The sequence below is a fragment of the Holdemania filiformis genome, from assembly GCF_003459085.1.
Classification (GTDB): Bacteria; Bacillota_I; Bacilli_A; order Erysipelotrichales; family Erysipelotrichaceae; genus Holdemania; species Holdemania filiformis.
Genome location: NZ_QRUP01000001.1, coordinates 340,118 through 397,788 on the forward strand (window position 1 = coordinate 340,118; position 57,671 = coordinate 397,788).

Sequence of the window (57,671 nt, forward strand, 5' to 3'; positions counted from 1 at the left end):
GCCAGCCAGCTGATAATCGTCCTGCACCTGCACGACATAGCGGTACAGCTTACGGATTTCGCTGGTATAAGCGCAATAGGAATAAACCTCCGTCAGCTTTTCCTTATATTGTTCCAGGATTTTCTTTCCGTCGATGCGCGGGATTGGAATTTCCTCGATGAACAGGCTTTCCATGCATTTTCTGACTTCTTTAACGAAGGTGTTGGACGTCGCGTACAGGATCCAGACGTACTGACCGCTTTTATGCAGCTCCTCAACGACGAAGTTCTTCTTTTCGATCAGACTCAGCTTTTTGAAGCTTTCAGCCGGCAGACGGCCCATTCCGAACGAAATATACTGGCACTCATGCATCGCCTCAAATCCATAGCTCCGCACTTTTTCCAAAGCGATTTCATCGTTGTCCGTCAAGGTCATCAGCTCGTGCGTATCCGCGATCATCGCGAACTGCTCGTTGACTTCCTTGATAAACGCTTCAATTTCCGCTTCTTCATAGCTGCGGCTGACCGGTCCGGCTTTCAGCTCGAAACCGACGCTATGGCCAATATTTTTCAGCTGGTTCAGGTATTCGTTGTAGACGTTTTCGTCCTGCAGCGCCTTGCCGCCGTTCTCATCGTTGATCAGATGCGCCGCCGGTTCCGGATGGAACTGGGCGTAGGACACGCAGCGTTCCAGCACGTCCTGAAACTGATCGGCTCCGGCATGCACCGTTGCCAGCTTCATTTTTACGATTGACATAAGCTCCCCCTTTCTTCTTAATAAATCAACAGCCGGTTAATCTTATCGGCCGGGATGCCATAGCGGACACCCTCGATAATATCAACGACGTTTTGAATTTCCGTTTCCGACAATACCAGATACGCGATCAGCACGATGTCCGGATTGGTCGAAAACATCATGTGCCGCTTGTTCAGGTTATAGTTGATCGACTGCGCGTGATATTCGATATACGCGAAGTTGGAAGAATCCAGATAGTTGTGATAAGCGGAACGGGCCAGCCGTTCCATGAATTCCTCGGCGTTGCAGTGATCGATCATATCCTCTAATTCCCGTTTCGGTATCCGCAGGTAAACCGGATTGATGACTTTTTTGATCTGTGCGGGCGTCGCGTTGAAATACCGTTTGGAACGATAGATCCGCGTGATGTTGTCCAATTCGATCTGGGTCAGAAAAATTTCCCGGATTTCCTTTTTCACCTTGCCGCTGAACTCCTGATCGACGATCTTCATGACCTGATCGTAGAAATATTTCCGCAGGACGCTTTCGCAGGCCGTATAATCAAAATCTTCCATGTTCGTCACGGAGAACGGCCGGATCAGATCGGCATACGGCGTTTTGGCCAGCACCTCCAGCAGCGCGCTGAAGTCGCGGACCTGGGCCAACGCCCGGATATCGAACGACGTACTCTTTTCAATATACAGCGGCAGCTCGCCGATCATCTTGTAGTTATCTTCATCATTAAAGGCGCGGATGCAGGCCATGATCTGCTCGACCTCGCTCATCATGATGCCGTAGCGATAAAACTTATCCCCACTGGTACTGGCATACCGTAAAAGCCGGGACAGCCGGGTTCCCAGATCCCGCCGGATCAGCATTTCCAGCTGACCGCGGTGCAGTCCGGTCTCACTGTATCCTTCCAGCGCTTCCCGAAACAACGTTTCGTTCTTAAGATAAGAAGCGATTTCCGGAATTGATTTCTTCTGCAGCAGCTGCTGATAATCCAAAGCCGTCAGCCGTTTTCCAAACATCGCCTTGGCTTTGGTCGCCATCGCTGCATTCGATGCGGTTCCCATGGCACCCCTCCTTTTTAACTTGGTCGTTCGCTGGCCTATTTAGATTTCCAAACAGCGGCGAACCAGCTCTTTCCGCCATTCCTCTTTTTTCTCCAGATAATGGGCCTGAAGCCGTTTCAGCTCCTGCTCATATTCTTTCAAATTCTCGGATTCCACCTGACTGATCTGATAATCCAGCTCGGCTTTTTTGGCGTCGACTCGCTGGCGAACTTCCTTCCACGCGTCTTCGCTGATCTGCTTCTCCGTATCGGCGATTTTCCGCTTCAGCTCAAACTTCATCCGATGCGCTTCTTCCACCGCTTCCCGCGTCTTCTGATCCGTCTGAATCAGATCCAGGATTTTAGATTCCATAGCACGACCTCCCTCCCTTGTCTAAAGCACGCCATTTAGTATATTCCTTTCAAAATCAATTTTCAATAATGGAAAAATTGAATCCTTAAATTTTACTGCATTGACTAAAAATCGTACCAATGTTGAGAATGATATTCTTAAAAATCAGGAATGAAATATGACAATTTTGTGAAATTAGTTTCATCTTTCGCACAGGATTTGATATAATAGCCCACGAGGTGGCGTATGAAAAAAAATCAAAAAGCTTTATTGAGCTTCACGTTGGCAGGGCTGGTTTTCAGCGCCGGATGCGCCTTTTTTTCTGAAAATCCGTTGTTGACGTTTATCGATGTTCTGTCGATCCTCAGTCTGGTTCTGCTTGTCGGGGGACTGGTTGAGTTTTTGATCCACGGCGGTTATTTTGATTTTATGACCTATTCGTTTTCTTCGGCGAAGAACTTGTTGACGCGGCATCCTGAAGCGCAGCCGCAGCGGTATTTCGATTACGCACAGAAACAGAAAGAACGCCGGGGAACCAGCGAACATTTCCTGCTCAAGCTGTCCGGCATTCTGCTGGGACTGAGCATTTTGTTAACGATCCTGTACGAAGTGATCTAACCCAATTGGTTTATCTCGCCTGCGAAGATCCGCGTTAAACGCCTGCGGGGAATCATGTTAGGAAAATACGAAAAAAGCTCTCGGCTGAGAGCTTTATTTGTATATGGCGGAGAAAGAGGGAGTCGAACCCCCGCAGGCTTTCACCTCTGCCAGTTTTCGAAACTGGTCCCTTCGGCCACTTGGGTATTTCTCCGTGTGCTTTCTTATTATACAAAATTCTTTTCAAAAAATCGAGTCCTAAATTAAAGAAATGCAAAAAAAGTTCAAAGGCGTTAGAAATGATGAACGATCCTGAATACGCCAAAGCTGAACAAAGCAGAAAAACAGGGAAGGTTCACTGCCCCCCTTTTACTGATTTCCAAGATCAATTTGCTTTCCCCATTACCAATCAGATCCACTATTTTCTTCTAAATCATTTTACATCTTAGATTCTATTTTTCTTTTACTATGTATATCTCACTTTTGAAACAAAAAATCATAATTGCTTTATTTAATAAATTTGTCATCTGCGTCACATCCGCTTATCCCTGTCTTCTAGGGTTGTTGCAGGGTTTATCATTTTGAACCTCCCGTTCTTTTCCCCGGCGACTTTCTTCCAATTTTTTCAGGCTTTTGACTTCAAAAAAAGGACGCACTCGTACGTCCCTTATATTTTTCAGACCTGACTCGCTCTATGCTAATAAAACCGCGCGCAGCGCATTGAGGAAAAACTCCGGTTGATCAATCATCGTATTGTGACCGGCATTCGGGATCAGGATCAGCTGCTTGCGCGGCGCTTCGATCCCCGCAAAGTATTCCTGCGCAATCGGATACGGCGTCTGCCAGTCCTGATCGCCTAACAAATAGTACATCGGGACTTCGTAATGCCGGTCCAGCGCCTCCAGATCAAAGCCCATTAATTCCTGAAGCAATGACAGCTGCAGCTTGAAATCGAGGTTGAAGTAGACTGAAAACTCGCCGGGGTTAACGTCGGGCGCCGCCAGCATTTGCCACAGAGCTTTCAGCGAGATCGGCGCAGCGAGATGATATTTCCGCTGCAGCCTGCGCACCACCATCATTTTATCCATCATTTCCTGATCAAATTGCGTTTGGGGATACGGCGTCAGCGCCAACAGCCGCTGGACATCGTGATCCGCTCCGGCGATCCGCGCTTTCTGCAATACCTTCTGATAGCCTGTTTCTTCGTTGCGCCGCATACTGACGACCTGACCAACGCCGACGTAGGCTTTCACACGGTCAGGATACTTGCGAACAAACATCGTACCCAGCACGCTGCCCCAGGAATGACCGAGAATGAAAATTTTATCCTGATGGTATTGGGCACGCAGCACATCGCAGATCTCGCGCGTGTCCTCGATCAGCTGATCGAGCGTCAGCGAAGAAGCCAGCTCCTCCTTCTGATCCGCGTTGATCTGCAGCGTCTTGCCGCACAGCCGCTGATCCCAATTCACCACCGTGAAATATTTCTCCCATTCACGCTGATATAAATAGCGCGTCGGCATCGCGGATTCCCCCGGTCCACCATGCAGAACTAACAGCACCGGATTTTCATCGTTTTCCGTGCGATGCACCAGGTACTGTTGAATACCGTTGATCATCCGGTATTCCTTCAGCTCAAACCCGGTGTCTTGATCAAAGCGCTGATTTCGCTGATTGACCTTGCGCTGTACGGCATACGCCGTCCCCACCGCGGCGGCGGCACCGAAAGTTGTCAGTAAACATTTCGTACTGAGTTTCATCAATGAAGTCCTCCTTTATTGGATTACCCGTTCCACGCTGACTACGCTGTTCACCTTTTTGAGATTGGCGATCAGCGTTTTTAAATGATCGTAATCGTCGACCAGCAGCATGATTTTTGTCGATACCGTCAACTCTTCCTGATTGACGGAGGAATTGATATTCTGAAGCGATGCTTTGCATTGCGAGATGACTGTCATCAGATCGGTTAACAGGAAATTGCGGTCATGGCTGTAAATCTGAATCGTCGCTTCATATTTGCGCGGTTCGCGGCGGTCGTCCCATTCCACGTCGATCAGCCGTGATTTCTCGTTGGCGACGTTCGGACAATCCCGGCGGTGAACCTTGACGCCGTTGCCCTTAGAGATATAACCGACGATCTCATCGCCCGGAATCGGGCTGCAGCAGCCGGCCAGCGAAATCATCATCGACTCGATGCCCGGCACGATGATGCCGGATTTGCTCGGCGCTTTGCGGGCCGGGGAAAAGGAACGGCTGACCGTTTCATTATCCAGAATGATCGGTTTCTTCTGATTCGTCAGTTTTTCAATAACACTGATGACCGAAATCGACTTCACGGCGATCCCGTACATCAAATCGGTATAGGAGCCGACCTGAAACACCGTCAGAATGCTTTCAATCTTTTTCCGTTCAAAATAATCTTTTTCCGGATAGCCGCGTTTTTTCAGCTCGTCGCGGATGATCTGTTCACCCCGTTCGACAAACTCCTGTTTTTTCTCAACTTCCTTTTTCTGCAGGAAGCCGCGGATCTTGTTTTTCGCATGGTTGGTCTTGACAAATTTCAGCCAGTCCTCGCTCGGCCCTGCCGATTGCTTGGACGTCTTGATCTGTACGACGTCGCCGGTTTTTAACGGCGTGTTCAGCGGCACCAGCGTTTCATTGACCATTGCACCGACGGTGGAATGGCCGACCTCGGTATGCACGCGGTAGGCGAAATCAATCGGCGTGGAGCCGTTGGGCAGCTCGATGACCCGTCCTTTCGGCGTCATGACATAGACGTTCGCCTCAAAGATATCCTTCTGCAGCGTATCCATGTATTCGTTCGGGTCGTCGCTCAGCAGATCGCCGGTCAGTGCCGACAGATCACGGAACCACGACAGCTTCTGTTCGATTTCCCGCTGTTCCTTATGCGGATCATACTTCGTGCCTTCCTTATAGCGCCAATGCGCCGCGATTCCCATTTCGGCGATGCTGTCCATCTCCTCGGTGCGGATCTGAATCTCAAAAATCCGTCCTTCGTCGCCGACGATCGTCGTGTGCAGCGACTGGTACATGTTCGATTTCGGCACCGCGATATAGTCCTTTAACCGCCCGGGGATCGGACGGTAAGCCGCGTGGATATAGCCGAGGATTTCATAACAGTTCAGCTTGGTCTGGGTAACGATCCGGATCGCTAACAAATCGAGGATTTCCTCAAACCGTTTGTTCTTCGTCTTCATCTTTTTGTAGATGCTGTAAAGATGCTTACTGCGGCCGAAAATCCGGAATTCGATGTTTTTTTCCTTGAGCATTTCGGAAATATCGCGGATCATGTGCTTGACCTGTTCATCCCGCATCGCCTTTTTTTCTTCAACCAAATGCGCGATCTCATAGTATTTCTCGCGGTCGAGATAGTAAAAGCTGAGATCCTCCAATTCGTTTTTGATCTCACTGATACCTAAGCGGTGGGCGATCGGCGCGTAGACCTGCAGCGTTTCCGCCGCGATCTTCTGCTGCTTCTCCGGCGGCATGTACTGCAGCGTGCGCATGTTGTGCAGCCGGTCGACCAGCTTGATCACGATGACGCGGATATCGTTGGCCATCGCGATAAAGATCTTACGATGATTCGCCGCCTGATATTCCTTCTCATCCTTAAATTTCAGATTGCCGATCTTGGTGACCCCTTCCACCAGCATCGTGATTTCCTCGTCGAAATCCGCGCTCATCTGCTCGGCTGAAACGCCGCAGTCCTCCAGCACATCGTGCAGAAGCCCTGCGCAGATCGTCCGCGGTCCGACCTTCATCGTCGCCAGGATATAACCGACCTGGGCGGCGTGGATCATATACGGTTCCCCGCTGCGGCGGAACTGCCCCTGATGATGTCCCTGCGCGTAGCGATACGCCTTTTCAATCAAAGCCAGACTGTCCGGATCCTGAATGTAGGTCTTCACCTCATTCATCAGCTCGTCCAGTGCGATCATCGTATTCCCTTTATCCACAACCCATTCCCCCTTTTTTGAGAAAAACCGAAGAGAATCCTCTTCGGCTTATTCGTAGGACATCAACGTAAAGACTTCGTAGCCCGCCAGCGCGTCGCGCCCTTTCAAGCCTTCCAGCTCGATCAGGAACGCACAGCCGACGACCACGCCGCCCAGTTCTTCGATCATTTTAATCGTGGCCTGAACGGTACCGCCGGTCGCCAACAGATCGTCGACGATCAGCACTTTCTGCCCCGGCGTGATCGCGTCTTTGTGCATGTGCAGTTCGTTGGATCCGTATTCCAGATCGTAGCGGTAGCTGATCGTTTCGCGCGGCAGCTTGCCCGGCTTGCGGACCGGCACAAAGCCGATATGCAGATTCGCGGCCACCGGACAGCCGAAGATGAAGCCGCGGGATTCCGGACCGGCAATCACTTCCGCACCAACCTGTTCGGCAAACTTCTGAATTTCCGATGTCGCCGCGTGGAACGCTTCGCCGTCGCTCATCAGCGGCGTAATATCGCGGAACAGCACGCCCGGCTGCGGGAAATCAGGAATTGAAGCAATATATTTTTTAAAGTCCATGGATGGATGCCTCCTATAATACCGTTATTATAACAAATTTTTATCAAATTGAACTGTTTTATTCAACAGTTTCCACAAGAATCGAGCACTTTTCCCGCCCGCGGAAGCGATTAATCTGCAGCTGACCGATCCAGCTGGCCGGATGAGGGTTGTCCAGCTCCCGGTTAAAGCTGATCGCGTCAATCAAATCGACGCCGTTGGTCGTCTGCCATTTCGGATAAATTTCCTTCATTTTGGCGTATTGCAGGATCGTCAGTCCGCTGACCTCAAAGGTCACCGGCTCAAACTGCTGCCCAAACGGAGCCAGCTGATCCAGCTCATGCAGCGCGGTCAGATTGATTTCCTGAGCGCTGACCGGCAATACCTGAAGCGTCGGTTCCGGCAGCGCCAGATCCAACGTTTCCATCTTGGCCAGGATCGCCTGCCTTAACGGTTCCAGCTGATCCGCGGCGACTTCGATCCCGGCGGCCTGAGCATGACCGCCAAACTGGATCAGATAACCGCGCAGATCCTCGAAGAAGACCTGGATATCCAACCCCGGCACGCTGCGCACCGAGCCTTTGTAGCCCTGGGCGCTGGGCGCCAACACGAGCGTCGGCCGGTGTGTTTCGTTCATGATCCGGCCCGCGACCAAACCGATGATGCCTTCATGAAATTCTTTGTCCGCGATCACATGAAAAGCGTCTTCAGGATGCATCTGTTCCATCGCCGTTTTGGTCATCTTATCGCTCATCTGCCGGCGCTTCTGATTAATCTGGCGGATCTGCGCCGCTGCGGATTCGATCTGCGCCGGATCTTCCAGCAGCAGATAGCGCACGATGTTGTTGATGTTGCACAGCTCGGCCAGTCGGCCGGCGGCGTTGAGCTTCGGCACGATCTGGTAGGCGACTTCCTTCTCCGTCCACAGTTCGCATTTCTTTTCATTGAGCGCTTCAATCGCCGTAAACTGACGCTCGTTAAGATATTTCAGTCCCAGCCGCACCAGGATCCGGTTTTCTTCCCACAGCGGCATCATATCGGCAATCGTCGCGATCGCCGCCAGCATGATCGGTCGTTTGCGCGGACCCGTCATCGCCATCGACAGCTGCAGCGCCACCCCGGCTCCGCAGCAATACTGCCACGGCTTGCCCATCCGCGTTGGATGCAGCAGCGTCAGACATTCCGGCTCCTGCTGGATTACGTGATGATCGGTGACGATCACTTCCACCCCCAGCTGTTTTGCTAAAGTCAGCGCAGGATGCGCGGCCACGCCGTTATCCACGGTCAGGATCAGCGAATAACCTTTGTCCCTGGCCAGCTGCACGGTCTGCGCGGATAAGCCGTACCCCTCGTTAAGCCGGTGCGGAATGTAAAAACCACTGACAATGCCCGCCCGGTCGAGCGCTTCCTTCATGATCGCCGTCGCGCACAGTCCGTCGGCGTCATAGTCGCCGGCGATCAGCACTTTTTCATGGCGCTGGCGCGCAGTGTCCAGGCGTTTTAAAATCTGCGTCAGTTCCGGGCTTTGACAAGGATGCAGCGTCAGATCCTGATTCAGCACCTGGCGGATTTGTTCATCGTCCTGGCAGCGGCAGGCCAGCACTTTCGCGCACAGCTCGCTGACGCCAAAATTCTGCCGGATTCGTTGTTCTTCCCCATGGGTTTCAATTCGTTCAATTTTCATATTTTTCACCTGTTTATTCTATTTTAGCATAGATTGCACTGTCTGTCCGGGCTGGCGCTTTCCTTCTGATGCACAAAAGGCGGCTTGCGCCGCCTTCCTGATGATTAATCGTTGATGCCTGGAATCGTCAGTTCGTCCAGTTTTTCTTTCTTGACTTTCTTCTTTTTCTTTTCCTTCGGCTTCACATGCGTACGGATCGTATACCACATCTGCGGCGCGATGAAGATCGAGGAGAAGGTACCGGCGATCAGACCGATGAACATCGCGAAGTTGAACGTGACGATCGCTCCGGATCCCATTAACAGCAGCGCGATGATCGGCAGCAGCGTCGTAATCGAAGAGAAGACGGAACGCACCAGCGTCTTGTCCAGCGAATCGTTGACGATCTGCTTGTAATCCGCGTTCGTCAGCTTCGGCTTGCGGCTTTCCACAACCGACTCGCGGACGCGGTCGAAGACGACAATCGAGTTGTTGATCGAGTAACCGATGATCGCCAGGATAACTGAAATCAGCTCGATGTTGATTTCCATTCTGAAGATGGCGAAGATCGCCAGAACAATCGCAACGTCATGAACCAGCGCGACGATACAGCTGACTGCATAATCCCATTTAAATCGAATCGTAATGTAGATCAGCATCGCCACCCACGCCAGTAAGGACAGCGCGATCGCGTTTTTGACCAGTTCGCGGCCGACAACCGGCGTGACGACGTTATCATTCGGCTCAATTCCGTATTTCGCCGTCAGCGTTTCCTTGATCGAAGTCAGCTGATCCTGTTCCAGCGCCTGGTTCAGCGTGACGTAAACAACCTTATCGCCGGAAGCCTGCACGCGGCTCGGCTTGTAGCCCAGCGCTTCAAAATCGCTGCGGACCTCATTGGTATTCAGCGTTTCATTGGACGTAACGGTAATCTTCGTCCCGCTGGAGAAGTCGATGCCCAGATTCAGCGCACCCTTGCCACCAAAACCGTTGACGCAGATCATCACGACGGCGGCCGCCAGGATAATCAGGCTGGTTGTGATAAAGTATTTCGCCTTGCCGACAAAGTCGACTTTCTTAAACGGACCGAAATAGAACTGTTCCTGACGCTTGGCCACATCCGGAATATTCGACTGCTTCACGCCGAACCAGGTCTTCTTGTTGTCCAGCGCGCCGGACTTCACGATCTGATTGACTAAGAAGCGGGAGACATACACGTTTAACACCATTGTGCAGAAAACGGTGACCATCAGCATCGTCGCAAAGCCTTTAACCGCGCCGGTGCCGAAGATATACATGATCAACGCCGCTAAGAGCGTCGTGAACTGCGCGTCGAAGATTGTCGCAAACGAAGTCGACTGTCCTTCTTTAACGGCGTTCTGGACGGAACGGCCGGCGTACAGCTCGTCTTTGATTCGCTCGAAGGTGATGATGTTCGCGTCCACGGTCATGCCGACGCCTAAAACCAGCGCCGCGATGCCCGGCAGTGTAAAGACGCCGCCCATGCCGCCGTAAATCGCGAAGACCGCGAAGATATACAGCGCCAGCATCACGTCGGCGATCACGCCCGCGAAACGGTAGACGACTAACATGAAGACCATGACTAACGCCACGCCGACGATGCCCGCCGTCGCGGTTTTGTTAAACGCGCCGATGCCATAGTCGGCACTGACGACGTTGGAGTAAATTTCTGTCATTTTGACAGGCAGGCTGCCGGAATTAATCAGCTCCGCCAGCTCGCGCGCTTCGCTTTCCGTAAAGCCGCCGCTGATGACGCAGTCGCCGGAAATCGCCGATTTGACCTGCGCGGCGCTGATATACTTCGCTTCGCCCCCGGCCTGTGCTACCGCCGCTTCCTTGACATAGGAATCGCCGTCTTCATAATCCAGCCAGACGATCATAATGTTGTTGCCGGTTCCCATTTCGGAAACCTTCTGCGTGATTTCCGCAAACTTCGCCTGATCGGCAATTTTTAAGCTGACGACCGGCGCGCCGTTTTCATACCCTAAAGAAGCGCCGCCTTCCTTGATGATGCTCGCATCGGAAAGCAGGTTGTCGTTGACGTCGCGGAACGTTAAGTTCGCGGTCGAGGAAATCACCCGCCGGGCTTCCTCCTGATCCTTGACCCCCGCCAGCTGCACGCGGATGCGGTCGTTGCCTTCAATCAAAATCTGAGGTTCGCTGACCCCCAGTACGTTAATGCGCTTGCTGACGCTTTCCGCCACCGCGGACATCGCCGGCAAATCTTTGCCTTCCTGCAACGGACTGATCTGATAGACGATCTCAAAGCCGCCCTGCAAATCCAAACCCAGCGTCGTGTTCTTGGCGACATCCTGCGCGAAGATGCCGATCATCGCAAAGATGGCAACAACAGTCACGACGAAGACCGTTAAACGACTTGTTCTTGTCCCCTTTTTCATACGTTTCTTCCTCCTATTAAATCGCTAAACTCTGATAATTCTTGATGATACCCTTCAATGATCGCCTGCTTTGACAAAAAGCGGACAATTTGATCTGCCGATAAAGATAATATATCATTTACAGCCTCGTGTAAAGTCTTCGGTTGATTCCTTTTCCACACCAGCTTCTGCATGACATCCTCAAGATTTTTATAGTTTAGGCCGGGAAGCTGTTCACGCTGCAGCTGCTGCAGCTTCAGCATCAGAGTGAGCTGAATCTGCTTATTTTTCAGATCCAGGGATTCCATCTGAACTCTCCCCTTTCTTAATCATACTTATTTATTATAAATCATACTTTATAAAAAGTGGAGGAAAAAGTAATGAAAAAAGAAATCATTCGATCAACAGTCCATCTTCTTACCCTTTCATTGATCGCAAAAATCCTTTCCTTTTTTGTCCGGATCGCCTGCGCGCGCATTCTCAGCGCCGAGGCGATGAATTATTACAGTCTGACGATGCCGACGACGGTGTTCCTCATCACGCTCGGCCAGATGGGGCTGCCCAGCGCTGTCAGCAAGATCGTCGCTTCGCGCCAGGACTACACACCGGTATTAAAAGCGTCCGTTCTGCTTTCGGTGATCAACAACCTCCTTCTGACAGTCTTTTTCATCATCGTGATCCCGTTGCTGGCGGCCGTCGTCTTGAAGCAGCAGGTTCTGATTCCGGTGCTGCGCGCGGTCGTACCGATCATTCCGCTGGTCAGTATCTCAGGGCTGCTGAAGGGGTATTTCATGGGACGGCAGGAAATTATCCCGCCCACAGCCTGCCAGATCAGCGAGGAAATCACACGGATTCTCTTTCTGATCGGCTGTTTCACGCTGGCGCCGACGACTGATCCGGTTAAAATGGCATCGATCGCGGTGTTTTCGATGTCGGTTGGAGAAATGGGCAGCATCGTTCACCTGCTGATCGCGCTCAAACGTAAAAAAAGGGTGCTGCATCACGTCAGCACCTTAAGCGATTCCTGGCATTGGGAGACCGTCAACGAATTGCTCAGCCTGTCGCTGCCGATGACCGGCAGCCGTTTAATCGGTTCCTTGACAAGCTTTCTGGAGCCGATGTGCCTCGTGCTGTTCGCCGGTGTCCTGCTTCAGCAGCAGCTGATCACGACCTACGGCCAGCTTAACGGCTACGTCATGCCGTTATTGACGCTGCCCAGCTTTGCGACGATCGCCTTAAGCAACTGGCTGCTGCCCTCGTTTACCTACCAGGCCAGCCGGCACCGCATGGACCATGCCCGCAAACAATTCTTTCAGATCGGCTTGTGCTGTCTGGGCATCGGCTGCGCCAGCGGACTGACGTTGTTCTGCTTTGCCGAACCGATCTGTCAGCTGCTCTATCACCAGACGCAGATGGTCGGTTTGCTGCGCTCGCTGGCTCTGCCGTTTATTCTGTATTCGATCCAGCCCTGCTTAAGCAGCGTGCTGCACGCGCTTGGTCAGAGTCAGAAAGCGATGATCAACACGACCTGCGGCTGTCTGACGCGTTTAGCCTGCATCAGCTTTCTGACGATTCCCTTAGGCACGCAGGCTGTCGGAATCGCGTTAGTCAGCGGTATGCTGGTGACGACCGTGCTGCATCTCGGCCGGGTTCTGCGCTGTCTTTTTCAGGACGAAAAAGCCGTTCTTCTGCCACAGGCATAAGAACACATCCGCCGGATCTGAGATGCCTTCGGTTTCCAGCTGTTCGCGCAGCCATGCCTCATCCTTGCCGATGGCCTGAAGCACCTGCTGCTGCACGATGCCGTCGGAGATCAGCGGATCCTTCCACTTCAGCTTGCTGGCCTCTTTTTTCAGCACAGTCAGCGTGCCGCTGTTTTCCAGGATTGCGAACTGAACCTCCTCCGGTGTGGAAACGTCCTTATCCCGCAGCTGATACATTAAATCGTCGATCGTATAGCGCTGTTTCTTCATCTCCCGCTGGTCGATCATGCCGTTGTAAATGATCAAACTCGGTTTGCCTTCAAAAAAGTCGCGCCATTTTTTCTTTTTCAGGCAGGCCCAGGCGATGATGATCTGCAGCACCGTCAGCGTCAGGATCGCGATCAGCGCTTTCCAGATACTCTGGTCAGGTTCAGAAATGGACAGAGCGTAAACCTCCGACATGACGAAATAAATGACGATATCCAGAACGCTCAGTTCGCCGACCTCGCGCTTGCCCATCACCCGCAGCGAGATGATAATGATCAGATAGAAAAAAATACATTTTGAAACGAGTTCAACATATTCCACTTTGACTTCCTCCTGTTGACATAATTCAGCATTTCCAGCGTAAGATGGGAGTGAGGTGACATCATGAAACACTTGCTTGACCCCTATCTCAGACTGGCCGCCGTCTTTCTCGGCGGTTCCCTCTTAGTTTCGTTCTTATTCAGCGTTTTATACTATTTTAACTGGATGGGAACGCCGATTTATCAAATTGGCTGTCTTTTATGCGGCGTGCTGCTGTACGCGGTATGCGGAATTCTATTCGCCCAGAAAGCCAAGCGCAAGGTGCTGCTGCAGGCGCTGGTGCTGTTAATCGTGCTGGTGGTGCTGGGCGTGCTGCTGATGGAAGAGAAAAGCTGGGCTGCTCTGGGCGCGCTGGCAGCGAAGGGAATCTGTTTTCTGGCCGGCTGCGTCGTGATGATCGGCAAACATAATTAACGCCTTTTCCCTTTGGACGGCGATGAAAATGCCCATCGCCTTTTTTATTGTTTGAGCGCGGTCATCCTAAAAAACAGGGCGTGCGGCTCCGGGATTCCCGACTTGGATGATCCTACCTTAAAAAAGAAAAAATCGTGAACTGATCTTTCGCCTCTTCTATTTCCAGCTTTTCACCTGCCGGCGGATTTCCAGACAACTTTACCTTGTCAAAGCACAGAAATGCTTATGACTTTTCGCGATCAATCGCTTGAGAATGAATCTGAGTTATCCCATAAAAAAAGGAAACATCAGGTTCGCTGATCTTTCCTTTATCGTTCTGCTTTCTCTTTTCATCCGGAAGTTCCGGCTTTGTTTTCTCCATTGCGTCCGATGATTCAACCCCCGGGCGCTGAATGGCAAACGCTAGTCGTTGATCATCATATTTAAAATGACCTGATCGGTGATCCGCATTCCATCCCGGCTCAGCTTGCCGACAGCGTCAATCGTCTGTTCGATGTCATGCTTGATGATGCCGGTATCTTCCTCAAATGCGATGTTGTTGAGCGCCATCTGATGCGCGATCACGCCGCAGCTTAATGCGGAAGCGATTTTGCTGGCACAGGAAGGCTTTGCCCCGTCGCAGATCATGCCGGAAATTGTCCCGGCTAAATTCGTAATTGTCATCTCAATCTGACGCAGATTGCCGCCGGCCAGCCAGGTGATTGCGCTGAACGCGCCGCACGCCGCACTGACGGCGCCGCAATAAGCCGACAACCGGCCGATCCCGGTCTTTAAATGCACGGTGATCAGATTGCTTAAGGCCAGCGCCTGGAACATTTTTTCCTCGCTGATGCCTTTTTCCCGGGCATACACGACAACCGGGACCGAACAGGTCATGCCCTGATTGCCGCTGCCGGAATTGACGACGACCGGCAGGTTGCAGCCGCTCATCCGCGCGTCGGAACCGCTGGCGGCATACGCGATGACCTTCGTAAACAAATCGTTGGGATTGTTTTTCATCATAATCCGGCCGACCTGCGAACCGAATGGATTCTTTAAGCCTTCCTCGGCGATCGCCATGTTGCATTCCACCTGCTTTTCAAGCAGCGGCCGGATTTCGCTGAGATCTTCATTTTCGACATAAGCGACGATCGATTCCACGGTCAGCCGGCTGCGGTCAATCGCGCTGACCGGCTGACTGGAACAATCATCCTTATCCAGCAGTACTTCTCCGTTCTTTATAATTTTCGTAATGTTGGTATGCTCACGCTTGATCTGCAGCTGAACCTGATTTTCAGCCTGTTCCAGAACCGCCCAGATCTGCAGGTTTTCCTCGCCTTCAATCAGTTCCACCTTGCATAAATCGCTCTTTAACAGCTCCTTGACCCGCGCGACGTCCTGCGCCGTGCTGCCGGCGATAACCTGCAGGCCTTTTGACGCGTCTCCGCAGACAACGCCCATCAGCGCCGCGGTTTTAATCCCTTTTAAATTCACGGTGTTGGGCACGACGACGCCTTTCACGTTCTTCACAATGTTGCCGGAACAGCGCACCGTCATTTTCTCCGGGAACGCCCCCAGTACTTCTTTGGCCTTCGCGCAGGCATAAGCGATCGCGATCGGCTCGGTGCAGCCCAGCGCCGGAATCAGTTCTTCTTTCAATATCGGATAGACAAGCTCTTTAATCCCTTCAGGCATGGATATTCCTCCTCGTTTCTTTTCTGCTTCCTGGGTCGTATTCCCCGTAGCTTTTTTTACGGTATCAAAACCGGATTGATCTGGTTTTTTACTCTGCTTTCATTATACCGTGTTCCCAACGGAAATTCATCCAGAAATTCGACCAGAACTCCGATTTATTCCCCATGTTTTTCTATCCGCTGAAAGCGCTGACTTAACTCCGCTTTTCCGCAAAAAAACCGGATAGGTCATCCGGTTACAGAGATTCGTTTCGGTTTTCCTCTGCGGTTTGGGTTTGAATTGCCTGCATTGTCTTTTGAATATCCTTCGCGATCAACCGCTGCATCGTTTCCGGCACGTCCTGAATCTGCGCGCCGGCTAAAGCGGCGAGGATCGAAGGCTTGAGCGAGGGATGGGCGGCGCTCAGGGAAGGCAGGGCCTGAATACACTGGCGGCGCGTGATCGGTTTGGGATCCTGAATTAATTCCAAGCAGAAAGGCAGGGCGGCGGCGCAGGTCTTCTCCTTTACCCAGCGGGCATTGGCGGCGATCAAAAGCAGGCCGCGAGTGCGGACATAAGACTGAGGGTCCTGAAGCAGCGCCACGAATTTGTCAAAATAATATGAAACCTCCGCGCAGGTCTCGCTGATCGCCAACAGGTGCTTTAACGCCTGATACGCGGTCTTCTGATCTTTGTTTTTCAGTTCTTCAATCTGAGCTTCAATCGGATTCATCTGCGGTCACCTCGTTCTCATTAGACCATTCTGACCTCGTTCCGTCAATCCTTTTTGCCGATCGATTCAAGCGTTCTTGTCTCCGGTCTTTGGGTGATCAGACCCGTCCGTTTTGATTATTCGCAGAATAACGGTTCAATCTGACCGCGGATGAAGTCGATCCGGTCTTTGACCCGCGGCACAAACGTGGACGCGATCGCGACGACCAGGTTTTTCTGCGGATTGACGTAGATCGCATTGCCGCCGTCGCCCAGCGCCGCAAACGAAGGCTCCGCTTCCTCCACAATCCACCACAGATAGCCGTAGTTTAAATTTCGTTTTTCCCAGCAGCTCTGCGTGCGGGTGCTTTCCTTCAGCCAGGCTTGGGGGATGATCTGTTTTCCGTCCACTTGACCACCATGGATGCAGCACTCGCCGATCGCCGCCATTTCCCGCGCCGAAAGCGTCAGACCCCATCCGGCAGTATTGATCTTGTTCGGTCCGCAGACCCAGCAGCTGTTTGTCGTCGCCTTGTAAAAATCCATCTGTTCTTCTTTCGTTTCAAAGAAAAGGCTTTTCTCTATGGCAATGCCCAGCGGATCAAACAAGTGTTCCCGGGCATAGTCGAGCACTGTTTTTCCGGTTGCGCGCGTCAGGATTCCGCTCAGAATATCCGGGCCGATGATCGGCGCATAGCGAAATTCACCTAATTGTCCCCGCCCGCCGATCTGATTTAACGCGAAGCTGACCCAGTCGTCGCTCATAAAATATTTCGTATAGGGATTAAAGCGAAAGCGATATGGGACCGTCATCGTCAGACAGTGCTTCAGCGTGACCTCACGCAGCAGCTCATGCCCTTTGCGGACTGGAAATTCGGGAAAGAAATCGAGAATTTTCTGATCCACTCCGGTAATTTCCCCGCGTTCCAGAGCGATTCCGATCAACAGGGAAACGATGCTTTTGGTCACGGAGAAGACGTGAAATTGGTTTTCAGCGGTAAAGCCGTTGTAATACGCCTCCAGTTCACGCCGGCCGTTATGGCAGACGACCAGTCCGGCGAGATTGGGATAGTCTGTTTTGATGATTTCGTCGAGAGCGGACAGTTTTTTCGGATCCATATTCTTCCTCTTTTCCTTGTTTATTTTCTAACCGGATAATAGATTTCGGCGCAAAACGCCTGCGGATCATCCCGCGGATCAGAACGATAGACCTCAAACAACGCATCCGCATTGTGATATCCTTCCTCCTCAGCCCATTGAATCTGGCGGGCGTAAACGGCCGGGAAATCCGCGTCCAGACCGCTGACCACAGTTTTCAAACAGAGGCCAGGCTGGAAAAGCCGGGTTTCCTCCGTGGTTTCCCGGACAGGAATCGCAAATTCTGTGTCCAGTCCTTCCTCGCTGAATTCATCGTCATGAAATAAGGTCATCGGCGATCCTTCCATCGTCAATCGTTGTTTTTGAAGTTTATCCAGCAAGATGCCAAAGCTTTGTTGATAGGCCTGCGGGAAATCGCCTTCCCGTACTTTTAAGCGCCGCGAAAGCAGCGTCATCGCCGGCATTTCCGTCAACTCCACCACAATCTCATCCCCGGCGTTGGCCAACGAACAGCCTTGCCGGAGGTTTTCAATGTCCCCGTCCAGCTGCCGCAGCCGTTGATTCAGGAGCGTTTTCTGACGCAGAAGTTCCTGCTTTTTTTCCTGCAGCGCCGCGCTCAGACTGCTTCGCTCGCCATTGAATGTGACGACGAGCAGCTTGATTTCTTCCAGCGTAAAGTTGTAGGCCTTAAGCCGGTTGATCAGCCGCATTGTCCCAAACTGATCTGCGGTATAGAACCGATACCCGGTCGCGGGATTGACAAGCCAAGGCTGAAGCAGACCCATCGTTTCGTAATAGCGCAGTGTTTTCGTTGAAACCCGGCAGATCCTTGAAAATTCGCCGATCGTCAGCATCCTTCTTCCTCCTTTTTCCTGTGTCTGGCTTCAGGATACACCTTGTCCTAAGGGCAAAGTCAAGCGATCAATTCTGGAAATTTTAAACAAAGGAAAAGCGGCGCTGAAACAACGCCGCCGATCGTTAGATTCCTTGGAATATTCCCTAAGAACCGTAATTCCAGAATTATAAACTCTGCCACAAAAAACACGTCAGTTTTAATTTGACAGAGCTTTTTAGCCAATAACGTTTAATCGTCGCTTAGGAATTTCAACTGTCCAAAATATCAAAATGGACCTTGCTTTCTCTTTGTCCTCCATCCCTTTATCCTTGTTTCGCTGAAGGTGAAATAGAAACAATCTAAATTCAGCCATTCTCCTATCTTATTTTATAAATTTATCCTTTAGCTCTTGTTCAGTAAAACACAAGCCAAGATTCGTATGCCGCTGCAAAGAATGCAGTTCCTGCTTGATATATTCCCAAGATTCTTTATAGTTCCCGATTACTGAAAAATCGGACTTAGAAATAAAGTATAAAAATTCCGGAATCTCATTTTTATACTTTCTTGCAAACTGAAAAGCGTCATATTCTTTATCTTTATCCGTACTATTCTGCTTGCCATACAACACATGATCCAAATTGCAAGACATATAGAACATCCTGTATGGAACTTTCCATATTTCCTGACAAGCGCAAAGCTTACTGATATTCGCTTTTTTTTGTTGATTTCTTTTTAAAATTCCCTGTCTATTATTCGTAAAAATTCCTGTCGTTGTATACAATATTCCCGTACACTTCCGATCTTCGACTACATATTCATCAGGGATGAAAGCACCATCCATATCCACGATATGAATGATTTGATCAAAATCATCTTTACCATAATGATTGGAAGACGCATAGGTCCGGATTTCATTCCCAATTTTAGAAGAAACGTTTGCCGGAGAAACACCTCGAGCTGTAGTGATATCACCGTGCATAATATGAATATATACTTTTCGGCTATCATAAATCCGACTGAAGATCATGCCCAGTGCTTCATCATCAGAAGGTCCTTCAACAATTACGAATATGATTTTCTTACGAGCCACGCCATTCACCCGCTTCTCTGAATGCAAACGCAATTTCGTAGTTATTTGTTGGTTCGTAAATTTCTTCACTTTGTTCCCCAAGAACAATATCACGGTAATAAAAATCCCGCAGATTATTATTCGTCTTAACGTTACTCAGGCGAATGTACCGATTGTCTGGATTTGTTGTCGTAAAAGCAATAAAGCCTCGATCCAACGTTTCCAATGGACGCAGGTTATGTGAAGTAAAGATCAGCTGTCCTTTTCCTTTTTCTGATATGATTCTCAAAAGCTCGCCAAGAAGATATTCAAACACCCCTGAATCAATTTCGTCAATCGCGACAGTAATGGATGCTTTATTATAAACGACAATCAGCAGTTGAAGGATGGAGATAATTTTTTTGATTCCCTCTGATTCATACTGCAAAGGTATTTCCCGGTTGTTTTTACAGGATACCAGTTGAATTTTACTGCCTCTTTTTCCATCGGGAAAAAGCTCATTACCCAGGTTTACAACACCGATGGTCAATCCTGGAACAATTTGTTTCAGGACAACGTTCATATTCTCAATGACTTTACAAACGACATCCAAAGTTTCCATCGGGATGAGCGAGGAACCATTCAACTGAATCATTAAATTTCCGATCATGGATTTTCCTTTTTCTTTATCAGCATATTTAAACGCTAACGGCAACGTATTTAATGTAATCAAACCTGAATTCGCTGTATTGATAATGAATAGTTCATAAGCTCCAAAATAGAAAAGTCTGTTAAACAACGCTGAATGATAATGTTCTTTACAATTTTTCCGGATTGCATTCAACAATTCTTTAGAGAAGATAAAGGATCTTGAAGTTTCAGCAGCGTATTTTTTTGCAACAAGCAAATTAGTTTCCGTTGCTTTTTCTTTGCCAACTAAACTTTCGTATTTCGTTGCCGGAATGAAAACCTCATCCGTACGAGTATCAATAATCGGGAGTAATTTCATTTTTAAATCATTACTCTTGTAAGAATAGGAAAGTACTTCATCAAAAATAAGCGCTTTGTTTTTTTCAGAATCATCGCTTATATATTCTTTATTCTCAAACGTTTCTTTTTTATTTTTACATAGTTTGAATTCATAATATACGACGTATTCGCCTTCAGGCTCATCGTCAGTAACCTTAAACTCATATTTCAAAGCGCTGTAGTCAGCATCTACATGGACATAGTCCGCAAAAGTCAAGGGAATAGACTTCATTGTTAACACAGATTTCAAAAGCGATAAAGCATCAATCAGTGCCGTTTTGCCCGAACCATTCTGTCCATATAAGCCAAGAATACTTGATTGATATTCTTTGCGATTATTCTCAAACGTCATTCTCCCATATTTGACATTTTTGAAGTTTCTGATCTCTATACTTTCTAAACGTACAATTGAGTTTTTCACGATCCGAAAACCTCCGTTCTTTTTCTTGATTTCATATTACCACAGGAACAGAACATCTTCAACCAAAATAAAATTCGATACATTTTGTATCATTATTTATAAATTACAAAAGCTTTTCAGCAGACCAAATTAACATTAGCTGTATGAAATATCCCAGTTTATCTTTTACTAGCTTTTGCAATATTCCTTTTCATGAACTGAGTCCCGCGCTGCCATAATTTTCGGCTTATCTCAAAATGCAGGATAAAAAAGGCAGCGACAGAAATCCGGCTTGATTATCATATTCTCTGATTTTCTATATCTCATAATTCGATCCAGCCTGCACCACGAAAACCGAACGGACTGCTCAATCGAGAATCTGACGGATCATCTGCGGATTGTTCAGAAAGCGGCGGTACAGGTTAACCGTCTGCGACTCGTCGTAGCTCACCGGCACCAGCACGTCGTCCTGAATTTCCAGGATTTCCGCCTGCGGACAGGCGAGCAGGATCGGTGAATGGGTCGCGATCACAAGCTGGGAATCCTCCTGAATCAGATCATTCATGATCGCCAGCATCGCGAACTGACCGGTCGGCGACAGCGCGGATTCCGGTTCGTCGAAGATATAAAAGCCATGTCCGGAAAGCCGGCTGCGCAGCAGCGTCAGATAGCTCTCCCCATGCGACATCTTATGCAGCGACACCCCGCCGTAGCCGGTTAACATGCGGCTGTCCTCGGCCGCGATATTTTCAATTTCCGAAGCGACGTTATAAAAGCTTTCAGCCCGGAAAAAGAAGCCGTCACGGCAGCGGCGCACGCCTTTGGCCAGCGTCAGCGCCTGATATAAGGACGAATGGGTTTCCCGCGTCGAAAACTGAAAATTGCGCGTTCCCCCTTCCGGGTTAAAACCCATCCCAACAGCGATCGCTTCGATCAGCGTCGATTTTCCGGTTCCATTATCACCGGTGATAAACGTCAGCGGTTTATGAAACGTCAACGGCTGAAAATGTTGAAACAGCGGGATCGTAAACGGATATTCCGCAGGACGTCCGGTTTCGTCTTCGTTCACACGGACCTGTCGGAGATACAGTTCATAAGCTTCCAGCATGACGGCCTCACCTCTTGAATTTATTGTACCAGAGTAAGTCAAAAAGAACAGGACAACCTGAAAGAATTCAGATCGTCCTGTTTTGTAACGATTCGTTTACTTATCACTCAGATCTTCGCCCTGCGTCGCGATGACCTTGCGGAACCATTCGTAGCTGTCCTTGCGTGTCCGCTTCAGTGTCCCGCTGCCGTCGTTCTGCCGGTCGACATGCACAAATCCATAGCGTTTGCGCATCTCGCCGGTGCCCGCCGACACGATATCGATCGGTCCCCAATACAGATACCCCATCACGTCGCAGCCGTCCGCGATCGCTTCGCGCAGCTGGATCAAATGCTCGCGGATATATTCAACGCGGAAATCATCGTGAATCGCTCCGGTTTCATCCGGCTGTTCGTCCAAACCGATCCCGTTCTCCACGATAAACAGCGGCTTGTGATAGTGATCGGTCAGGAAGTTGCAGACATAGCGCAGCCCCTGCGGATCGACCGGCCAGCGCCAGGGCGCCGGAGAAGTCTGTTTAAGATAGGGATTGTCCAGTCCTGCCGAACCGCCGGTATCCGTCCGGATTTCCGCTCCGGCATGATAAACCGTGCTGCGGTAATAGCTGAACGCGATGTAGTCGACCGGAAAGCTGCGGATCAGTTCCAGCTCATCCTGGGTCATGTCCGGCCGCGATCCATTTTCACGCCAGCTCCGCTGGACATAACCCGGATATTCCCCGCGCACCATAACGTCCAGGAATAACATCTGTTTGTGCTGATGTTCCATCACACCCAGAATATCCTGCGGATCGCAGGTATAAGGATACGTCGCCAGACTGGAGAGCGAAAGCATACAGCCGATCTTCGCCTGCGGATCGATCTGATGGCCCAGCTGCACTGTTTTCGCGTTGGCAACAAACAGATGATGCGCTGCCTGATAGAGCTGACGCTCGGTCAGATCCTGATTGACATGTTCCGGATGCGCAGGGTGAATGTCCAGTACGCCACCGGCCACAAACGGAATTCTGAACAGGTTGTTCACCTCGTTGAACGTCATCCAGTAGTTCACGGCGTTGTGATAACGGCGGAAAACGACATCAACATACTTCATCCAGAAATCGATCATCTTCGGGTTCAGCCAGCCTCCGTATTCCGTCAACAGATGCAGCGGCATTTCATAATGACTCAGCGTGATCACCGGCTCCATACCGCGCCGGCGCATCTGCGCGAACAGCTCGTCGTAATACCGCAGACCGGCTTCGTTGGGCTCCGTTTCGTCGCCGTTGGGGAAAATCCGCGCCCAGGAAATACTCGTGCGGAATGCCTGGAACCCCATTCCTTCCATCAAGGCCAGATCCTCGTTGAAGCGATGATAAAAATCGATCGCTTCATGACTGAGATATACCTTGTCGGCTTTCAGCGCCGGTTCCCATTTCTGCCGCTTTGGATTCCATTTTAAATCCGGTTCGTTCAGAATTCCAACGACCACGTCGGTGACATTTAGCTGCTTGCCGTCCTCCAGATACGCGCCTTCAATCTGATTGGCCGCGACAGCGCCGCCCCATAAAAAGTTTTCAGGAAATGCTTGTCCCATTTTACTCCTCCTTTAGTTTCCTTGATTTTATCTTTATTGTACTGAATTTCATCTTGTTGTGCAGCCAAAAATTCATTTTTTCTGTGTCTCAAGTCCACAACCGCAGCGCCAGGCCGATCATCGGCGGCAGGCTGAACAGCGACAGCAGCGTCGACAAACACACCAACGTTGCTCCATACCGGCAATCCTTCCCCGCTTTCTGTGAGAGCATCGCCAGCAGTACCCCGACCGGCGTACAGCCTGCGATGTAGATCGTCAGCTTCATCTCGGTCAGCGATGCCGGAAGCAGGCTCAGCAAGGCCAGCGATGCCAGCGGCGCCACGACCAGCCGCCCAAAGCTGACCGCGTAACTTTTCCGGTTCGCAAAGATCTCGCGGATCGGGCACTGCGCCAGAAAGACGCCCAGAACGATCATCCCCAGCGGCGTGTTGCATGCGCTTAAAAACGACAGCGTCTGTCCCAGCGCTGAGGGAATCGGCACCGGAAGCAGGAATAAAGCGAACCCGATCAGAAAGGCGATCATCGCCGGATTGCCAAAAATTTTACGCCAGCGGATTCCCGCGGCATCGCCAGTGATCAGCGTCAGTCCGACCGTCCAGACAAACAGCGGCATGACCGTTAAATAGATTGTCAGATAAAACAGACAACCCTCGCCCAACAGCTGAGACACCAGCGGAATTCCGATGAACCCGGCGTTGCAGAAGGCGACGCCGAACTGTTCGACGCCCTGACCGCCGGGAAACATCAGCCGGGCGCTGATTAACGCCGCCAGGACAACGATCACGCTGACCCCGGCCGCCAGCGCGCCCTGCTTGAATAGCTGGACGTCAAACGGCAGCGCCAGCGACGAAATCATCAGCGCCGGATTGCACAGATACAACAACAGCTGCGTCAGCTGCCGCGAGCCCTCGTCGCTGATGAGATGAACGCGGTAGGCCCCAGCCCCAGCGAGCATTAATAGAAACATCACTGTCACCTGTTCAAATACCAGGCTCATTTTAATTTCCTCCCCTTAATTAATAAGAACAGCGACGCCTCGCTGTCCTGATCGTTATGACTTGGGTAACACTGACGGCTACAATTCTTCACCGTTGGTTTCGATGATCTGCTTATATGCGGCATAGCTGTCCTTGCAATAGCGGCGCTTGCTGCCCTGGCCGTTTTCATCCTGATCGACATAGATGAATCCATAACGCTTGCTCATCTCGCTGGTGCCGGAGGAAATCAAGTCAATCGGTCCCCACCACGTGTACCCGATGACGTCGCAGCCGTCCTGCACCGCTTCCTTCAGCGCTTTCAGATGCCGTTTCAGATAATCGATCCGGTAGTCGTCATGCACGGTGTTTTCCGCGTTCAGCGTTTCAATTTTGCCGATTCCGTTTTCGAGGATGAAGATCGGTTTTCCATACCGGTCGTAAACTTTATTCGTCAGATACCGCAGACCGTCCGGATCGATCTGCCAGCCCCATTCGTTGGCCTTCAGATGCGGATTTTTCAATCCCGAAGTCAGGTTGCCGCTGGTGCGTTCCTTCTTGTCAGTAGCCGCGGCCGTGACGATCGACTGGTAATAAGAATAGCCGACCCAGTCCGCTGTCCCCTGCTTCAAAAGCTCCAGTTCGCCATCCTCAATCTGAAGATGGATCTGGTTCTGTTCAAAATAGGTTTTAGCGAAATACGGATATTCGCCCTTCGCCTGCACGTCCAGAAACAACAGGTTGGTGATCCGGTCAAATTCTTCGTTGGCAATCACGTCCCGCGGGTCGCAAGAATACGGATAGGAGGTCACATAGGCGACCATGCAGCCCATTTTTAAATCCGGATAGTGCTGATGGGCGTACTGAACAATTTTAGCCGCCGTGACAAACTGATTGTGAATCGCCTGCCAGCGCCGGTTCTCAAATTCAACACCCTCGCCGTTGCAGACCCCCAGACCCTTAAACGGAGCTAACAGACCGCAGTTGATCTCGTTGAACGGCAGCCAGTATTTGACGTCGTGATGATACCGGTCGATCAGCGTTTTAAAATAACGATAGTAATAGTCGATGATTTCCCGGTTGGTATAGCCGCCATAGTTCTCCCAGATCTCAATTGGCGGATCAAAATGCGACATCGTGACGAGCGGTTCCATGTTCCATTTGCGGCATTCACGGATCACGCCGTCGTAATAAGCCAGCGCTTTTGCGTTCGGTTCGCGGTCGCCGACATGTGGGAAGACGCGGGAAATCGCGATCGAGAAGCGGAATACCTTAAATCCCATCTTCGCCATCAGCGCGATATCCTCGGCATAGGTGTGATAGAAATCGATACCCCAGCGTTTCGGATAGTCCAGCAAATCTCCAGTTCTGCCTTCGGCAATCTCCTTGTCGGTGATCCAGGCCTGGCCGAAATTCTGACGCTGGTTCGGATCGATGCGCTTGACGATATCCGGGAACGTCAGCGTCCGGCCGTCGGCGTCATACGCCCCCTCAGCCTGGCAGGCGCTGATTGCCCCGCCCCAAAGAAAATCATGGCGGAAATTTTTATTCATGACTCAAGTCCTCCCCGTTGGTCGCAATGACCTGCTTGTACCAGTCGAACGATTTCTTTTTGCGGCGTGCTCCGCTGCCCTGGTTGTAGTCGTCCAGATCGACGTAAATAAACCCATACCGCTTGGACATCTGACTGGTCGAAGCGCTGACCAGATCGATGCACGCCCAGGAGGTGTAGCCCATGACCTCGACACCGTCCGCGATCGCTTCGGCAATCTGTTCAAAATGGGACTGGAAATATTCGATCCGGTAATCGTCATCGATCGTGCCGTCCGGGTTGACCTGATCGTTGTAGCCCAGTCCGTTTTCCACGATCCACAACGGTTTCTGATAGCGGTCATAGAGATCGATCAACGAGATTTTCAACCCTTCCGGATCGATCTGCCAGCCCCACTCGGACGTCGGCAGGTAGGGATTTTTAACACCGGTCGCCAGGTTGCCGCCGACCTTCTCACGCTGGTCGGCATGGACGGACTGAACCATACTCATGTAATAAGAGAATGAAATGAAATCCACGGTGTGCAGCTTGAGAATTTCCTCATCCCCGGCCGCCATGGGAATTTCAAAGCCTTTGTCAGACCATTCCTTTTTAATCCAGCGCGGATATTCGCCGCGCACCTGCACGTCGGTATACAGGGAATTCATCCGGTTGTCTTTCTGCGCCAGATAGATATCCTTAGGATTGCACGTTTCCGGATAGGTCATCGTTTTGGTCACCATGCAGCCGATCTGAAACTGCGGGTTGATCTGCCGGGCGAGCTTTGTCGCCAGCGCGGAAGCGACCAGCTGATGATGCAGCGCTTTGTAAATGGCTTCCTCGGCCTTCAGCTTGGACGGATAGTTTTCCTCGACGATTCCGACGGTCGTAAACGGATGACGGAACACCGAATCGATTTCGTTAAACGTCAGCCAGTATTTCACCAGATCCTTATACCGGTTGAAGCAGACCTCGGCATAGCGGACAAAATGATCGACGACCTCGCGCGACGCCCAGCCTTCGCCGTGGGTCACGAAATACAGCGGCATTTCGTAGTGCGACAGCGTGACTAACGGTTCGATATGAGCCTTGCGCAGCTCCTTAAATACATCTTCGTAGAACTGCAGGCCTTTTTCATTTGGCTGTTCCTCGATCCCGTTCGGGAAAATCCGCGTCCAGGCAATCGACATACGGAAGGTCTTAAAGCCCATTTCCTGAAACAGCGCGATATCTTCTTTATAATGATGGTAGAAATCAATGCCGTGACGCTTCGGATAATAAACTTCGTTTTCCGTCTTCAGCGCCGCTTCAATATCGGCGGGTGACGTATGCCATTGGGCAACGTAGTCTTTTTTATCGACATCCGGCTTAAACCGGGCGACATCGGCAACCGAAACTCCCTTCCCGTCAACGTTCCATGCGCCTTCGCACTGGTTAGCGGCGACAGCGCCGCCCCATAAAAATCCTGCTGGAAACTTTCCCATTGTATCCTCCTTTTTTAATTAGAAATCCGGGAAGCCGAGGTTGATCCTTCCGCTTCCCGAAAATAACATGCTTTGTCTTAGTTGCCAGCTTCCTTCTGCGCCTGTTTGTTGGACATCAGAACAAACGGAATCCAGACTAACGTCGTCACCGCGATGATGATCAGCTGCACGACAACGCCCTGCCAGCCGTGGCCGATAAACGCACCGATCATGATCGGCAAACCAAACGGCGCGTCGACCGTGTTGCACGGCATAAAGCCGATGTTGGTCGCCAACAGTGCAATCGCTGTGGCAATGCCTGAATTGAAGATAAACGGAATCGCAAATGTCGGGTTGAGTACTAACGGCAGGCCGAAGACGACCGGCTCGGAAATACCGCACAGCGCCGGAATCGCGCCTAGCTTGGCGATCATACGGTGATCTTCACGCTTCGAGAACAGGAAGATCGCGATGATTAAGGATAAGATCATTCCCGCGCCGCCAGCGACGATGAAGAAGGTCCAGAAGCCCATCGTGACCGGCTGGTTGGCGACGGAGCCGGCCGCTACTGCGGCGGTGTTGGCCGCGATGGCCGCACTCATTAACGGATTGCGGATCGGCGAGATAATCAGACCGCCGTGGATGCCTAAGAACCAGAAGATCTGCGAAATAATGACAATGCCGATAATGCCGGCCGGCGACTGGAAGATGACTTCCAACGGCGACTGAATCACTGAGTACACCCATTCGTTAAGATAGCTGCCGGTCGCGAGATAGAACAGAATACCGCCGACGGCTGTAATCGTCAATGTGATCAGAATCGGAATCAGGGTGTTGAACGACTGAGAGATCGCAGCCGGTACTGACGGCGGCATCTTGATCTTGATCGCTTCAAATTTCATGAGCCGGGCAAAGATTTTCTCCGCGATGACCGCGATGATCATGCCGATGAACAATCCCTGCGCGCCCAAAGTCGTCGAAGCCAGACCCGCAGCGCTGTTGGCCACGCCGTCGACCAGACCGGCAACAGTCTGCGGAATGACAGTAATGTATGCGCAGGCGGCGGCCACTCCTGCCAATTGCGGCGGCAGATTGTCGTTTTTCGCCAGATTCATCGCGATTAAGAACACGATCGGAATCGTCATAAACGACATCGTCGCGAAGTTGATCGCGGTGAAGGCTGGTTTTAAGGAGGCGGCGGCCGGTATTAAGGCGGCCAGACCGATGCTGGTGGAACAGATCAGCGTGTTGAACAGCGTGGCAAACGAGCCCACGATGATGAACGGCATGTACGCGGTAAACGCGTTTTTAATCGCGGTCAGATACTGATTGCCGTCAACCTTTTCGGCGACCAGCAGCAGCGCGTCTTCAAATTTTTCTGAAAAAGCCATATTCTCCCCCTCTTACTTCTTAGCCAGATTTTCGGCTTGTTCCAAAACCTTCGCCCCGTTGCAGGTTCCGTAAGCAACCGGATCGATAACGGCGATCGGCGCCTGGTCGCCGACGATCTTGGTGACCTTGCGCAGGATATGCCGGACCTGCGGTCCTAACAACAGGACGTCGAAATTGCCTAATTCTTCCTGGATCTGGCCCTGTTCGACCGCCCAGATTTTATAATCCTTGCCTTGTTCCTTGGCGGCTTCCTGCATTTTGGAAACGACTAAGCTGGTGGACATGCCCGCGCAGCAGGCTAACATGATTCTCATTCTGAATCCTCCTTTTTTAATAAGCTTGATAACAGACGATAGATGTTCAGGAATTCTTCTGCCTGATCGGCCATCATCATGGCGGTCGTCAGGTGATCCTGGGCGTGCACCATCATCAGCGATACTTCCTGTTTTTCGCCGCGGGCTTCCCCTTGAATCAGCTCCGTCTGCGTCTGATGCGCCAGGCGGAGATCCTCTCTGGCTTCCTTGATCAGAGCTTCAGCTTCCGCAAAGTTGTAATCCCGGGCCTCTTCAATGGCCATCATGGATTTTGATTTTGAATTGCCTGCGTTCAGGATCAACCCAAATGCTGTTTCATACATTTCCATACGATTCCTCCCTGGCTGTGATCTCAAATGGTTGCAGCCTCATTTGATCTGGTTTCATCATACAGGGAAATTCATTCACGTTCCATAGATCCTTTTTCCGCTTTGAATCCGGAAATGAAAATGGAATGCGGAAATTCATTTCAATCCGGAAAACACGGTAAACCAAAAAAACGCCCGGTTCCTTTAATGGAACCGAACGTCTGTCATTGAAGACTGATTCTTACAAGCCTAAAGGCAAAACGCGGCAGACGCTGCGGGCTGTCAGGATGCAGTCAATTATTCAGATCTTCCTCAATCGTCCTGAAGATCCGCATCAGCGTGGCATAGCGTTTTTCATGCAGCAGCAGCCGCACATAATCCTTCGACGTTAAAAACTTGCTTGTCAGCGTATAAAATTTCTGTAAGTCGCGGTTTTTCCCTTTTTCAATCGAAAGCAGGAAAACCAGCTGGACTTTCTTTTTATCCCACAAAATCGGCCGTTTCAGCAGCGCGACGCAGACGAAGGTTTCGTCCGTACAGACGCGGTAAGGATGAGGAATCGCAATCAGGTTGCCGAATTCCGTCACAGCCTTCTTTTCCCGCAGCAGGATCAGCTCCTTGAAATTACGCGGAACTTTGTAAAAATTACGGATCCGCGCCGACATGTAGTCGATGACTTCCGTTTTATTTTTCGCCGGCACATTGACAAGAAACAAATTCGGATCAAAAAAATGCTCGATCGAACTGGTTCCGGACTGAGCCAGCACACGCTTGATCTTCGATTCATCCCGCGTTTGCATGAAATACTGCACGCGCAGGATCGACACCGGCAGCTTGACCGGAATTTCAACGGTGCTGATAACGAGGTCAACGTCGGAGAAATCAATCCGGTCGAGCGTCAGAACGTCGCAGGTCATCAGCTGATTGATATACTTGCCGAACTTATCGCGGTACTGATACTCCAACAGCTCCGCGGTGCCGCGCCCGGTACTGCAGACGATCACGATGTTTTTGCGGCGGATCGTTTCGCGCTTGCGCTCCAGCGCCAGATTGATGTGCAGCGCGATGTAGCCGATCTCATCCTCGCTGATCTCCTTCTGATAGCGTTCTTTCAGCACGCCGCAGGCCGTCGTGGCGATCATAAACGCCAGCATATAATGATTTTTTATTTCCTTTAACAACGGATTGCGCATATTCAGATCATACTGCAGACGATTTTCCAGCGGCACCAAATGCAGGGCCAGGACTAACCGCAGGTTCAGATCGCTGCTTAAATCCAGGTTCATTTCATCGTCGACGACCCGCAGCATCTCGTCGACCGTTTCATACATTGTTTCGCTGATGATGCAGTTCTCCTGCTGCGGTGATTTGATCATCTGCTTGCCGAGCAGGTGAATGACGATATAGCCGCATTCGCTTTCCGGAATGACGACGGAAAACGCCTGTTCGATGCAGCCGACGATTTTCTGCGCCAGCGGATACAACGGCTTGGCTTTCAGTTCTTCCAGTTTCTGCGGCGTCATCGGCACATGATTGCCGCTGACAATGCGCTGCAGTGCGATCAGCAGATGCATCGCCAAATTGTTAAACGCGAAGTCGCTCATAAAAAACTGCGCTTCTTCAAAAACAGTTTCCAGAATTTCAGAGATCCGCTGCAGCTGACCCTGGCGCTGATCCGCCTCCGGCTGATCTTCCATCATCGAAGTCAGACACGTTGAAAGGCATTGGCGATAATCGAATTCGCTGCCTTCGATCTTTAATCCATAATGCGGCCGAACCGTCAGCTTTAAATTATAACTCTCCAAAATTTCACGGACCGTCTTGAGATCCTGGGAAATCGAGCTTTGGCTTAAAAACAACAGATCGCACAGTTCCTCAGTCTTCACATAGTCCTCATGCGCAAGCAGATATTCCAGGATAAAGCGAACACGCTGCTGGGGTGTCGCGGGCATTTCTGTCCGCGGCGCCTGAGTTTTCCCCGCCAAAACCGGATCAAGAATCTCAACGCGGTAACCGAACTTCGGCTTACTGATGAGCGCCATCCCATAATCCGGCAGCTCCTCAGCCAGCTGCTTCAGCTCGCTGCGCACCGTTCGATCGGACAGCTCCAGCTGTTGAGCGATAAAGGAAGCCGTCGTGTACGTTTCTTCATCCAGATATTTTAAAATGGCTTTCTGACGCTGGTTCAGCATGCGATCACCCCCCTCTTTTAAAGAGTACCATGATTTTAATTCATTTTCAAAAAAACCGTTCGTTTTCTGCAACGGTTTTTGGAATCCGCTGAGCCGGACACTGCAAATAAAAAATCTGGACACCGACTTGACAAAAAAGCTTCTTCGATTTAATATTAAATTAGTTTTAAAAAGTATTTGAATAGTAGCTCATTAATAAGGGAGGCGCTCGCCATGGCTGATGCCGGAATGCTTAAGCAGATCAATCTTCAAAAAATAAGGAACGCCTTTTTAGCGGGTGAACCTTTCAGTAAGACCGAGCTGGCGGAAAAAACCGGTTTGAGCTTCCCGACGGTCGGCAAGATTGTCGACGAAATGGTCAGGACCCGGCAGCTGCAGATTGTCGGAACCCGGAATTCTTCGGGCGGACGATGCAGCCGGATCTACCAATACAACGCTGACTTCCGCAACGCGATCGCGATGATCCTGGAAGGTCAGAATCTTGACTGGTTCATCCTCGACAGCCTGGGCATGACGAAAAACCAGGGCCGGATTGAAATTGACGGCGACTTATTGGGAACGCTGACCGGGCTGCTTCTGCAAGCCCGCCGGCAGGAACCCTCGCTGTGCTGCTTCTGTCTGGGTATTGCCGCGAATACTAACGGCGAAACCGTCCAGCAAAGCTTTGAATATCCGCAGCTCAAAGGCATGAACCTGTTAAAAGAGCTGGAATGCGCCAGCGGACTGAAAGGCTCCTTGGGCAACGATATGTGGATCTCCGCGGAAGGCTGCTGGCAGCGCTGCCGGATGAACGATCATACGACGTTGATCAGCTTCTATTTAGGCAGCTGCGGATTTGGCTCCAGTTTTGTTGTCGGCGGCAAAACGATCAAAGGCGCTCATCAGGTCGCGGGGGAGATTGAACTGCTGCCGTGGATCCGCGAAGCCGGACTGAACGCGAACCAGTGGCCGGATACACTGCCGGAAACGATCCTGCGCTGTATCCTGACCTACGCGATCATCACCGATCCGGATTTCATCCAGTTATATACTCATCCATTCTTCGTCGATCACTTCGATGAAATTCAAGCCCAGCTCAACGCCTGCTTTGCCGGAGTCCAGCCGCCGGCGCTGCTCTTATCCGATGATTTCCGCGCCGATTATGAAATCGGTCTGAGCTGCCGGGCAATGCGGTTAATGAATCCGCAAGAGGTTTCAGCATGAAAACCTATACGCATCTTGTCTTTGATATCGACGGTACGCTGCTGAATACGGAGCTGGCCGTGCTGCATTCTCTGCAATGGGCGCTGAAACGCCAGGGGATCGAATTACCACTGGATCAGCTGCGGTTTGCTTTGGGTATCCCCGGAACAGACGCGCTGAAACGATTTCCTCTAGCTCATCCGGATCAGGTGCTGCGCGAATGGGATGCGAAATATACCGAATTTCTTGATGAAATCACAATCTTTGAAGGAATTCCCGAGCTGCTTAAAACCTTGCGCGATCACGGCGTCGCCCTGGGAATCATCACGTCCAAGACTCAGATCGAGCTGGCGCAGGATTTCGGTGCGCTGGGATTAGCCGAATATTTCTCCGTCATCGTCACCGCCGACGATACCGTTCAGCACAAGCCGGACGCTGAACCGATGCGGCATTACCTTATGCGCAGCGGCGCAGGCGCGGCGGAAACCATTTATATCGGCGATGCGGATTACGATATGCAATGTGCGCTGCGGGCCGGCTGCGACTGTGCGCTGGCGCAATGGGGCCGGACAGACAAGCCAAACACCACTCCGACCTGGATTCTGAAACAGGTTGAGGATGTCTGGCAGTTAGTCGGAATGACCCCGGATCCTTCCCGCAGATAAAATTACTTATTCCGATACAGAGGACGGATCTGACTGAATCCATAAGCAGTCCTCCCGATTCGTCCGTCTGTTCGTAAAAAGCCCCGGGCGCTTACCCCAGGGCTTTTTTCTATTAGTTGAATGAACAGAAGCGTTGTGTTTTACGTTTGTCCGATGCTGGTATGTCCGTGACCCTCAATCGAACACTACGATCGCGTCCGGCCGTTTGATCCGCAGCGCCAGCGTTTCCAGAATCCGGAACACATGATTGAAATCCTTGGTTTCCAGATAACCTGTGCTCAGATCCATTCCTAACGCCAAATCGACGTTTTCCGGTTCCGCCGCGATCAGCAGCGCATGATTTTGCTTCAGCACCGGCGATTTTAAGACCGGTCCGTCGATCAGCCGCGCGATCCGGTCGACTTCCAACATGCCGGTACCTGGCTGAATTCGCTGTAAATCCAACATCCGATCCGGACTCAGCACCAGCGTAACACCGCTGACATAACCGCGGCTTTCCAGCTCGTTCAAGCCTTTGGCGATATCCGCAAACGCGTTCTCACTCTGACTCCAGTCGCCGCGCACGCAATGCACTGCCCCTTCGGTATTGGCTAATCCGGTGACTCCCGCCGCAGGATTGCCGAAGAAAATGAGTTCATCTTCGCGCCGGGCCAATTTGCGCGCCGCTTCCAGAATCCGCGAGCGATCTAACGAGGCACCGCTTTCCACGCTTTCTAAATCACGCCACAATAAAGTAAAATCCTCAAATAACTGAATTAACGGCTGAAAGCGGCGGCCGCGGATCTGACCAAGGCCCGCTTCCAGCTCCTCCGTCATCGCCGAGCTGTCAACGATCACGCTCTGCGCGCCTGCACCCAGCGGACCGGCCAGCGATAAAAACCGGCGGCCGGTCAACAGCTTCCGGGCCGTTTCAATAACCGCTTCGTCGATCTGATTCCATAACGCCGCATTGATCGGCGCGGATTCTCTGCCTAAAACATCCATCTTGATTCTCCTTTCTACTCTTTGAGCGATCCGACCGTCATTCCGGTCTTCACTTCAGCATTTTTTGTAATTCCCAAGTCTTCCAGCATTTCCTTCACTTCAGATTCACCGGCTAAGAAATGATCGGTTTCCGATGGATCCAAATAACGCATTAAGGTGATCAGTTCGCCCATGTGCGCCTTTTCTTCATCGCGGATATCCTCCAGTACTTTTTTCGCGGCGAGATCGTCCGTCGCTAAAATATGGGATTCGTATAGATAAATGGCTTCCAATTCGCCGGCGATATCGAGGCGGATCGCCTGCATCAGTTCGGCGTTGGTCATCTTTCGGTTGACGTTTCCTTGAAATGGATTCGCAAAGTTTGGCATGTTTATCCCTCCTTGGTTTCATTAAACCACATATCCCAGCATTTTACAATAGCGATAATCATTATCATTATATTTTTATTAATATTTTCCTGCAACAATCATGAAATTACTTTCATAAGTTGTAAAAACAGCCACGATTCTCTTCTTTTCTGACAAAAAAAAGCCAGACTCTGCCGAATCAGCCGCTGCATCGAACGCAATGGCTGCCTCAGTTTTCTGGCTTTTTAAACGTGAATCAGGATTTGTGTTTTCTGACTTTCTGTGAGTCAAATTTCCTGCCCCTGCCACAAAGCGCGGACAATCTCAACGGCGTTGGTCGCCGCTCCCTTGCGCAGCTGATCGCCGCAGCACCACAGCGCGATCCCCTGTTCACTGGCAAGATCCCGCCGCAGCCGGCCGACCTCGACGGTATCCTGATCCGTACAGGCCAGCGGTGTCGGATACGGCTGTTCGTTGAGTATAACACCTTCCGCTTCCATGATCGCCCGGCGGACTTCATCTAAACTGACCTCCCGCTCGGTTTCCAATGTGATTGATTCGGAATGACAGCGCAGCACCGGCACGCGTACGCAGGTGCAGCTGACCCGCAGCGCCGGATCGTGAAGGATTTTGCGGCCTTCGTTCTGCAGCTTCATTTCCTCCGAGCTGTAGCCCTGTTCATCAAAGCCGCCGATCTGTGGAATCAGATTGTACGCGATCTGAACCGGGAAGGTTTCCGCTGACGCAGGCTGTCCCGCCTCCAGCTGGGCAATCTGCCGCTTCAGTTCCGCTAAGCCTGCGGCCCCGGCGCCGGAGACCGCCTGATAGGTCGACACGATCATCCGCGTAATCCGGGAAAGCCGGTAAATCGGCGCAACCGCCATCAGCGCGATGATCGTCGCACAGTTGGGATTGGCGATGATCCCCTGATGTGTGCGGATGTCCTGCGGATTGATCTGCGGGATGACTAACGGCACATCCGGATCCAAGCGGAACGCGCTGCTGTTGTCGACAAATACCGCGCCTGCGTTGACGATCACCGGCGCCCAGCGCTTGGCCAGCTCATTTTCTACCGCCCCCAAAACGACGTCGACGTCCGCGAAACTGTCCTCGCTGACCGCTTCGAGGGTCAGCGGCTGACCTTTAAACATTAAGGTCTGGCCGGCACTGCGCGGACTAGCCAGCAGCTTTACCGGTCCGACCGGCCAGTCTGTTTGTTCTTCCAAAACCTGAAGCATCGTGCGCCCGACCGCTCCGGTAGCGCCTAAAATGGCGATTCGACAACTTTTCATGCCTGCATCCTCCCTGCTTTCGGCGCGAACGCCGCGTATAAGACCTGAATCGCCCGGCTGAAGTCTTCATTCTCCACCCCGACGATGATGTTGATTTCATCCGATCCCTGGGCGATCATCCGGATGTTGATCTGATGCGCGCCCAGTGTCTGGAACAGCTGGCCGGAGATGCCGCACTGCAGCGCCATATTGCGGCCGACGACGGCGATCAGGCTGAGATTGTTGACGACCTTGATATCGTCGCATTCACACACCTGTTTTAACTGCGCCGCGATTTCGTACAGACTGTCGGCAATCGCCGCCGTGGAAACGACGATTGAGAAATTATCAATGCCCGACGGGACGTGTTCGACGCTGATCTTATATTTTTCCAGAACCTCCAGCGCCCGCTTCAACAGACCGACCTCGTTGGACGCGTTGTGACGGTACATTGTGATGACCGTGAAATCCTTCTTTCCGGCGATGCCGGTGACAAACCGCGACCGATCCTCCTGAGCCGGATCGACGTGATCGACAATCTGCGTGCCGGGATTGTCCGGTTGGTTTGTGTTGCGAATAACGATCGGAATGTTCGCGTCCTTGACCGGATAGATCGCGTCCTCATGCAGCACGTTCGCGCCCATATAAGAGAGTTCGCGCAGCTCGCTGTAGGTAATCCTCTCGATCTGCACGGGATGGTCGATGATCCGCGGATCGGCCATCAGAATCCCGCTGACGTCAGTCCAGTTTTCATACAGCCGGGCAGACAGCGCCGAGGCCATTAAACTGCCGGTAATATCCGATCCGCCGCGGGCCATGACCTTAATCCGGCCGTTGGGCAGCGCGCCGTAGAAGCCGGGAATGACGAACCGGGGCGTCTGCTGAGCCTGAGCCCGGATCAGCTGGCGGGTGACGTTGTGATCGATCTTGCCGTCATAGCCAAACCGGATCACCTCGGCGGCATCAACAAACGGCCAGTCCAGATACGCCGCCATCAGCTTCGACGTCAGCCATTCACCCCGCGATACCAGCTCGTCCTGGCTGATTCCCTGCCGCATTTTTTCTTTCAGCTGGGCTAAGGGTTCCTCCAGATCCAGACTTAACCCCAGCGCATCCCGGATTTCGCAGAACCGCTGGCGGATCAAATCAAACAGCGGCTCGCAGGAAACGGAATATTGCAGATGAGCATGGCATAAATAAAGCAGATCCGTGATCTTATTATCGGTTTTCGTCCGTCTTCCCGCCGCGCTGCAGACGACGATTTGACGCTCGGGGTCGGCTTCGACGATCGCTTTGACTTTTTGGAACTGACGGGCATCGGCTAACGAGGAGCCGCCGAATTTTGCGACGATCATATTTCTTCCTCCTGGATCCTGGCGGCAAACAGCTGCGGATCGAATGTCCGGGCCTGGATGATCAAAGCTTGAAGATCACGGCTGTCCCCAGACTGCGTCCACAGCTGAACGCGGCCTTCGCTGCGCCGGATTTCCGCGGTTACTCCGTTAAAAAGCTCAGCGGTCTGATCGTTAGTTCCCACATAATAGCGAACATCCTCGGCAGCTTCGCTGATTTTCACTTCATGCAGCGGCAGCGGTGAAACCTGACTCTTCTTTTTTATTTCCAGAATATCGGTAAGAACGGCATGCGCTGTCGGCGGTCCGCCCGCCCCCTGACCGATCAAGGTCAGCTCGCCCAGGCTGGCTGTCCGCAGCAAGCCGGCGTTAAGATTATCGCGGATCTGCGCCAGGGGCGCGGTTACAGGCAATAACACCGGTTCGATGCGGGCCTGAATTCCCGCTTCCGTCTTCTTTAAGATCGATAACAGCCGGCAGCGTTTCTCTTTCGCTTCAAACGCCTGGATATCCTGACAGGTTAGTCCCTGCAGTCCCTGAGCGGAGAACTGATCCCGATGAAGCAGGACATTGAAAGCACAGCCGGCGCTGATCATCAGCTTCCGCGCCAGATCTTCCCCTTCTAAGTCCGCGCGGGGATCCGCTTCCGCATAACCTAACCGCTGAGCTTGGGCGATGCCTTCGTCTAACGACAATCCATCGCGCTCCATGTGATCGAGGATGTAATTCGTCGTTCCATTAAAGATCCCTTCAATCGCCACAATCGGATCGGTGGCTTTTAACGCCGTGATCGTCCGCAGCCAGGGGATACCCCCGGCTACACTGGCATCATAACGGAACTGAACCTGATGTTTCTTTGCCAGGTTCACCAGTTCCCGATAATACGCGGAAACCATCGCCTTGTTGGAGGTCACGACTGATTTGCCCGCTTCCATCGCCTGCCGGCAATAATCCCATGCCGGCTCAGCGCCGGAAATCATTTCCACGACGACGTCGATTTGCGGATCCGCTAAAACTTGCGCGTAATCATAAGTCATGGCCGGATGAGTGAGCGGATGCGGCTTCCGGATCAAAATGGCCGCGACCTGCAGCTCGGGATCATGACGCTTCTCAATCTGTTCCATCAGGCTGCGGGCAACGGTACCCCAGCCCAGCATTGCGATTTTCAAATGAATTCCCCCTTGCGTGTATTCAAAATAAATACACTTGTTTTTCATTGAAAGACATTGTATCATAGAACTGTTAAAAAATTCAAGAGGTGGACACATGAAAAAACAGTTATGCAGTACGCGAGGTTCATATATCGATGCGGATTTCTGGACCGCGGTCAGAAACGGCGTCGCCGATGACGGCGGCTTAATCATCCCGGCTGACTGGGAAAACCGGCAGATCGACGTGGAGACCCTGCCGCTGGGTTATCCGGACATCGCTCAGGCGGTGCTGGCCTGCTTTGCGGACGATCTGGACGCCCCGACGCTTAAAGCGCTGATTCATCAGGCTTATGACGGACGTTTCGACGCTGAGGATGTCGTCCGGCTTTCTCCGCTGGGCAGCGATTTTCTGCTTGAGCTGTATCATGGACCGACGGCGGCGTTTAAGGATATCGCGTTATCGCTGCTGCCGTTATTTCTGGGCGAAGCTTCCCGGCGGCAGAAGCAGCCGAAGAAAACGCTGATCTTGACGGCAACCTCCGGCGATACCGGCAAAGCGGCGCTGGAAGGCTTCAAAAACCGGCCGGATTGCGAGCTACTTGTCTTTTATCCTGATCATCTTGTCAGCGAAATCCAGCAGCGTCAGATGGTCAGCAGCGAAGGCCGCAACGTCGGCGTGTGCGCGATCCGCGGCAATTTTGACGACGCCCAGAGCGCAGTCAAGCGCTGCTTCGCCGATCCGCAGCTGCGCGCCGCGCTCAACGCTTGCCAGCTTGAGCTTTCCAGCGCCAATTCAATCAATATCGGCCGGCTGGTTCCGCAGATTGTATATTATTTCTGGGCCTACCGCCAGCTGCGTCAGCGAGGCGTGCTCACAGCTGGACAGACGCTGGATTTCAGTGTGCCAACGGGTAATTTTGGCGACATTCTGGCCGGCTATTACGCCAAGCAGATGGGCTTGCCTGTCGGCAAGCTGATCGTCGCGAGCAATGCCAACAACGTTCTGACCGAATTCTTCACCACCGGCCGCTATAACCGCCGGCGGCCCTTCATGAAAACGACGTCGCCATCGATGGATATCCTGATTTCCAGCAATCTGGAACGCTTGTTAGCACATGAAACCGGATTGGATGGCCAACAGGTCGCGGCCTATATGGATCAGCTGCAGAAACAAGGAGAATATCAGATTGACTCCGCGTTGCTTCATCGCCTGCAGAAACAATTTGCCTGCGGCGACTGCACCGACGAGCAGGCTGCCGAAACGATCCGGCAGGTCTATGCTGAAAGCTGTCGGGTGCTCGACCCGCACACCGCTGTCGGCGTGCATGTTCTGCGCCAGCTGCGAAGCGAAGGATTTGAAAAAAATCCGTGCGTTGTCCTGGCGACTGCTTCGTGCTACAAATTCAGCAAGGACGTCTATGAAGCGCTGTTCGGGCCGGCGGACATGGACGAGTGGATGGCAATGGAACAGCTGAATCAACGGACTGGAATTCCGATTCCCGCTCCGCTGCAAGGCTTGCGCGACAAGCCGGTCCGGCATACCGATCAGATCGAAAAGGACGCGATCCTCGATTATGTCCGGCAGAAAGCGCAGGTCATGAACCATGATTAAAGTCACAGTCCCGGCGACGACCGCCAATTTAGGTCCCGGCTTCGACACGCTCGGGCTGGCTCTGGATATTCAAGCCACATTCACTTTTGCCCCGGCTGCGCAGTTTGAGATCACCGGCTGTCCTCAGCGCTACTGCAATGAAAACAATTTAGTCCGAAAGGCATACTGCCGCCTGTTTCAAAAGCTGAACGAGAAACCGATCCCCGTGCGGATCACGATCGATTCGCCGATTCCCACAAGCCGGGGACTAGGCTCCTCCTCCGCCTGCATTCTCGGCGGGCTGTGCGGAGCGAACGCACTGTTGGGCGAACCGGTTTCCGCATTGGATCTCTTACGGCTGGCCTGCGAGCTGGAGGGGCATCCGGATAATGTCACCCCGGCTTTGTTAGGCGGATTGAAAGCCGCGCTCGTCGAGCAGGATTGTCTGTTGACCGCTGATTTCAACGTCAGCGAGCGGCTGCGGTTTGCCGCGCTGGTTCCTGATTTTGAATTGGAAACGCACCGCGCCCGCCAGGCTCTGCCGGACGCAATTCCCCATGCCCAGGCCGCCGGCGCTTTAGGCAAGCTGGCCTTTCTGTTGAAAGGGCTGGAAACGGCGGACAGCGCCTTGCTGGAAGCGGCGATGAACGAACCGCTGCACGAGCCTTACCGCATTCCGCTCATTCCGGAATATGAAGAGGTCCGGCAGCTGTGCGTCAATCAGGGAGCGGCCGCGGTGATGATCAGCGGCTCGGGGCCGACGCTGCTGGCGCTGTTTCTCGACACCCTTCCGGAAGCGGCTTTGACATTGAAGCTTAAATCGCTGAATCATCATTGGCTGCTGCTGCCCTGCCGCGTCCAGCACGAAGGTACCCGCATTGAGATGAAGGAGGAACCGCATGAGTGAACAATATTTGATCGTCAACACAAAAATCCTGCCGGATTTTTACGCAAAAGTCGTGGAAGCCCGCGATCTGGTCGAACAGCACAAAGTGAAAGGCGTCAGCGAAGCTGTCCAGCGTGTCGGTATCAGCCGCAGCACCTATTATAAATACAAAGATTCGATCTTTTCATTTTCAGAAAACGCGCGCGGCCGCAAAGCCGTGTTAAGCATGATCCTGACTCATCAGCAGGGCGTCTTGAGCGAAGTGCTCAACGAGCTGGCGGCGCAGCATACCAGCGTGCTGACCATCAATCAGTCGATCCCGATTCACGATCACGCCTCAGTCAGTCTGTCGCTCGATATTTCGGATCTGGATTGTTCTATCGACGAAGTGCTGCGCAGTCTGAAAGAGAAAAAAGGCGTGACCAATGTCCGCCTGATCGACTTGGAATAAAAGATCTCGAACTTTCTTAACCATTAGGAATTCAGAAATCAAATAAAAAACGTTGAGCTTCCCTCTCTCAGGGATTCCTCAACGTTTTTTATTGAAATGGAGAAGACGGTGGTCAGCGTCCAGAAAGAGAAACTTTGATGAATCTCCCGTTCTCTGTGAACGAAGTCAATCTAGTTTCTGATATTCCGCTGCCCTTTACGAGAATGCCTGAATCAGATTGATGATGAAATTGCCCAGACCGTGCAGAAACGCGCCGGGAAGGATCGAGCCCTGGAATGATTTTTCAGCCAGATACCCCAGCAGAAAGCCGCCGGCCGCTGTCGTCGTAAAGATGATCGTCCCTGAAAGCAGGGTGAGGTTCCCGGCCAGAAGCACGTGCAGGCTGCCAAACAACACCGCCTGAAGAAGAATGCCGAAGTCTCCGAATTGGCGGACCAGCCGCTTACTAATAAAACCGCGGAACAGAAATTCTTCAAAAAAGCCGATCTGGATAAAGCTGATGATCACAATCGGCAGTATCGCAGGCATGCCCAATCCGGTATAGACGCTGGCGGAGGGCTGGGTAAACTGCGTAAAAACCGGCAGATGAGTCACGCCCCAGACAAGCCAATACACAACGATCATTCTCCCTGCCGATTTGTTTTTCTTCGGCCGGATCAGACCGAAATACGCTGCGAACCCCGCCTGCTTCCGTCCTTTTATGCGCCACCATCCAACAGGAATCAAACCGAAGACAACACTGGCCAAAACGGTACTGCGCAACGCGTCAAAAATAAGCATAATTTTCTCCTAGCAAGCCAAAGCGGCGACAATGGACAAAGAACTTCCGATGATACGCTCCGCTGCGTTGAACGGCTCTGCTTCCATTCTATCAGATTCCATGCCGCTTGACGAGCTTTGCCGGAATGACCGACATTTTTCCGTGTGCGCAAGATTTTTATGGTAGAATGAAAGTCCAGACTTTTTAAAGGAGGGAATAAACATGACACGCGGGATTCTTCTATTTGGTTCTTCCGGTTCGGGAAAGACCACACTTGGCAAAAAAGTTGCCGAAGCCCTAGGTTATCCCTATTTTGACATCGACGATTATCTTTGGCGCAAAGACACGCCGATTCCTTTCACCCGCATGTACTCGCGGGCTGAAAAAGCCAGCCGGCTGATGCATGATATTTCTCCATTCGATCATTTCGTCATGGCCGGATCAATGGACAGCTTTAACGCTCCGTTTGTACCGTTATTTGATCTCGCGGTGCATGTCGACGCCCCGGCTGAGCTTCGCCGGCAGCGCCTGCACCAACGAGAACTGGATGCTTTCGGTGAACGGATTTTGCCGGGCGGGGATATGTTTGAAGAGCATCAGCGTTTCTTAGCGGATTCTGACCGGTACGATACCGACGGTTCTCCCTGCCGCAAACGTCACCTGGAATGGGCGGCCACCCTGCCCTGCCGCGTACTTTATCTCAACGGCGCTGCGCCTTTGACGGAAAATCTGACGGTGATCCTTCATGAATACACTGCGCTTATTGCTTCCTCTTCCGTTCCTGAGATTTAGGATAAACCATGAAAAAAAGAAATTGCCGCAGCGGAATGAAGTCCGGGGAAGCAATTTCTTTTCTTATTTAAAATAGGTTGAGCGCAAAACAGAGTTCTGTTTTATTACTCAGCGTGCTCCAGCGCCAGCGTCTTCGTTGTGATATCGCAGACCTCCGCTGGTCCATAGTACTGGATAGCACCCGGATAAACGAAGCTGGTTTCAACAGCCCATTCTTCACGGTGAGCTTCAAAGAACTTAAACGGTTTACCGTCCAGCTCAACAAGCGCCTTCTTGATTACCGGCTTGTCTTCGCCGTGTCTTCTTTCGATATTCATCATCTTCGTGATCGGCATCCCGCCTGCCGTCCATTCGCTGGCCGGCTTGGACAGATTGGAGATTTTTGACAAATATCCATTATAGCCGTACTGGATCAGCATGAACGCGTTATATCCCAGGGAGTAGCAGTAGTCGGAATCAAAGTTAGACGGGAATGCGCATCGACCTTCATATCCTAAGAAATGATGGAGCGGGCTGAATTTTCCCTTATAGGTTCCGGCTTTCTTTCTTTCATCCAGTTTATCCTTGACTAACGCCGAGAATAATTTTTCCGATTCAATCAGGGAAACCTGAACATTGCCGTGCGGGTCGCGTTCCAGGAACAGCTGCTGCTGGATGTTTTCCGGCAGGATCGCGAAGACGCCCATTGATTCTTTCGTCAGACCTTGTTCGATGAACGCATACTTTTCACCCCACGTCGCCAGCGCGTTGAACGCGTCAGCCTTGCTTCCGGCGAGAAGTTCATTGATTTCCTGGATTAACGCAGAGAATTCCGGAACGAATTCAACGACGCCTTCCGGGATGATCGCAACGCCGAAGTTCATGCCCTTTGCCGCACGCTTTTCAACGGAATCCGCAATGTAATCCGCAATCTGCGACAGCGACATTTTCTTTTCCGATACTTCTTCGGAGATCAGACAGATATTCGGCTGGGTTTCCAGCGCGCATTCCAGAGCGACATGGGAAGCGGAACGGCCCATGACTTTGATGAAATGCCAGTATTTCTTCGCGGAATTCGCGTCTCTTTCGATGTTGCCGATGATTTCGCTGTAAGTCTTGGTCGCCGTGTCAAATCCGAACGAGCATTCAATATCTTCGTTCTTCAGGTCGCCGTCGATCGTCTTCGGGCAGCCGATAACCTGAACACCGGTGTCATGCGCCGCAAAGTATTCAGCCAAAACCGCCGCATTGGTATTGGAATCGTCGCCGCCGATGATGACGATCGCCGTAATTCCATGCTTCTTGCAGACATCCGCAACGATCGCGAACTGTTCGTTCGTTTCCAGCTTCGTTCTGCCGGAACCGATGATATCGAATCCGCCTGTGTTGCGGTACTGGTTGATGTAGGCATCATCAAAAATCAGATAATCATCTTCAATCAGACCGATCGGACCGTTTTTAAAGCCATAGAGAACGTTTTCTTTATTCGCGGCTTTTAACGCGTCATATAAACCGCAGATGACATTGTGTCCGCCCGGAGCCTGACCGCCGGAAAGAATAACGCCGACGACTTGTTTCTTCGCCTCCGCCGTGTTCTCGCCCTGGACAAATGTAATTTCCTTTTTGCCGTATGTGTTTGGAAATAAGCGTTTGATTACTTCCTGATCGGCTGCGCTTTGAGTTTCTTCGCCTTCCTGAACCCCGATATTGGCAATACCATGTCTCAGCATGCCTGGAAGTTTCGGTGAATACTCATATCTAGCAGATTGTAGTGATGAAATTTTCATAGTTAATCTCCTTCTCATCTTAGATACATCGTAATTTTAAGATATTTAACCTGAAAAGTAAACCTGTATTCGCGTGTTCAGCATGACAAAAGACACAAAAACGGAACATTCAGAAGATTTGATCTCTGGAGTTCAATTTCCCACGGAATCTTCATCAGAATGTTCCTGCATAAAGGATAACCGAATACGCAATTTAAAGCACGGAAATAGGCATTTTCCCATCGACAATAAAGAGCCCAGACAGGAAAGTTGACTGCCGGGCTTTAATTATCCGGTAGTATTTCTCGATCTGGTGCTGACTTTATTATAATATAAAGATAAACTATTCATGAAATAAGTTCTCAGACAAATTTAACGGATTTAAAGAGGTTCGATGTCATTATGAATTGGAAATTACCGCTTGTTTTGCATGATCCAAGATGACTCAATGATAAATTCAGCATTCAATATCGATCGTCATCCTGATGTCTATAAAGAGTTACGAACGTCAATTATAAAAGATCAGAAAAATTATCCTCAGATTTTTATTGGTTTTATAGACTGAAATCTTCTTATAACCTCTCATAGATGTTTATATTATCATAAGAAAATGATTTAAAATCAAGGTTTTTCGCATATCTTCATTTCTCTTGCCGTATCTCCTTATAAGGTGGTTTTATAAGACCAGGTACCATTTTAGCACCACAAATAAGATGATACGCATAAACACCGGGCGTTACAGACATAAAACTGATAAGGCAGAACAATGATGCCTTTTCCTTCAAAAATGCCCTTTAACTGCGTAACATTTCAAAGAGTAGAGTATCCTTTCCCTTCTGTTCCTTTTTTAAAAGTTCCGTAGCAAGCATAGGAAAGGGATACCCTTTCCGTCATATTTTGTTTGATAAGCCCTCATAAATTAAAAATTATCGGCGAATAAGAATGCCTTTCATGTACTGTGTTTCATTGTGAGTTTCGTATATAATAGCCTTTTCTTCTTCCGTGCAACCTATGAGTATTTTAATTTCAGAATCCCTTTTCATCAAATCAACAATACACATAATAGCATCTATATTTTTCCCATTCGTCCCGACCCATACGTCTATCCCGGCATCATCCATTGATGCTGTATTTTTCAAATACCCATAATTGACTTTATAAATGAAATTAGGGTATTTAGGATGTGCAGTTCCTTTTGGTCTATCTATGATGATTTCTGATTTGCCGACTAAGGTATCTAATGCACTCCAGAAACTGTTATCGAATCTGTGCATGAAATCTCCTCCAAATTTTAATTTTCCATTTTTTAATAATAGCACAAAGCCATAAAGTTATCTATCATCGTATTTGTCTTTACAAAGTAGCAAAGCCATTTACGCTCGTCAGCGGAGAAGATTAATAGCCTGTACTTTCTGTTGACAAGTACGAATGTCCTCGCTTATGCAGCAGTCAAGAGAGCTAAAGCAACAAGTGCTTTCGCACCCTAAAGATTCTGATATTTCCTTAATATCTGCTTGTATCGTTTTATATCACCGTAAGACATTCGAGTACCATTTGGGCACCAAAATATCAAAAAGCTTTGTGATTTCAAGCGCCTTAACAGGTAAAAAAGTAAGTATTTACAACGTTTTTTACTATGTAATGCTTTTTAGCAACTCACAAACAATTACTATTTCTTATGCGTATATTATGCACAAATTTTCAAAAATAAAAAAAGCCTTTTACTAAAGGCTTTCTCATTAAAGTGGCAGGGGTGGAGAGAATCGAACTCCCATCAAAGGTTTTGGAGACCTCTGTTCTACCATTGAACCACACCCCTAAAAAAAATGGTGACTCGTACGAGATTCGAACTCGTGAATGACGCCGTGAAAGGGCGCTGTGTTAAGCCACTTCACCAACGAGCCATTTTTTCCGATTGCTTTGTAATAATAGCATAAACCATTTATGATTTCAACAAAAAAATAAAAAAAATGAAGGCAGAAGCTTCGCTCCGCCCTCACTTTTATTGATTTTGCTTTCTTACCGCACGGTTCTGTTCGCGATTCCCTTTTTTAAACTTGGCTTTCTGGAACATCTTCGGCAGAATCTGCCAATCCAGATACGCGATCAAGCCCGGCAGCGCGGGCAAGAATCCAGGCAGCAGAAAGAAGACCGCTACCGGCACTGCTAATGTCAGCACCGCGATGGACAACGATTCAAAGAAACAGGTAAACGCCAGGTCCAGTGCTCTCACCAGCGCTGTTTTTACTGTCAGTCCAGGGAATTCCGCCAACACCGCATAGACCATCAATAATTCAAAGAAGACAAGCATCAGTCCGACCGCAGCCACCGTAGCTCCCAGCACATCCTGCGTTGATTCGCCAGTCCGGTAATAAATCAAATCCCATAACAGCACCGCGATGACGATCAGATGAATCAGCCAGATCTTCGTGGCTAACGGCCAATGCTGACGAAACGCGGTGAAAAAGGATTTCATCACTGAATAGCAGTCACCCCGCACATAATCGCTCATCGCAACGTTAAGCGCTGTACTGGAAGCACCGATCGTGATGACAGGCAGGCTGCAGATCAGCCACAGAAAACCGAGCAGCACGATGTTCATCACGCGGTCGACGCCGGTCCAAAATAATTTTTCTCCTTTTTCGCCCATGTTTCTCTCCTCTTTCAGGATAATCCTTTTTAAATCAGTTTAAGATCTGTAAGGAACCCAGTCCCAGATTTTCTGTCGACTGCGCGTCAAACAGGATATACCGGTCGCCTTCAAAACCGAAGTGAATGACGGAATCCATCGCGAAGTCGACGCTGCCGAAGGCCACCGCCGATAATGTAATATCCTTGACTGCCAGCGACAACGTCGTTTCCATCCCGCTTGGCAATGAAGAAATAACGGTGCCCTCGATGCCCTCTTCTCCTCTGACCTTGACGAATTCCGGTCTAACGCCTAAAACATAATCCCCTTCCGCCGGTAAGGTCAGCGGCTGGTTCGGCGTGAAGAGAACCGAGAAATGCCGGCAGGTCAATTCGACTGCCTGATCCTTTTTAATCCCATGGCAGGGAATGAAATTCATCGTCGGATTGCCCATGAAATCAGCGCAGAACAAATTCGCCGGTTCACCATACAACGCTAATGGCGGACAATACTGCTGCAAAACGCCTTCTTTAATCAGGCATACCTTCGAGCTCAACGTCATCGCCTCCGACTGATCGTGGGTTACATAGACAAACGTCGCGCCGGTCGTCATGTGCAGCCGCTTCAGTTCAGCGCGCATATCATTACGCAGCTTGGCGTCCAGGTTGGACAGCGGTTCATCCATCAACAGTACCCGCGGATTCGGGGCCAGGGTCCGGGCGATCGCGACGCGCTGCTGCTGACCACCCGACAATTCGGACGGATACCGCTGAATGTATTCCTCAATCCGCATTGTCTGGCAGATTTCCTTCACCCGGGCATCGATTTTCTCCTTCGGCCATTTCATATTTTCCAAACCAAATGAAATATTTTTATACACTGTCATGTGCGGCCACAGCGCATAATTCTGAAACAGGAAACCGACATTGCGCTTATCCGGCGATACATTGACGCCTTTAGCATCGGAGAACACCAGCTGATCGTCGATGTAGATCTCGCCTTCGCTCGGCGTTTCCAGCCCGGCGATCATCCGCAGCGTCGTCGTCTTGCCGCAGCCGGAAGGTCCCAGCAGCGAGACGAAATCTCCGTCCTTAATTTCCAGATTTAAATGATTTACAGCGATTGAGCCCTTGCCGAATTTTTTTGTGATATCGACTAACCGTATTGTCGGCATGTTAATTTCCTCCTCCTACACCCTTTTCAATCGAAGCGCCGGTCAGCTTTTCCACGGCGAAGTTGACGATGAGCACCACGAAGATAATTAACAGGTTGATCGCGTTGGAATACTGCTCCCAGCCTTTTTCGTCATACATGAATAACAACGTCGTCAGCACGCGGTTGTTCGCGGTGACCAGAATTACATATAAGCTCAGCTCACGCATGCTGGAAACAAACGGCAGCAGATAACCGGAGACGATCGTCGACTTCTCGATCGGCACAATGATCTTGGCCATCCGTTTGATCCAGGGAATGCCTTGAATGATACCGGCTTCTTCAATTTCCGGCGACAGCTGCAGCATTGAATTCACACCGGAACGAGAGGCCATTGGCAAATATTTGACCGTCCCGATCAGCGCCAGGATCGCAAAGGTGCCGTAGAGCGACGGAATGATCCCGTGCGGCCGTGAGAACATCGACAGATAAATCGCCGCGAAAGCCATTGACGGAATCAGATATGGGATAAACGTCAGGTTTTCTACGATCTGACTCAGCTTGCTTCCCCGCCGGCGCACAATCGCATAGCCGGCCAGAAAGCCCAGCGTGCCCGCGCCCACCGCGACGATTGCCGAAAGCTTCAAACTGTTGAACAGTGTCTTCCAGACGTCCGCATTGATCAGAATTCCGGCCTTGTCCATGACATCGTTGCCGCCCTTGGAGCTGCCGATCCAGAAGTCCAGCGTCATATTGGACAGGCTGTAATTGCCTTTAATAATGATCAGCGACTGCAGTAAGAATGAGATCAGCGGGACGACCGACATGCACAGCACCAGACACAGCACCAGCACCGACAATAGGCTGCGGACTTTCTTTAAGTGGAACAGCGACACATTGGCGCTCTTGCCCGTCACCGTCGCATAGGATTTGCGCTTGCCGATCAGCATCTGGTTTGCCAACATGATCAGCACGCTGATGACAATCATAACGATCGCCAGGATGTAGCCGACGCCCGGGTTGGTTCCCTGCAGTGCGGCATACAGCTCGGTGGTCAGAACGTAATAACGCACCGGCAGACCGAGAAACTGCGGTACGGCGAACGAACTCATCGCACTGGAGAAGACCAGGATGACCGTGCTCAGCACGGCCGGCATGACCATCGGAATTGTAATCCTTGTAAACATCCGCAGGCGTTTGGTTTTCAGGATGACCGCCGCTTCCTCCAGATTCGCGTCCATGTTGCGCAGAATGCCGCCGATCAGAATATAGGCGAACGGCGCGTAATGCAGCCCGGTGACCAGAATGATTGGAAATGGCCCGTAAGCGAACCAATTCGGCGTCGCAATTCCCGTCAGCGCCGTGAAGATACCGGTCGCCCCGCCGACCGCAGCGTTTTTAAAGAAATTCTTCCAAGCTAACGCCAGCGTCCAGCTCGGCATGATGTACGGAAAGATAAACAACTTGGTCAGCACTTTTTTCCAGCGCAGATCGCTGCGGGTGACCAGCCAGGCAAAGCCCCCGCCGATCAAAATCGCGACGATGCAGGCGCTGATCGAACAGACCAGACTGTGGGCCAGCGGTTCATACAATAAGGATTTACTGTAAACACTGGCGAACGTGCGGTTCCAATGATAAGCCGTCCAGGTGCCGACAGCCTGATGAACACGGGATTTCTCGGCCGAATGAACGATGAAGGTATCCTTCACGATCGAAAACAGCGGAAAGACGACCAGATAGGTCAGCACGATCAAAAAGAGCACCAACAGGATGTTATAGGGTTTGCTGAAGAATGTCTTGACCTGATTTAACTTCTTTTTCATATTCCCCTCCCTAAGAGTGAGAAAGGCTGTGATGGCGAACACCACAACCTTCCGAGAGCTTTCTTATTTGATCAGATTGATAAAGTCTTCAACATCTGCACGATGCTCAGAGCAGTAGATCGGATCTTCTTCGACTAAGATCGATTTCCATTCCTTGACCGTCTTGTCACCGTCGGTAACTTTCAGATTGGTATTGCCGGAGTAATCGCCGAAGCGGCCGGTCATGCCGTTGTAAACCGAACCGTCGTTAATCTTCAGCTCGCCGTTGCCGAACCAGCCTTCTTCTGTGAACAGCCAGCACAGGAACGCCTTCGCCATATCCGGATTATCGGCATTGCTTGTCAACAGACCGTAGATTGGATAAATAAAGCCCGCAAACGGCGTAACGCTGGAGGCAAAGCCCAGCTTGTAGCCCTTATCCAGATTCTTCTTATATTTGTTCAGTGTGATCAGCGCCGACCATTGTTCGCTCTGACCTTCCGCGCCGATCGCCTGGGCGATATCGCCGTCCGAGGAGCCAACGACCAGACCGTTGTTGTAAAGCATCTTGATCCATTGGTAACCGGCATTCGGGCAATCGCTGTCCAGCACCAAATCGGTTCCGTAGTAATCCTTATACGCCGCTTCCAGCTTGGCCGCATAGTCATCGGAAGTGATCTGCGTCAGGAAGTCCATGTTGACGCCCTCGCTGTACGGATCCTTCATCTGAACGGTGCCTTTGTATTTCTCGTCAGTGACATACCAGATATTGGTCAAGTCTTCTTCCTTGACGTTATCACTGTTGAAAATGAAGACCTTGTTGCAGTAATCGTAGACCAGCAGCGGTTCCGTGTCCGCGCCGACCAGATCGTAGATTTCCTGATTGTACCAATTATAGACGTAGCCTTCGTCGACCAGATCGGACATGACGCGCGCACCATCCTGGATGAAGATGAGATCCGCGCCTTCGGCGCCGGAGGCGACTTCCTCCGCAACTTGGGTGATCTGGTTCGTGTCGCCGATCTGCGTGCATTCAAATTCAACGTCTAAGTTATATTTGTTCTTAAATGCTTCGCAGCCGCTGACGACGACGGAATGCGTGGAATACACGGTGACCTTCTTGCCGTTTTCAATTCCCTTTTGCAGCAATTCCTCAAAGGTTGTCTGATCGATTCCTCCGGTGGACTCGCTTGGTGTTTGAGCGTTGTCCGGCTGTTTCTCTGGTTCCTTTGTCCCTTTGTCCGAGCATCCGCTCAGCGCCGTGGCACAGAGAAAGAAACAGCACAGGACAGTTAAAACTTTTCTCATGTTTCGCTACCTCCGACGGTTATGTAACCGCTTTCTTAAGCTCATCTTAAAACTAATTTTTTTATTTTTCAACGATTTGAAATCAATTTGTGAAATTATTTGGAATAAGCAAATAATTACCACATTGTTCTAACTAAATTTCAGGTCATATCCTTGTTTTTAGCTAATTTTACCTGTTTTCAGGATTTTTTTACCGGATTTAATCTAAAGTCAGAGATATCCCCTGATTTATTTTTAGAATTCTTGAACGATCTCCTAAAAATAAGAATTTCTCCAGCGTGTTCACAAGGGGAAAGCAACCAAAAATGGCAGCCGATCCTCTGCCCTTAACCTAAAAATTTTTTATGTTAAAATAATACGAATTGACTCTTTCCCTTCACCTTTGTCATGAAGTCTTCATTGTTTTCATCGGCTCACGCATTGTTTTCTTGTTCCGTTGCCGATATAATTAGGCTGTGGTTCAACACCGAGAAAAGAAAGGAGTCGTATGAAGACCAAACTTCATACATGAATCAGATGAGTAAAAAAAGAAAAGCGAAAAAATCCGGAATTTCAGCCGGAGCGCTGAGCGGCATCATCCTGGTGATGGTTCTGGCCGGCGCCGGGATTACCGGTACGCTGGCGCTCAATTCGATCTATCGCGGGCCGTACAAAGCGTATACGCAGCATTTGCTGGAAACGATGGAGGAAGGCAGTCTGCAATACAAAGCCGCGGAGTTGTTCTATTCCAAGGCAGAACTGGACGCAATCCGCAATCCGCAGCTGAGCGATGCGAGCCAGGAACCGGCTGCGCCTGAAAGCGCGGATCTGGATGAGATTGAGATCATCGATCTGAAAGGGACGACCTTTGAAGGTAAGCTGATGATCGTTCACGACCCGTCCCGCGTCTTTGTCGCCTGCAACCCGAACATGGATTCCGGAGCGCCGGGCTATTCCGTCGAAAAATACATCGAGCTGAACGACGCGATCGCCGGGATGAACGCCGGAGGCTTTGAGGATGCTGGGGGCAACGGCAACGGCGGCACCGCTTACGGCATCGTCATTCATGACGGCAAGCTGATCAGCGGCAGCCCGAGTGAATTCACGCCGGTCATCGGCATCAACAACGCCAACCAGCTGGTCGTCGGCGACATGACCGCCCAGCAGGCGCTGGACTATGATATCCGCGATGCCGTAACCTTTGGTCCGGTCTTTATCAAGAACTGGGAAGTCGTCTTTGAATCAGGCCGGCACCCGGGACTCAATCCGCGTACCGTCATCGGTCAGCGCTACGACGGCGCGTTCCTGTTGATGGTGCTGGACGGCCGGCAGCCGAGCAGCTTCGGCTCCACCTATCAGGACATCATCGACATCATGCAGCAGTATGACGCCGTCAACGCCGCCAATCTGGACGGCGGCAATTCCACCGTCATGGTTTATGACGGGGAAACCCTGAATACTACCGTATCGATTAAAGGCGACCGCCGTGTGCCAACCGCCTTTATCGTGAAATAGGAGAAACCATGATGAGTAAAAAACAAGGAATTCCAACAGGCACTGCCCTGGCCATGATCGGACTGATCCTGGTGATTGTCATCGGCGCTTCCGCCGGTGTGCTGGCCTTAGTCAACACGAAGATGAGCGCATATGAAAAGACGACGCCCAACGCCGCATTGGAAGCGTATATGAAACAGATTGAAAAGCAGGATTACACTGAATTATACGAACAGTTCCAAACCCGTACCGGCAGTCTGAGCAGCGAAGCTGATTTCAGCACCGCGATGAATACAATCTACAGCGATGTCGATTTTAAAGATCTCAGCTATGTGAAAGACGACAAGTCCGCAGAAGGCTATGAAGGCACCTACGGCGTCTATTCCGGCGGCAAGAAAGTGTCGACGTTGGATCTGCGCAAAGAGAACGAAACCTGGAGAGTGGAAACCGTCATGCAGAGTTCCGGCAACCTGAGCTACCTGATCGACGCTCCGGCAGATGCGCAGGTCAAGGTCAACGGCATTTCGTTAGGCAGCGACTACGTCAAGGAAAGCAACGTTCCAGCCGGCACCTACGACCGGTACAAGACCAGCTCCGCCGCTCCGACCGTCACCCGTTATGAAATCAGCGAGCTGATGTCCGAACCGGAAATTACCGCTGAGGGTTATGTCGTTGTGAAAGATGCCTACGAAGAACGGTTCTACGTCGGCAAGGCTGCCAGCGGCGACGTCAAGAGCGCCGGTGAAAAGACGATGACGGCGATTGCCGAAGCGGTGGCCCGCTATGCCACTGGGGACGGCGGTCTGGGAACGCTGACCGGCTACTTCCTGTCCGGCAGCGAATTTGCCACTAAGATCCGTACAATGGACAACCAGTGGTACACTGGTCATGCGGGCGTCAAGTTTGAAAATGCCGAAGTGCTCGACCTGATTCAGATCGGAGATAACGATCTGGTCGGCAAGATTATCTTCGATTACACCGTCTTAAGTAATACCTATGGCAACCGCACCTACCACTGCGGCTATCAGATCGTCCTGACGCGCAGCTCCGGCAGCTGGAAAGCGATCGACCTGATTGTCAACAACGATCTTAACCCGGCCAACGACTAATCAAACAAAACACTCAAAAAGCGACAAATGTCGCTTTTTTTGATCTCTCAGCTGTGGTACATTATAAGTAATGAAAGCCCTTTACAAAGGAGGAACAACTATGATTGATTATACAGAAGGTTCAGGGAAACAGTATCACATCGGCGTCGGTCCTGGTGAGGTCGGACGTTACGTCCTGCTGCCGGGCGATCCGAAGCGCTGCGCCAAGATTGCGGCGCATTTTGACAATCCGGTGCTGGTCGCCGATTCCCGCGAATTCGTCACTTATACCGGCGAGCTGGACGGCGTAAAAGTCAGCGTCACTTCAACCGGAATCGGCGGGGCCTCCGCTTCGATCGCGATGGAGGAGCTGCATGCCTGCGGCGCGGATACGTTCATCCGGGTCGGCACCTGCGGCGGCATGGATCTGGACGTCAAAGGCGGCGACCTCGTCATCGCCACCGGTGCGGTCCGTTTTGAAGGCACAAGCAAAGAATATGCGCCGATTGAATATCCAGCGGTCGCGAATTTCCAGATTGTCAACGCACTGGCGCACAGTGCGGCGAAGCTGAACCTGCCTTATCACGTCGGCGTCGTTCAGTGCAAGGACGCCTTCTATGGGCAGCACAAGCCGGAAGAACTGCCGAACCATGAGGAACTGCTGCGCAAATGGGATGCCTGGGTACGGATGGGCTGCCTGGCCAGCGAAATGGAATCGGCAGCGTTGTTCATCGTCGGCGGATATCTGCGCTGCCGCGTCGGTTCGGTTTTCCTGACGGTCGCCAATCAGCAGCGGGAAAAAGCCGGACTGGAAAACATTCAGCATCACGATACCGAAGCCCCGATCCGCGCGGCTATCGAAGCGCTGCGGGATCTGATAAAAGCTGATCAGAAACAGTCGGTTTAACTGAGGATAAAGGCTTATCCCGCTACGTTAAACTGGATGCGGCAGGCTTCATACCGGCAAAGTAACATAGAGAGAATAAAGGGATCCGGCATCAATCCGAATCCCTTTTTTGTTAATTTAGACAGCCCCTTTTCCTGATCTTAATATGAAGCTTAAGCCGCGTGCTTTAACGCCTGGATCCGGGTTTTCAGCTCGTCCTTGACTTCCAGTTCTTCCGCCTGATCAAGCACGACAAGCAGCTGCGGCGCAATGCCCTTCAACGGGGTCTGCGCCAGTTTCACCCAGCTTTCCAGCGTATCCAGCGCGTAGGTCCGGCAGCTGATCACCGGACACAGCAGAGCGCAGCGGATAAACGCCTCACCCTTGCCCGGATACAGCCGCAACGACTGCAATACTGCGGCCAGCGCATGGAAATCCTGATAATCCTTCCCCAGTCCCAGCACATCCGCCGGACCGCTCGCCATCATATCCAGCGGCAGGCAGTCGGCATACAGCGCGAGAATCTCATCGCAATCCTTTTCCGAAGCCATCAGCAGCCGTGCCGCCATGCAATGCTCGATTGGATTCTGTTTCAGCCAGGCCATCGCCTTTTCTTCATACGGGATGCTCAGCTTCAGAGCTTCTTCAAACCCTTTGCCCTGCTCCATCGCCGTGCTGACCGTGACGTAGCATTCCGATGATTTTAACAACTCCAAGCATTGATTCTTAATCTCCGGCAGCTTAACCTGTTCACCGTCAATATACTGGGCGATCGCGATCAGGTTCTGCACCGTCGCCAGCGTCATCGGGAAACGCTCCGCCTGCTTCAGATAACCGGCAAACAACCCTTCCCGGTCCTCAATCTCCGAAATTCCCGCGACCGGTCCTTCCGCCATCAATCCGTCGATGATCAGCGTGATTCCCGCCCAGTCCTCCTGAGATAAATCTTCACGAACAATCTGATCGGCCAAATCACATTTTTTCGCCACGGTCAATGCTGAATAGGCTGGCGCGACATTGTTCTCACAGCCATGATCCAGCAGCCATTTTTTAATCAGCCGGTTGGCGGGATCGATCTGATTCACACAATGAATCCGGCCCCACCCGTGAACCTTCTGCATCAGATCGAAAATTTCATCATTTCCACTCGTCCAGCTGCGCATGATGAACAGACAGTACAATGTGAATTCATTGCACAACGCAAGCGCGCGAATCACTTTTTTCAACGCTTCCTGCTTATCTGTATTTAAGAGTTCCATAATCGCCAGCCCCAGCTTGATCAACTCCGGATCCGACGAAGTCATAATGCAGCGAATCGCAAAGCCGGAAAGTTTTCCCGGGTCCAGCTCCTGGTGATGTTCATAGATCCACTTGTGCAGAGCGTCAATGACTTCGATCACGCTGTGTTGCGCCAAGGCAGCCGTTAGCTGCGTTTTTCCAGTCTCTTCCTGGCCCTGGCTGATAAGCAACAGCGCCTGACAGACAGGCTCAATATCGACTTCTTTCGGTTGAGTATGGTATAACTTTATGCCGTCCATCGCCCCATCGGCGAAGATCAGCTTATTTTGTGCTTTTTCTTTCGGCAGCGAAAAATCTTTCGGCAGTGTCCCCTCCGGCGTCAATGCCTCGGCGATCAGTTGAAATAAAGCCTTTTCCGGCTGGTTTTCACTCATGTGTCAATCTCCTTCAATTCATATTCAAAAGCGCTGTCAGCGCTTCTTCCGTTTTATTGTACCATAGTTTACCAGCTCTGTCTGCGTCGGCTGCGACACATTCATGATGAAATTCCTCACATCCTGTGCACCTTTGTCTTTATCCGCAAAGTTTTTCTCATCGGAAATTTCCGATAGGAAAACCCTTTTTCCAGCAGCAGCGTATTGAGTAAAGACACAAGCTGCCGATCAAGAAAAAATCATTGGGAAACCAAATGTTATTGTATTCTTACGAACCTCACAGAGTTTCATTATAGCAAAAGAGAACTGCTTTCAGTTCCCTCTTATCTATCAGTTCATAATGGTAGTTTAACTACGCTGACGGTTTTTAATACACTTCATGGATTCAAAAGCTCCGGTCGCAGCCCACCCCAAACATAGACCGCTGATCGCTTTTACCAACATTCCCTGCCCTACTGAAAAATCGGGAATGATCAATCCCAGCACCACGCCCAGTATTGCGCCGATCAGAGGAATCCAGGTACTGTTCATCCGCGGTAAAAATGATTTAAGTAATTCTGCACAGACATAAACGCAGCCTGCGATTAAAATTCCGTTGCCAAGTAATAATTGATGCATGAGTTCCATCATTTCATCCATGTTTCCATCCCTCTTTCACTTCCACTATATGAAAAAATCGAAGGAATTATCCCTCGATCAAGAGTTTCTCTTTATCATTTGGAAACAGCGGTGAATCGAAAAACTCCGCGAGCGTCATCCCAACGGCTTTACAGATCAAGCGAATTGTCTGTAAGGTCACCGTTTTATCCTTTTTTGTTTTCAGCGTACTGATCGTAGATTTATTGACA

The 57,671-nt window shown here is 51.0% G+C and carries 53 protein-coding genes and 3 tRNA genes (2 of these 56 running past the window's edge); 12 read left to right on the forward strand and 44 right to left on the reverse strand.

What is annotated here, in order from left to right:
• The 3 genes in view from DWY25_RS01730 to DWY25_RS01740 are tightly spaced (at most 39 nt apart) and all read right to left on the reverse strand, a layout consistent with a single transcriptional unit that may run on beyond the window.
• On the reverse strand, window positions 1-735 hold the 5' portion of the coding sequence (locus tag DWY25_RS01730) for a V-type ATP synthase subunit I (RefSeq protein WP_117892878.1). 1,098 nt of this gene lie to the left of the window's left edge; 735 of the gene's 1,833 nt are visible here — the first part of the coding sequence; the start codon lies at window positions 733-735; its stop codon lies beyond the left edge, outside the window.
• Window positions 736-752: 17 nt separating this feature from the next.
• Window positions 753-1,790, reverse strand: coding sequence for a V0D/AC39 family V-type ATPase subunit (locus DWY25_RS01735; RefSeq protein ID WP_117892881.1), 1,038 nt, complete (start codon window positions 1,788-1,790; stop codon window positions 753-755).
• 39 nt (window positions 1,791-1,829) lie between these two features.
• The gene (locus tag DWY25_RS01740) at window positions 1,830-2,141 is read right to left on the reverse strand and encodes a hypothetical protein (protein WP_117892884.1); all 312 of its coding nucleotides are present in this window, start codon (window positions 2,139-2,141) and stop codon (window positions 1,830-1,832) included.
• Window positions 2,142-2,366: 225 nt separating this feature from the next.
• Here DWY25_RS01740 and DWY25_RS01745 point away from each other — a divergent pair, with 225 nt between their 5' ends.
• On the forward strand, window positions 2,367-2,738 hold the full coding sequence (locus DWY25_RS01745) for a DUF3899 domain-containing protein (RefSeq protein ID WP_117892887.1): 372 nt from the start codon (window positions 2,367-2,369) through the stop codon (window positions 2,736-2,738).
• Between the two features lie 104 nt (window positions 2,739-2,842).
• Here the strand turns inward: DWY25_RS01745 and DWY25_RS01750 are convergent.
• The 7 genes from DWY25_RS01750 to DWY25_RS01780 all read right to left on the reverse strand — a co-directional run bounded on the left by DWY25_RS01750 (window position 2,843) and on the right by DWY25_RS01780 (window position 11,607).
• Window positions 2,843-2,931, reverse strand: a tRNA-Ser gene (locus DWY25_RS01750).
• A gap of 478 nt (window positions 2,932-3,409) precedes the next feature.
• On the reverse strand, window positions 3,410-4,477 hold the full coding sequence (locus tag DWY25_RS01755) for an alpha/beta fold hydrolase (protein WP_117892889.1): 1,068 nt from the start codon (window positions 4,475-4,477) through the stop codon (window positions 3,410-3,412).
• Window positions 4,478-4,492: 15 nt separating this feature from the next.
• Entirely contained in the window at window positions 4,493-6,676 is a 2,184-nt protein-coding gene (locus tag DWY25_RS01760; protein ID WP_117893040.1) for a RelA/SpoT family protein, read from the reverse strand.
• A gap of 66 nt (window positions 6,677-6,742) precedes the next feature.
• Window positions 6,743-7,258 carry an adenine phosphoribosyltransferase gene (locus tag DWY25_RS01765; protein ID WP_006060804.1) on the reverse strand — a complete coding sequence of 172 codons (516 nt, stop codon included), beginning with the start codon at window positions 7,256-7,258 and terminating at the stop codon, window positions 6,743-6,745.
• Window positions 7,259-7,316: 58 nt separating this feature from the next.
• On the reverse strand, window positions 7,317-8,921 hold the full coding sequence (locus tag DWY25_RS01770; protein WP_117892893.1) for a single-stranded-DNA-specific exonuclease RecJ: 1,605 nt from the start codon (window positions 8,919-8,921) through the stop codon (window positions 7,317-7,319).
• 104 nt (window positions 8,922-9,025) lie between these two features.
• On the reverse strand, window positions 9,026-11,320 hold the full coding sequence (gene secD, locus DWY25_RS01775) for a protein translocase subunit SecD (protein WP_117892895.1): 2,295 nt from the start codon (window positions 11,318-11,320) through the stop codon (window positions 9,026-9,028).
• Complete coding sequence (locus DWY25_RS01780; RefSeq protein ID WP_006060801.1) at window positions 11,317-11,607, reverse strand: post-transcriptional regulator; 291 nt, start codon at window positions 11,605-11,607, stop codon at window positions 11,317-11,319. Before DWY25_RS01780 ends, secD begins: the two co-directional genes overlap by 4 nt.
• A 72-nt stretch (window positions 11,608-11,679) precedes the next feature.
• On the opposite strand from DWY25_RS01780, the gene DWY25_RS01785 reads away from it, so the two are divergent.
• Complete coding sequence (locus DWY25_RS01785) at window positions 11,680-13,002, forward strand: oligosaccharide flippase family protein (RefSeq protein WP_117892898.1); 1,323 nt, start codon at window positions 11,680-11,682, stop codon at window positions 13,000-13,002.
• On the opposite strand, the gene DWY25_RS01790 is transcribed toward DWY25_RS01785, so the two are convergent.
• Entirely contained in the window at window positions 12,904-13,590 is a 687-nt protein-coding gene (locus DWY25_RS01790; protein WP_117892901.1) for a DUF421 domain-containing protein, read from the reverse strand. The two genes, DWY25_RS01785 and DWY25_RS01790, sit on opposite strands and share 99 nt — an antisense overlap.
• Before the next feature lie 63 nt (window positions 13,591-13,653).
• Here DWY25_RS01790 and DWY25_RS01795 point away from each other — a divergent pair, with 63 nt between their 5' ends.
• Window positions 13,654-14,004, forward strand: coding sequence for a hypothetical protein (locus DWY25_RS01795; RefSeq protein WP_006060798.1), 351 nt, complete (start codon window positions 13,654-13,656; stop codon window positions 14,002-14,004).
• Between the two features lie 402 nt (window positions 14,005-14,406).
• Here the strand turns inward: DWY25_RS01795 and DWY25_RS01800 are convergent, their stop codons facing one another.
• The 15 genes from DWY25_RS01800 to DWY25_RS01870 all read right to left on the reverse strand — a co-directional run bounded on the left by DWY25_RS01800 (window position 14,407) and on the right by DWY25_RS01870 (window position 31,635).
• A complete protein-coding gene (locus DWY25_RS01800; protein WP_072683595.1) occupies window positions 14,407-15,678 on the reverse strand; it encodes an L-cysteine desulfidase family protein in 1,272 nt (423 codons plus the stop codon).
• Window positions 15,679-15,913: 235 nt separating this feature from the next.
• Window positions 15,914-16,390, reverse strand: a complete 477-nt coding sequence (locus DWY25_RS01805) for a SufBD protein (RefSeq protein WP_117892904.1) — start codon at window positions 16,388-16,390, stop codon at window positions 15,914-15,916.
• Window positions 16,391-16,506: 116 nt separating this feature from the next.
• Window positions 16,507-17,487 carry a serine hydrolase domain-containing protein gene (locus DWY25_RS01810; protein ID WP_117892907.1) on the reverse strand — a complete coding sequence of 327 codons (981 nt, stop codon included), beginning with the start codon at window positions 17,485-17,487 and terminating at the stop codon, window positions 16,507-16,509.
• A gap of 20 nt (window positions 17,488-17,507) precedes the next feature.
• Complete coding sequence (locus DWY25_RS01815) at window positions 17,508-18,320, reverse strand: MerR family transcriptional regulator (RefSeq protein WP_117892910.1); 813 nt, start codon at window positions 18,318-18,320, stop codon at window positions 17,508-17,510.
• Between the two features lie 363 nt (window positions 18,321-18,683).
• Window positions 18,684-19,391: a hypothetical protein gene (locus tag DWY25_RS01820; protein WP_117892912.1), complete on the reverse strand. Its 708-nt coding sequence runs from the start codon at window positions 19,389-19,391 to the stop codon at window positions 18,684-18,686.
• Window positions 19,381-20,799, reverse strand: a complete 1,419-nt coding sequence (locus DWY25_RS01825; RefSeq protein ID WP_181981646.1) for an AAA family ATPase — start codon at window positions 20,797-20,799, stop codon at window positions 19,381-19,383. The genes DWY25_RS01820 and DWY25_RS01825 overlap by 11 nt, the downstream gene beginning before the upstream one ends.
• A gap of 346 nt (window positions 20,800-21,145) precedes the next feature.
• Window positions 21,146-21,886: an AAA family ATPase gene (locus DWY25_RS01830; RefSeq protein WP_117892915.1), complete on the reverse strand. Its 741-nt coding sequence runs from the start codon at window positions 21,884-21,886 to the stop codon at window positions 21,146-21,148.
• Between the two features lie 96 nt (window positions 21,887-21,982).
• Window positions 21,983-23,461, reverse strand: a complete 1,479-nt coding sequence (locus tag DWY25_RS01835) for a glycoside hydrolase family 1 protein (RefSeq protein WP_117892918.1) — start codon at window positions 23,459-23,461, stop codon at window positions 21,983-21,985.
• 88 nt (window positions 23,462-23,549) lie between these two features.
• Window positions 23,550-24,458, reverse strand: a complete 909-nt coding sequence (locus tag DWY25_RS01840; RefSeq protein ID WP_117892921.1) for an AEC family transporter — start codon at window positions 24,456-24,458, stop codon at window positions 23,550-23,552.
• Between the two features lie 78 nt (window positions 24,459-24,536).
• Window positions 24,537-25,988, reverse strand: coding sequence for a glycoside hydrolase family 1 protein (locus DWY25_RS01845; RefSeq protein ID WP_117892924.1), 1,452 nt, complete (start codon window positions 25,986-25,988; stop codon window positions 24,537-24,539).
• Window positions 25,981-27,450, reverse strand: a complete 1,470-nt coding sequence (locus tag DWY25_RS01850; RefSeq protein WP_117892927.1) for a glycoside hydrolase family 1 protein — start codon at window positions 27,448-27,450, stop codon at window positions 25,981-25,983. Before DWY25_RS01850 ends, DWY25_RS01845 begins: the two co-directional genes overlap by 8 nt.
• 77 nt (window positions 27,451-27,527) lie before the next feature.
• On the reverse strand, window positions 27,528-28,820 hold the full coding sequence (locus DWY25_RS01855; RefSeq protein WP_117892930.1) for a PTS sugar transporter subunit IIC: 1,293 nt from the start codon (window positions 28,818-28,820) through the stop codon (window positions 27,528-27,530).
• 12 nt (window positions 28,821-28,832) lie between these two features.
• On the reverse strand, window positions 28,833-29,135 hold the full coding sequence (locus DWY25_RS01860) for a PTS sugar transporter subunit IIB (protein WP_117892933.1): 303 nt from the start codon (window positions 29,133-29,135) through the stop codon (window positions 28,833-28,835).
• Window positions 29,132-29,464: a PTS lactose/cellobiose transporter subunit IIA gene (locus tag DWY25_RS01865; protein ID WP_117892936.1), complete on the reverse strand. Its 333-nt coding sequence runs from the start codon at window positions 29,462-29,464 to the stop codon at window positions 29,132-29,134. Before DWY25_RS01865 ends, DWY25_RS01860 begins: the two co-directional genes overlap by 4 nt.
• A gap of 272 nt (window positions 29,465-29,736) precedes the next feature.
• A complete protein-coding gene (locus DWY25_RS01870; RefSeq protein ID WP_117892939.1) occupies window positions 29,737-31,635 on the reverse strand; it encodes a BglG family transcription antiterminator in 1,899 nt (632 codons plus the stop codon).
• Between the two features lie 213 nt (window positions 31,636-31,848).
• Between DWY25_RS01870 and DWY25_RS01875 the strand changes: the two genes are divergently transcribed.
• Window positions 31,849-32,838 carry an ROK family protein gene (locus DWY25_RS01875; RefSeq protein WP_117892942.1) on the forward strand — a complete coding sequence of 330 codons (990 nt, stop codon included), beginning with the start codon at window positions 31,849-31,851 and terminating at the stop codon, window positions 32,836-32,838.
• Window positions 32,835-33,482, forward strand: coding sequence for an HAD family hydrolase (locus DWY25_RS01880; RefSeq protein ID WP_117892945.1), 648 nt, complete (start codon window positions 32,835-32,837; stop codon window positions 33,480-33,482). Before DWY25_RS01875 ends, DWY25_RS01880 begins: the two co-directional genes overlap by 4 nt.
• A 174-nt stretch (window positions 33,483-33,656) precedes the next feature.
• Here the strand turns inward: DWY25_RS01880 and DWY25_RS01885 are convergent, their stop codons facing one another.
• From DWY25_RS01885 to DWY25_RS01910, 6 genes are all read right to left on the reverse strand, one after another.
• Window positions 33,657-34,466, reverse strand: coding sequence for a family 1 encapsulin nanocompartment shell protein (locus DWY25_RS01885; protein WP_117892948.1), 810 nt, complete (start codon window positions 34,464-34,466; stop codon window positions 33,657-33,659).
• Window positions 34,467-34,480: 14 nt separating this feature from the next.
• Window positions 34,481-34,834, reverse strand: coding sequence for a demethoxyubiquinone hydroxylase family protein (locus DWY25_RS01890; protein WP_039865125.1), 354 nt, complete (start codon window positions 34,832-34,834; stop codon window positions 34,481-34,483).
• Between the two features lie 78 nt (window positions 34,835-34,912).
• Window positions 34,913-35,104 carry a hypothetical protein gene (locus tag DWY25_RS01895; RefSeq protein ID WP_117892951.1) on the reverse strand — a complete coding sequence of 64 codons (192 nt, stop codon included), beginning with the start codon at window positions 35,102-35,104 and terminating at the stop codon, window positions 34,913-34,915.
• Window positions 35,101-36,105, reverse strand: a complete 1,005-nt coding sequence (locus tag DWY25_RS01900) for an aspartate-semialdehyde dehydrogenase (RefSeq protein WP_117892954.1) — start codon at window positions 36,103-36,105, stop codon at window positions 35,101-35,103. The genes DWY25_RS01895 and DWY25_RS01900 overlap by 4 nt, the downstream gene beginning before the upstream one ends.
• Window positions 36,102-37,439 (reverse strand): aspartate kinase, encoded by a 1,338-nt coding sequence (locus DWY25_RS01905; protein ID WP_117892957.1) that lies wholly within the window; start codon window positions 37,437-37,439, stop codon window positions 36,102-36,104. The genes DWY25_RS01900 and DWY25_RS01905 overlap by 4 nt, the downstream gene beginning before the upstream one ends.
• Window positions 37,436-38,605, reverse strand: coding sequence for a homoserine dehydrogenase (locus DWY25_RS01910; protein ID WP_181981647.1), 1,170 nt, complete (start codon window positions 38,603-38,605; stop codon window positions 37,436-37,438). Before DWY25_RS01910 ends, DWY25_RS01905 begins: the two co-directional genes overlap by 4 nt.
• Before the next feature lie 97 nt (window positions 38,606-38,702).
• Between DWY25_RS01910 and thrC the strand changes: the two genes are divergently transcribed.
• The 3 genes from thrC to DWY25_RS01925 are packed head-to-tail and all read left to right on the forward strand — an operon-like array spanning window position 38,703 to window position 41,515.
• On the forward strand, window positions 38,703-40,199 hold the full coding sequence (thrC, locus tag DWY25_RS01915) for a threonine synthase (RefSeq protein ID WP_117892960.1): 1,497 nt from the start codon (window positions 38,703-38,705) through the stop codon (window positions 40,197-40,199).
• Window positions 40,192-41,085 carry a homoserine kinase gene (gene thrB / locus DWY25_RS01920; RefSeq protein ID WP_117892963.1) on the forward strand — a complete coding sequence of 298 codons (894 nt, stop codon included), beginning with the start codon at window positions 40,192-40,194 and terminating at the stop codon, window positions 41,083-41,085. Before thrC ends, thrB begins: the two co-directional genes overlap by 8 nt.
• Window positions 41,078-41,515: an ACT domain-containing protein gene (locus tag DWY25_RS01925; protein ID WP_006060701.1), complete on the forward strand. Its 438-nt coding sequence runs from the start codon at window positions 41,078-41,080 to the stop codon at window positions 41,513-41,515. Before thrB ends, DWY25_RS01925 begins: the two co-directional genes overlap by 8 nt.
• 195 nt (window positions 41,516-41,710) lie before the next feature.
• Here the strand turns inward: DWY25_RS01925 and DWY25_RS01930 are convergent, their stop codons facing one another.
• Complete coding sequence (locus DWY25_RS01930; protein WP_117892965.1) at window positions 41,711-42,295, reverse strand: CPBP family intramembrane glutamic endopeptidase; 585 nt, start codon at window positions 42,293-42,295, stop codon at window positions 41,711-41,713.
• Window positions 42,296-42,497: 202 nt separating this feature from the next.
• Here DWY25_RS01930 and DWY25_RS01935 point away from each other — a divergent pair, with 202 nt between their 5' ends.
• On the forward strand, window positions 42,498-43,067 hold the full coding sequence (locus DWY25_RS01935) for an AAA family ATPase (protein ID WP_181981648.1): 570 nt from the start codon (window positions 42,498-42,500) through the stop codon (window positions 43,065-43,067).
• Window positions 43,068-43,171: 104 nt separating this feature from the next.
• Here the strand turns inward: DWY25_RS01935 and DWY25_RS01940 are convergent, their stop codons facing one another.
• The 8 genes from DWY25_RS01940 to DWY25_RS01975 all read right to left on the reverse strand — a co-directional run bounded on the left by DWY25_RS01940 (window position 43,172) and on the right by DWY25_RS01975 (window position 51,703).
• Entirely contained in the window at window positions 43,172-44,833 is a 1,662-nt protein-coding gene (locus DWY25_RS01940; RefSeq protein ID WP_039865086.1) for a diphosphate--fructose-6-phosphate 1-phosphotransferase, read from the reverse strand.
• A gap of 905 nt (window positions 44,834-45,738) precedes the next feature.
• On the reverse strand, window positions 45,739-46,086 hold the full coding sequence (locus DWY25_RS01945) for an inorganic pyrophosphatase (protein ID WP_117892971.1): 348 nt from the start codon (window positions 46,084-46,086) through the stop codon (window positions 45,739-45,741).
• A 471-nt stretch (window positions 46,087-46,557) separates the two neighbouring features.
• Window positions 46,558-46,631, reverse strand: a tRNA-Trp gene (locus DWY25_RS01950).
• Window positions 46,632-46,639: 8 nt separating this feature from the next.
• A tRNA-Glu gene (locus DWY25_RS01955) sits at window positions 46,640-46,716 on the reverse strand.
• Between the two features lie 98 nt (window positions 46,717-46,814).
• On the reverse strand, window positions 46,815-47,462 hold the full coding sequence (locus DWY25_RS01960) for a DUF624 domain-containing protein (RefSeq protein WP_117892974.1): 648 nt from the start codon (window positions 47,460-47,462) through the stop codon (window positions 46,815-46,817).
• A gap of 34 nt (window positions 47,463-47,496) precedes the next feature.
• On the reverse strand, window positions 47,497-48,615 hold the full coding sequence (locus tag DWY25_RS01965) for an ABC transporter ATP-binding protein (protein WP_117892977.1): 1,119 nt from the start codon (window positions 48,613-48,615) through the stop codon (window positions 47,497-47,499).
• 1 nt (window position 48,616) lies between these two features.
• Window positions 48,617-50,416: an ABC transporter permease gene (locus tag DWY25_RS01970; RefSeq protein WP_117892980.1), complete on the reverse strand. Its 1,800-nt coding sequence runs from the start codon at window positions 50,414-50,416 to the stop codon at window positions 48,617-48,619.
• A gap of 63 nt (window positions 50,417-50,479) precedes the next feature.
• The gene (locus DWY25_RS01975; RefSeq protein WP_117892983.1) at window positions 50,480-51,703 is read right to left on the reverse strand and encodes an ABC transporter substrate-binding protein; all 1,224 of its coding nucleotides are present in this window, start codon (window positions 51,701-51,703) and stop codon (window positions 50,480-50,482) included.
• Between the two features lie 516 nt (window positions 51,704-52,219).
• Here DWY25_RS01975 and DWY25_RS01980 point away from each other — a divergent pair.
• The 3 genes from DWY25_RS01980 (at window position 52,220) to udp (ending at window position 55,171) form a co-directional block, all read left to right on the forward strand.
• Window positions 52,220-53,197 carry a phosphodiester glycosidase family protein gene (locus DWY25_RS01980; protein WP_244925906.1) on the forward strand — a complete coding sequence of 326 codons (978 nt, stop codon included), beginning with the start codon at window positions 52,220-52,222 and terminating at the stop codon, window positions 53,195-53,197.
• A gap of 11 nt (window positions 53,198-53,208) precedes the next feature.
• Window positions 53,209-54,285: an NTF2-like N-terminal transpeptidase domain-containing protein gene (locus DWY25_RS01985; RefSeq protein ID WP_181981649.1), complete on the forward strand. Its 1,077-nt coding sequence runs from the start codon at window positions 53,209-53,211 to the stop codon at window positions 54,283-54,285.
• A 100-nt stretch (window positions 54,286-54,385) separates the two neighbouring features.
• The gene (udp, locus tag DWY25_RS01990) at window positions 54,386-55,171 is read left to right on the forward strand and encodes a uridine phosphorylase (protein ID WP_220412902.1); all 786 of its coding nucleotides are present in this window, start codon (window positions 54,386-54,388) and stop codon (window positions 55,169-55,171) included.
• Window positions 55,172-55,323: 152 nt separating this feature from the next.
• Here udp and DWY25_RS01995 read toward each other — a convergent pair whose 3' ends face one another.
• The 3 genes from DWY25_RS01995 to DWY25_RS02005 all read right to left on the reverse strand — a co-directional run.
• Window positions 55,324-56,823 carry a hypothetical protein gene (locus DWY25_RS01995; RefSeq protein ID WP_117892992.1) on the reverse strand — a complete coding sequence of 500 codons (1,500 nt, stop codon included), beginning with the start codon at window positions 56,821-56,823 and terminating at the stop codon, window positions 55,324-55,326.
• 348 nt (window positions 56,824-57,171) lie between these two features.
• Complete coding sequence (locus DWY25_RS02000) at window positions 57,172-57,462, reverse strand: hypothetical protein (RefSeq protein ID WP_006060383.1); 291 nt, start codon at window positions 57,460-57,462, stop codon at window positions 57,172-57,174.
• Window positions 57,463-57,508: 46 nt separating this feature from the next.
• Window positions 57,509-57,671 carry the 3' portion of a helix-turn-helix domain-containing protein gene (locus DWY25_RS02005; protein ID WP_006060382.1) on the reverse strand. The gene runs 113 nt beyond the window's last position, so 163 of the gene's 276 nt are visible here — the last part of the coding sequence; its start codon lies off the right edge, out of view; it ends in the stop codon at window positions 57,509-57,511.

Excerpts from the sequence above, each read along its gene's own strand:
- DWY25_RS01780 (WP_006060801.1), bottom strand. The coding sequence starts at position 11,607 with ATGGAATCCCTGGATCTGAAAAATAAGCAGATTCAGCTCACTCTGATG.
- DWY25_RS01945 (WP_117892971.1), bottom strand. The coding sequence starts at position 46,086 with ATGCACAGATTCGATAACAGTTTCTGGAGTGCATTAGATACCTTAGTC.
- DWY25_RS01770 (WP_117892893.1), bottom strand. The coding sequence starts at position 8,921 with ATGAAAATTGAACGAATTGAAACCCATGGGGAAGAACAACGAATCCGG.
- DWY25_RS01890 (WP_039865125.1), bottom strand. The coding sequence starts at position 34,834 with ATGCCAAACTTTGCGAATCCATTTCAAGGAAACGTCAACCGAAAGATG.
- DWY25_RS01940 (WP_039865086.1), bottom strand. The coding sequence starts at position 44,833 with ATGAAAATTTCATCACTACAATCTGCTAGATATGAGTATTCACCGAAA.
- DWY25_RS01830 (WP_117892915.1), bottom strand. The coding sequence starts at position 21,886 with ATGCTGGAAGCTTATGAACTGTATCTCCGACAGGTCCGTGTGAACGAA.
- DWY25_RS01960 (WP_117892974.1), bottom strand. The coding sequence starts at position 47,462 with ATGGGCGAAAAAGGAGAAAAATTATTTTGGACCGGCGTCGACCGCGTG.
- DWY25_RS01765 (WP_006060804.1), bottom strand. The coding sequence starts at position 7,258 with ATGGACTTTAAAAAATATATTGCTTCAATTCCTGATTTCCCGCAGCCG.
- DWY25_RS01850 (WP_117892927.1), bottom strand. The coding sequence starts at position 27,450 with ATGGGAAAGTTTCCAGCAGGATTTTTATGGGGCGGCGCTGTCGCCGCT.
- DWY25_RS01980 (WP_244925906.1), top strand. The coding sequence starts at position 52,220 with ATGAGTAAAAAAAGAAAAGCGAAAAAATCCGGAATTTCAGCCGGAGCG.
- DWY25_RS01745 (WP_117892887.1), top strand. The coding sequence starts at position 2,367 with ATGAAAAAAAATCAAAAAGCTTTATTGAGCTTCACGTTGGCAGGGCTG.
- DWY25_RS01860 (WP_117892933.1), bottom strand. The coding sequence starts at position 29,135 with ATGAGAATCATGTTAGCCTGCTGCGCGGGCATGTCCACCAGCTTAGTC.
- DWY25_RS01785 (WP_117892898.1), top strand. The coding sequence starts at position 11,680 with ATGAAAAAAGAAATCATTCGATCAACAGTCCATCTTCTTACCCTTTCA.
- DWY25_RS01810 (WP_117892907.1), bottom strand. The coding sequence starts at position 17,487 with ATGGATCCGAAAAAACTGTCCGCTCTCGACGAAATCATCAAAACAGAC.
- DWY25_RS02000 (WP_006060383.1), bottom strand. The coding sequence starts at position 57,462 with ATGGATGAAATGATGGAACTCATGCATCAATTATTACTTGGCAACGGA.
- DWY25_RS01995 (WP_117892992.1), bottom strand. The coding sequence starts at position 56,823 with ATGAGTGAAAACCAGCCGGAAAAGGCTTTATTTCAACTGATCGCCGAG.
- DWY25_RS01905 (WP_117892957.1), bottom strand. The coding sequence starts at position 37,439 with ATGATCGTCGCAAAATTCGGCGGCTCCTCGTTAGCCGATGCCCGTCAG.
- DWY25_RS01740 (WP_117892884.1), bottom strand. The coding sequence starts at position 2,141 with ATGGAATCTAAAATCCTGGATCTGATTCAGACGGATCAGAAGACGCGG.
- DWY25_RS01755 (WP_117892889.1), bottom strand. The coding sequence starts at position 4,477 with ATGAAACTCAGTACGAAATGTTTACTGACAACTTTCGGTGCCGCCGCC.
- DWY25_RS01870 (WP_117892939.1), bottom strand. The coding sequence starts at position 31,635 with ATGCTGAACCAGCGTCAGAAAGCCATTTTAAAATATCTGGATGAAGAA.
- DWY25_RS01760 (WP_117893040.1), bottom strand. The coding sequence starts at position 6,676 with ATGATCGCACTGGACGAGCTGATGAATGAGGTGAAGACCTACATTCAG.
- DWY25_RS01855 (WP_117892930.1), bottom strand. The coding sequence starts at position 28,820 with ATGGCTTTTTCAGAAAAATTTGAAGACGCGCTGCTGCTGGTCGCCGAA.
- thrB (WP_117892963.1), top strand. The coding sequence starts at position 40,192 with ATGATTAAAGTCACAGTCCCGGCGACGACCGCCAATTTAGGTCCCGGC.
- DWY25_RS01840 (WP_117892921.1), bottom strand. The coding sequence starts at position 24,458 with ATGAGCCTGGTATTTGAACAGGTGACAGTGATGTTTCTATTAATGCTC.
- DWY25_RS01875 (WP_117892942.1), top strand. The coding sequence starts at position 31,849 with ATGGCTGATGCCGGAATGCTTAAGCAGATCAATCTTCAAAAAATAAGG.
- DWY25_RS01925 (WP_006060701.1), top strand. The coding sequence starts at position 41,078 with ATGAGTGAACAATATTTGATCGTCAACACAAAAATCCTGCCGGATTTT.
- DWY25_RS01935 (WP_181981648.1), top strand. The coding sequence starts at position 42,498 with ATGACACGCGGGATTCTTCTATTTGGTTCTTCCGGTTCGGGAAAGACC.
- DWY25_RS01800 (WP_072683595.1), bottom strand. The coding sequence starts at position 15,678 with ATGCCTGAAGGGATTAAAGAGCTTGTCTATCCGATATTGAAAGAAGAA.
- DWY25_RS01900 (WP_117892954.1), bottom strand. The coding sequence starts at position 36,105 with ATGAAAAGTTGTCGAATCGCCATTTTAGGCGCTACCGGAGCGGTCGGG.
- DWY25_RS01965 (WP_117892977.1), bottom strand. The coding sequence starts at position 48,615 with ATGCCGACAATACGGTTAGTCGATATCACAAAAAAATTCGGCAAGGGC.
- DWY25_RS01880 (WP_117892945.1), top strand. The coding sequence starts at position 32,835 with ATGAAAACCTATACGCATCTTGTCTTTGATATCGACGGTACGCTGCTG.
- thrC (WP_117892960.1), top strand. The coding sequence starts at position 38,703 with ATGAAAAAACAGTTATGCAGTACGCGAGGTTCATATATCGATGCGGAT.
- DWY25_RS01975 (WP_117892983.1), bottom strand. The coding sequence starts at position 51,703 with ATGAGAAAAGTTTTAACTGTCCTGTGCTGTTTCTTTCTCTGTGCCACG.
- DWY25_RS01815 (WP_117892910.1), bottom strand. The coding sequence starts at position 18,320 with ATGCTGACGATCGGCGAATTTTCAAGGATCTGCCGGGTTTCAACGAAA.
- udp (WP_220412902.1), top strand. The coding sequence starts at position 54,386 with ATGATTGATTATACAGAAGGTTCAGGGAAACAGTATCACATCGGCGTC.
- DWY25_RS01885 (WP_117892948.1), bottom strand. The coding sequence starts at position 34,466 with ATGGATGTTTTAGGCAGAGAATCCGCGCCGATCAATGCGGCGTTATGG.
- DWY25_RS01970 (WP_117892980.1), bottom strand. The coding sequence starts at position 50,416 with ATGAAAAAGAAGTTAAATCAGGTCAAGACATTCTTCAGCAAACCCTAT.
- DWY25_RS01930 (WP_117892965.1), bottom strand. The coding sequence starts at position 42,295 with ATGCTTATTTTTGACGCGTTGCGCAGTACCGTTTTGGCCAGTGTTGTC.
- DWY25_RS01845 (WP_117892924.1), bottom strand. The coding sequence starts at position 25,988 with ATGAATAAAAATTTCCGCCATGATTTTCTTTGGGGCGGGGCAATCAGC.
- secD (WP_117892895.1), bottom strand. The coding sequence starts at position 11,320 with ATGAAAAAGGGGACAAGAACAAGTCGTTTAACGGTCTTCGTCGTGACT.
- DWY25_RS01735 (WP_117892881.1), bottom strand. The coding sequence starts at position 1,790 with ATGGGAACCGCATCGAATGCAGCGATGGCGACCAAAGCCAAGGCGATG.
- DWY25_RS01985 (WP_181981649.1), top strand. The coding sequence starts at position 53,209 with ATGAGTAAAAAACAAGGAATTCCAACAGGCACTGCCCTGGCCATGATC.
- DWY25_RS01805 (WP_117892904.1), bottom strand. The coding sequence starts at position 16,390 with ATGAATCCGATTGAAGCTCAGATTGAAGAACTGAAAAACAAAGATCAG.
- DWY25_RS01835 (WP_117892918.1), bottom strand. The coding sequence starts at position 23,461 with ATGGGACAAGCATTTCCTGAAAACTTTTTATGGGGCGGCGCTGTCGCG.
- DWY25_RS01865 (WP_117892936.1), bottom strand. The coding sequence starts at position 29,464 with ATGGAAATGTATGAAACAGCATTTGGGTTGATCCTGAACGCAGGCAAT.
- DWY25_RS01795 (WP_006060798.1), top strand. The coding sequence starts at position 13,654 with ATGAAACACTTGCTTGACCCCTATCTCAGACTGGCCGCCGTCTTTCTC.